Origin of the sequence: Bacillus sp. N13C7 (assembly GCF_026790065.1) — a bacterium.
Lineage (GTDB): Bacteria > Bacillota > Bacilli > Bacillales > Bacillaceae > Bacillus.
The window spans coordinates 1-57,671 of the sequence record NZ_JALAMO010000016.1 but is presented as its reverse complement, the minus strand read 5'-3'; the positions used below and the strand labels follow the sequence as shown (position 1 = coordinate 57,671).

At 48.1% G+C, this 57,671-nt stretch carries 47 protein-coding genes and 2 pseudogenes (1 of these 49 running past the window's edge); 39 read left to right on the top strand and 10 right to left on the bottom strand.

All coding sequences use genetic code 11. The features are described 5' to 3' along the window. The 20 genes from MOB98_RS16485 to MOB98_RS16390 all read left to right on the top strand — a co-directional run. Window positions 1-1,282, top strand: partial view of a sensor histidine kinase gene (locus tag MOB98_RS16485; RefSeq protein ID WP_268361455.1) — the 3' portion only. 452 nt of this gene lie to the left of the window's left edge; the window shows 1,282 of its 1,734 coding nt (coding positions 453-1,734); the start codon falls outside the window, past its left edge; it ends in the stop codon at window positions 1,280-1,282. After that, the gene (locus MOB98_RS16480; protein WP_268361452.1) at window positions 1,282-2,388 is read left to right on the top strand and encodes a response regulator transcription factor; all 1,107 of its coding nucleotides are present in this window, start codon (window positions 1,282-1,284) and stop codon (window positions 2,386-2,388) included. The genes MOB98_RS16485 and MOB98_RS16480 overlap by 1 nt, the downstream gene beginning before the upstream one ends. Window positions 2,389-2,491: 103 nt before the next feature. After that, window positions 2,492-3,775, top strand: coding sequence for an ABC transporter substrate-binding protein (locus MOB98_RS16475; RefSeq protein WP_268361451.1), 1,284 nt, complete (start codon window positions 2,492-2,494; stop codon window positions 3,773-3,775). A gap of 20 nt (window positions 3,776-3,795) precedes the next feature. Beyond that, window positions 3,796-4,701, top strand: a complete 906-nt coding sequence (locus MOB98_RS16470; RefSeq protein WP_268361448.1) for a carbohydrate ABC transporter permease — start codon at window positions 3,796-3,798, stop codon at window positions 4,699-4,701. A 3-nt stretch (window positions 4,702-4,704) separates the two neighbouring features. Then, entirely contained in the window at window positions 4,705-5,595 is an 891-nt protein-coding gene (locus MOB98_RS16465) for a carbohydrate ABC transporter permease (protein WP_268361447.1), read from the top strand. Between the two features lie 15 nt (window positions 5,596-5,610). Then, the gene (gene yesR / locus MOB98_RS16460) at window positions 5,611-6,645 is read left to right on the top strand and encodes a rhamnogalacturonyl hydrolase YesR (protein ID WP_268361445.1); all 1,035 of its coding nucleotides are present in this window, start codon (window positions 5,611-5,613) and stop codon (window positions 6,643-6,645) included. 21 nt (window positions 6,646-6,666) lie between these two features. Continuing rightward, the gene (locus MOB98_RS16455; RefSeq protein WP_268361444.1) at window positions 6,667-8,952 is read left to right on the top strand and encodes an AraC family transcriptional regulator; all 2,286 of its coding nucleotides are present in this window, start codon (window positions 6,667-6,669) and stop codon (window positions 8,950-8,952) included. A 13-nt stretch (window positions 8,953-8,965) separates the two neighbouring features. Continuing rightward, window positions 8,966-9,664 carry a rhamnogalacturonan acetylesterase gene (gene rhgT / locus MOB98_RS16450; RefSeq protein ID WP_268361442.1) on the top strand — a complete coding sequence of 233 codons (699 nt, stop codon included), beginning with the start codon at window positions 8,966-8,968 and terminating at the stop codon, window positions 9,662-9,664. Continuing rightward, a complete protein-coding gene (locus tag MOB98_RS16445; protein ID WP_268361439.1) occupies window positions 9,657-10,319 on the top strand; it encodes a YesU family protein in 663 nt (220 codons plus the stop codon). The genes rhgT and MOB98_RS16445 overlap by 8 nt, the downstream gene beginning before the upstream one ends. Continuing rightward, window positions 10,316-10,942 (top strand): YesL family protein, encoded by a 627-nt coding sequence (locus MOB98_RS16440; protein ID WP_268361438.1) that lies wholly within the window; start codon window positions 10,316-10,318, stop codon window positions 10,940-10,942. Before MOB98_RS16445 ends, MOB98_RS16440 begins: the two co-directional genes overlap by 4 nt. 138 nt (window positions 10,943-11,080) lie before the next feature. Next, window positions 11,081-12,925 carry a rhamnogalacturonan lyase gene (gene rhgW, locus MOB98_RS16435; RefSeq protein WP_268361436.1) on the top strand — a complete coding sequence of 615 codons (1,845 nt, stop codon included), beginning with the start codon at window positions 11,081-11,083 and terminating at the stop codon, window positions 12,923-12,925. A gap of 45 nt (window positions 12,926-12,970) precedes the next feature. Further along, on the top strand, window positions 12,971-14,809 hold the full coding sequence (gene rhgX, locus MOB98_RS16430; RefSeq protein WP_268361434.1) for a rhamnogalacturonan exolyase: 1,839 nt from the start codon (window positions 12,971-12,973) through the stop codon (window positions 14,807-14,809). 162 nt (window positions 14,810-14,971) lie between these two features. Continuing rightward, a complete protein-coding gene (locus tag MOB98_RS16425) occupies window positions 14,972-15,625 on the top strand; it encodes a rhamnogalacturonan acetylesterase (protein ID WP_268361432.1) in 654 nt (217 codons plus the stop codon). Window positions 15,626-15,630: 5 nt separating this feature from the next. Continuing rightward, window positions 15,631-17,625: a beta-galactosidase gene (locus MOB98_RS16420; protein WP_268361430.1), complete on the top strand. Its 1,995-nt coding sequence runs from the start codon at window positions 15,631-15,633 to the stop codon at window positions 17,623-17,625. A gap of 43 nt (window positions 17,626-17,668) precedes the next feature. Continuing rightward, window positions 17,669-20,242 (top strand): hypothetical protein, encoded by a 2,574-nt coding sequence (locus MOB98_RS16415; protein WP_268361428.1) that lies wholly within the window; start codon window positions 17,669-17,671, stop codon window positions 20,240-20,242. A 121-nt stretch (window positions 20,243-20,363) separates the two neighbouring features. Continuing rightward, on the top strand, window positions 20,364-21,872 hold the full coding sequence (locus MOB98_RS16410; protein ID WP_268361426.1) for an extracellular solute-binding protein: 1,509 nt from the start codon (window positions 20,364-20,366) through the stop codon (window positions 21,870-21,872). 54 nt (window positions 21,873-21,926) lie between these two features. Further along, the gene (locus MOB98_RS16405; protein WP_268361424.1) at window positions 21,927-22,883 is read left to right on the top strand and encodes an ABC transporter permease; all 957 of its coding nucleotides are present in this window, start codon (window positions 21,927-21,929) and stop codon (window positions 22,881-22,883) included. Between the two features lie 12 nt (window positions 22,884-22,895). After that, window positions 22,896-23,783 carry a carbohydrate ABC transporter permease gene (locus MOB98_RS16400; RefSeq protein ID WP_268361421.1) on the top strand — a complete coding sequence of 296 codons (888 nt, stop codon included), beginning with the start codon at window positions 22,896-22,898 and terminating at the stop codon, window positions 23,781-23,783. 8 nt (window positions 23,784-23,791) lie between these two features. Next, window positions 23,792-25,132, top strand: coding sequence for an alpha-galacturonidase LplD (lplD, locus tag MOB98_RS16395; protein WP_268361418.1), 1,341 nt, complete (start codon window positions 23,792-23,794; stop codon window positions 25,130-25,132). 106 nt (window positions 25,133-25,238) lie between these two features. After that, window positions 25,239-25,934, top strand: coding sequence for a DUF421 domain-containing protein (locus tag MOB98_RS16390; RefSeq protein ID WP_268361417.1), 696 nt, complete (start codon window positions 25,239-25,241; stop codon window positions 25,932-25,934). A gap of 38 nt (window positions 25,935-25,972) precedes the next feature. Here the strand turns inward: MOB98_RS16390 and hmoA are convergent, their stop codons facing one another. From hmoA to MOB98_RS16375, 3 genes are all read right to left on the bottom strand, one after another. Further along, the gene (gene hmoA / locus MOB98_RS16385; RefSeq protein ID WP_268361415.1) at window positions 25,973-26,296 is read right to left on the bottom strand and encodes a heme-degrading oxygenase HmoA; all 324 of its coding nucleotides are present in this window, start codon (window positions 26,294-26,296) and stop codon (window positions 25,973-25,975) included. 93 nt (window positions 26,297-26,389) lie between these two features. Continuing rightward, window positions 26,390-26,752, bottom strand: coding sequence for a VOC family protein (locus tag MOB98_RS16380; protein ID WP_268361413.1), 363 nt, complete (start codon window positions 26,750-26,752; stop codon window positions 26,390-26,392). An 82-nt stretch (window positions 26,753-26,834) separates the two neighbouring features. Continuing rightward, on the bottom strand, window positions 26,835-27,461 hold the full coding sequence (locus MOB98_RS16375) for a hypothetical protein (protein WP_268361411.1): 627 nt from the start codon (window positions 27,459-27,461) through the stop codon (window positions 26,835-26,837). 196 nt (window positions 27,462-27,657) lie between these two features. Between MOB98_RS16375 and MOB98_RS16370 the strand changes: the two genes are divergently transcribed. From MOB98_RS16370 to MOB98_RS16360, 3 genes are all read left to right on the top strand, one after another. Next, window positions 27,658-28,530 carry an STAS domain-containing protein gene (locus MOB98_RS16370; protein WP_268361410.1) on the top strand — a complete coding sequence of 291 codons (873 nt, stop codon included), beginning with the start codon at window positions 27,658-27,660 and terminating at the stop codon, window positions 28,528-28,530. A 156-nt stretch (window positions 28,531-28,686) separates the two neighbouring features. Next, complete coding sequence (locus MOB98_RS16365) at window positions 28,687-28,854, top strand: YezD family protein (RefSeq protein ID WP_166853957.1); 168 nt, start codon at window positions 28,687-28,689, stop codon at window positions 28,852-28,854. 107 nt (window positions 28,855-28,961) lie between these two features. Next, window positions 28,962-29,606, top strand: a complete 645-nt coding sequence (locus tag MOB98_RS16360) for a Bax inhibitor-1/YccA family protein (RefSeq protein ID WP_268361408.1) — start codon at window positions 28,962-28,964, stop codon at window positions 29,604-29,606. A 116-nt stretch (window positions 29,607-29,722) separates the two neighbouring features. Here the strand turns inward: MOB98_RS16360 and yetL are convergent, their stop codons facing one another. Further along, window positions 29,723-30,226, bottom strand: a complete 504-nt coding sequence (gene yetL, locus MOB98_RS16355) for a transcriptional regulator YetL (protein ID WP_268361406.1) — start codon at window positions 30,224-30,226, stop codon at window positions 29,723-29,725. Window positions 30,227-30,375: 149 nt separating this feature from the next. Here yetL and MOB98_RS16350 point away from each other — a divergent pair, with 149 nt between their 5' ends. Further along, complete coding sequence (locus MOB98_RS16350; protein ID WP_268361403.1) at window positions 30,376-31,485, top strand: FAD-dependent oxidoreductase; 1,110 nt, start codon at window positions 30,376-30,378, stop codon at window positions 31,483-31,485. 36 nt (window positions 31,486-31,521) lie between these two features. Here MOB98_RS16350 and MOB98_RS16345 read toward each other — a convergent pair whose 3' ends face one another. Next, window positions 31,522-32,592, bottom strand: coding sequence for a DUF3900 domain-containing protein (locus MOB98_RS16345; RefSeq protein ID WP_268361400.1), 1,071 nt, complete (start codon window positions 32,590-32,592; stop codon window positions 31,522-31,524). A gap of 149 nt (window positions 32,593-32,741) precedes the next feature. Here MOB98_RS16345 and cypD point away from each other — a divergent pair, with 149 nt between their 5' ends. From cypD to MOB98_RS16310, 7 genes are all read left to right on the top strand, one after another. Then, entirely contained in the window at window positions 32,742-35,927 is a 3,186-nt protein-coding gene (cypD, locus tag MOB98_RS16340) for a bifunctional P-450/NADPH--P450 reductase (protein ID WP_268361398.1), read from the top strand. A 438-nt stretch (window positions 35,928-36,365) separates the two neighbouring features. Then, window positions 36,366-38,285 carry a lipoteichoic acid synthase LtaS1 gene (gene ltaS1, locus MOB98_RS16335; RefSeq protein WP_268367213.1) on the top strand — a complete coding sequence of 640 codons (1,920 nt, stop codon included), beginning with the start codon at window positions 36,366-36,368 and terminating at the stop codon, window positions 38,283-38,285. A 237-nt stretch (window positions 38,286-38,522) separates the two neighbouring features. Continuing rightward, complete coding sequence (locus MOB98_RS16330; RefSeq protein ID WP_268363016.1) at window positions 38,523-39,287, top strand: glucose-1-phosphate cytidylyltransferase; 765 nt, start codon at window positions 38,523-38,525, stop codon at window positions 39,285-39,287. Between the two features lie 6 nt (window positions 39,288-39,293). Beyond that, window positions 39,294-40,262 (top strand): GDP-mannose 4,6-dehydratase, encoded by a 969-nt coding sequence (locus MOB98_RS16325; RefSeq protein ID WP_268363017.1) that lies wholly within the window; start codon window positions 39,294-39,296, stop codon window positions 40,260-40,262. A 23-nt stretch (window positions 40,263-40,285) separates the two neighbouring features. Beyond that, window positions 40,286-41,197: a putative nucleotide-diphospho-sugar transferase gene (locus tag MOB98_RS16320; protein WP_268363018.1), complete on the top strand. Its 912-nt coding sequence runs from the start codon at window positions 40,286-40,288 to the stop codon at window positions 41,195-41,197. Window positions 41,198-41,225: 28 nt separating this feature from the next. Further along, on the top strand, window positions 41,226-42,389 hold the full coding sequence (locus MOB98_RS16315) for a glycosyltransferase family 2 protein (RefSeq protein WP_268367211.1): 1,164 nt from the start codon (window positions 41,226-41,228) through the stop codon (window positions 42,387-42,389). A gap of 14 nt (window positions 42,390-42,403) precedes the next feature. After that, a complete protein-coding gene (locus MOB98_RS16310) occupies window positions 42,404-43,339 on the top strand; it encodes a putative nucleotide-diphospho-sugar transferase (protein WP_268361483.1) in 936 nt (311 codons plus the stop codon). A gap of 31 nt (window positions 43,340-43,370) precedes the next feature. Here the strand turns inward: MOB98_RS16310 and MOB98_RS16305 are convergent, their stop codons facing one another. From MOB98_RS16305 to MOB98_RS16295, 3 genes are all read right to left on the bottom strand, one after another. After that, a complete protein-coding gene (locus tag MOB98_RS16305; RefSeq protein ID WP_268361485.1) occupies window positions 43,371-44,600 on the bottom strand; it encodes an MFS transporter in 1,230 nt (409 codons plus the stop codon). Between the two features lie 108 nt (window positions 44,601-44,708). Continuing rightward, window positions 44,709-45,416: a YjjG family noncanonical pyrimidine nucleotidase gene (locus tag MOB98_RS16300; RefSeq protein WP_268361487.1), complete on the bottom strand. Its 708-nt coding sequence runs from the start codon at window positions 45,414-45,416 to the stop codon at window positions 44,709-44,711. A 90-nt stretch (window positions 45,417-45,506) separates the two neighbouring features. Continuing rightward, entirely contained in the window at window positions 45,507-46,892 is a 1,386-nt protein-coding gene (locus tag MOB98_RS16295) for an amino acid permease (RefSeq protein WP_268361490.1), read from the bottom strand. A 248-nt stretch (window positions 46,893-47,140) separates the two neighbouring features. Here MOB98_RS16295 and yfmT point away from each other — a divergent pair, with 248 nt between their 5' ends. The 6 genes from yfmT to MOB98_RS16265 all read left to right on the top strand — a co-directional run bounded on the left by yfmT (window position 47,141) and on the right by MOB98_RS16265 (window position 53,873). Further along, window positions 47,141-48,598, top strand: a complete 1,458-nt coding sequence (yfmT, locus tag MOB98_RS16290) for a benzaldehyde dehydrogenase (RefSeq protein ID WP_268361492.1) — start codon at window positions 47,141-47,143, stop codon at window positions 48,596-48,598. Between the two features lie 14 nt (window positions 48,599-48,612). Further along, entirely contained in the window at window positions 48,613-49,473 is an 861-nt protein-coding gene (locus MOB98_RS16285; protein ID WP_268361493.1) for a methyl-accepting chemotaxis protein, read from the top strand. A gap of 134 nt (window positions 49,474-49,607) precedes the next feature. Further along, on the top strand, window positions 49,608-51,497 hold the full coding sequence (locus MOB98_RS16280; RefSeq protein WP_268361494.1) for an ABC-F family ATP-binding cassette domain-containing protein: 1,890 nt from the start codon (window positions 49,608-49,610) through the stop codon (window positions 51,495-51,497). A gap of 122 nt (window positions 51,498-51,619) precedes the next feature. After that, complete coding sequence (locus MOB98_RS16275) at window positions 51,620-52,066, top strand: YfmQ family protein (RefSeq protein ID WP_268361495.1); 447 nt, start codon at window positions 51,620-51,622, stop codon at window positions 52,064-52,066. A 127-nt stretch (window positions 52,067-52,193) separates the two neighbouring features. Further along, window positions 52,194-52,616: a MerR family transcriptional regulator gene (locus MOB98_RS16270; RefSeq protein ID WP_268361496.1), complete on the top strand. Its 423-nt coding sequence runs from the start codon at window positions 52,194-52,196 to the stop codon at window positions 52,614-52,616. A 66-nt stretch (window positions 52,617-52,682) separates the two neighbouring features. Beyond that, entirely contained in the window at window positions 52,683-53,873 is a 1,191-nt protein-coding gene (locus tag MOB98_RS16265) for an MFS transporter (protein WP_268425365.1), read from the top strand. Between the two features lie 35 nt (window positions 53,874-53,908). Here the strand turns inward: MOB98_RS16265 and MOB98_RS16260 are convergent. Further along, window positions 53,909-54,104 (bottom strand): annotated as a pseudogene (locus MOB98_RS16260) (GNAT family N-acetyltransferase); the annotation flags it as partial. A gap of 396 nt (window positions 54,105-54,500) precedes the next feature. Here MOB98_RS16260 and MOB98_RS16255 point away from each other — a divergent pair. Beyond that, a pseudogene (locus MOB98_RS16255) lies at window positions 54,501-54,654 on the top strand (hypothetical protein). A gap of 118 nt (window positions 54,655-54,772) precedes the next feature. Here the strand turns inward: MOB98_RS16255 and MOB98_RS16250 are convergent. Then, on the bottom strand, window positions 54,773-56,329 hold the full coding sequence (locus MOB98_RS16250; protein ID WP_021481222.1) for an ABC-F family ATP-binding cassette domain-containing protein: 1,557 nt from the start codon (window positions 56,327-56,329) through the stop codon (window positions 54,773-54,775). 171 nt (window positions 56,330-56,500) lie between these two features. On the opposite strand from MOB98_RS16250, the gene MOB98_RS16245 reads away from it, so the two are divergent. Then, window positions 56,501-57,631, top strand: a complete 1,131-nt coding sequence (locus MOB98_RS16245; RefSeq protein ID WP_268361500.1) for a DEAD/DEAH box helicase — start codon at window positions 56,501-56,503, stop codon at window positions 57,629-57,631. Window positions 57,632-57,671 lie beyond the last annotated feature (40 nt).

Below are 57,671 nucleotides of genomic sequence, written 5' to 3'. Positions count from 1 at the left end.
ACGAGCCAAAGCGAAAAATGGCAGAAATCTTTGGATGACGCTCGGCGGCTCAGATCCTGTCCTGATTTCAGCGCGGCAGATCAGATCCTATCACCAGCTGAGGTTAAACGGCTTGGGCATGGTGCTGATCCAAGTCAATGTGAAACAGATGATCCGTGATTTGCCAAAGGATTGGGGGGATTCAGTCGGAGACATCATGATCGCTGACCAAGGCGGGCATTTGGTGTATTCGGCACATGGTTCGGTGCTTGCGCCTGAGGCGGCAAAGGACACGCTAAAGCACCCCGGTTATGACTTGATAAAAAAGAATGGCAAACGGTATTTTATTTCTTTCCTTCAATCATCCTATCAAAATTGGAGCTACTATAATGTCATCCCCTTTGACCAGATGTTCGAAAAAATTTCCTTTATGAAAACGGTGATCGGCACGTGTTTTCTGCTGTTTTTCTGTGTGGTTTTGCTTTTCGGACGGAAAATTGCCAACAGCATTACAGAGCCGATCGAGCAGCTTGTGTCTGCGATGAAATCGGTGCAGGACGGCGGCATTGAGGCGGGCGTATCGCTTTCTCTGCCGGAACATACACAGGATGAGGCTGGCATGCTGAACCGCCATTTTACTGTCATGATGAAACGGATTAACGAGCTTATGGAAGAAAATGTGGAAAAACAGCTCATCATTAAAGAAACCGAGTTGAAGGCACTGCAAGCCCAGATCAACCCGCATTTTTTATATAACACGCTCGAGTCCATCAATTGGCTCGCAAAGGCGAATCAGCAAAAGCAAATCTCAAAAATGGTGGAATCACTCGGTTTTCTTCTTCGAAACAGCATTCATATGAAGAAAGATATCGTAACCATTCAGGAGGAGGCGGACATCGTTCTTCACTATATGACCATTCAGCGGTTTCGATTTGAGGAGCGCCTGAACTTCACGTTAGATATTGACGATGAGGTGAAGCATTGTCTCATTCCGAAACTGACGCTCCAGCCGCTAGCGGAAAATGCGATACAATACGCGCTTGAGCCTTTTACAAGGCCGTGCGCCATCCGCCTTCAGGCGCAAAAGATGAAGGACTGTGTCTGTATTACGGTCGAAGATAACGGCCCCGGCATGGATGAACGGATGCTTGAAACATCGGGCGGAAGAGGAATCGGACTTTGGAATATCCGTGAACGCATCCGGCTGACGTACGGAGAGCCGTACGGCTTGCGCATTCAAAGCGGGCAAGACAAGGGAACAAGAATTGTGATCACAATACCGTACCGAAATGAGGTGGCGTGATGTATAAAATATTGCTGGCTGATGATGAGAGGATTATTCTTGACGGAATGGCAGGAATCATTGAGTGGGATGCGCTTGGCGCTTCATTAATCGGCAAAGCGCAGAATGGGAATGAAGCATATGACAAGATATTAGATAAGCAGCCGCATATTGTTATTACAGATATCAAAATGCCCGGCATGGATGGGCTTGAGCTGATTAAAAAGGTGTCAGCCGAAAGTCCGTCGGTTCAATTTATCGTCCTGTCCGGGTTTGGAGAGTTTGAGTACGCGAAGGAAGCCATGAAATATGGGGTAAAGCATTATTTGCTGAAGCCCTGTAATGAACAGCAGATTATCAGCTCGCTGGAGGAAATCATTGCTGAGCTGAAGCAGCATGAGGTGCGGAAAAAGAAAACCTCTCATCTGAAACATGAACTCAATCATATTCGTTCTTTCGCTGCTGATCAATACTTGGAGGGGTTGATCGCCGGTGTGGCCCAGCTGTCTCCGCCGCCTTCACTTGCCGAAAAAAAGGTTCGCCTCATGATTTTAAAAGGGGAACAATCTGTTGATGCCGCGGCCAGAGAGGCATTCGGTCCAGCGCTGACAGCGGTTTGCAGCAGCGGAGAATGGACCGTGCTGGCCGTGGAGGAGAGCGCTGCTGATAAGGCGGCGGCCGTTTTTGCGGACCGCCAGATCGCCATCAGTCAGGCGGGAGAACTCCGGAATGCAGGGCAGCTCTTTCGTGACACAGCCGAAGCATCTGGAGACTTACGCGGAAGCGCAGTGATTTCAAAAATGACCAGGCTTGTTGCCGACGAACTCGGAAACCCGAATCTATCCTTGAAGTGGGCAGCGAAGGATATGCTGTTTATGAATCCTGATTATCTCGGGAAATTATTTAAGCAGGAAACAGGCGAGAAATTTTCCCAATACGTTACGCGAGTGCGGCTTGAGCATGCGATGAAGCAGATGAAAATAAGGAGGGACGTGAGCGTTTCAGAAATTGCCGAAGAAATCGGGTTTGGCGATAATCCGAAGTATTTCAGTCTCGTTTTTAAAAAATATACCGGTCTGACACCGTCAGAATTCAGAAGAAAACAGGGAGGCGCTTCCGCTGGATAGCCATCTCTGTTTTTTTTACTTTCGCCACTGTTTTTTGAGTGTTTCGCCCCATCTGAACGCTTTAAAATAAAATGTAAGCACTTACATTAAAGGGGGGATTGGCTTGAAGAAGGTTTGTTATGTGCTGTTATCGCTTGTCTGCGTCTTTTTATTCAGCGGATGTTCTTCAGGGGAAGAGGCATCGGGGAAAAAAGAGGACATTACGCTCAGAATCGCATGGTGGGGCGGGCAGCCACGGCATGATTATACAACCAAGGTGATTGAACTTTACGAGAAAAAGAATCCGCACGTCCATATTGAAGCGGAATTTGCGAACTGGGATGACTACTGGAAAAAGCTTGCGCCGATGTCTGCCGCTGGCCAGCTTCCTGATATCATTCAAATGGATACCGCGTATTTGGCACAATACGGCAAGAAGAACCAGCTGGAGGATTTAACGCCTTATACAAAGGATGGAACGATTGATGTCAGTTCAATCGAAGAGAATATGCTGTCGGGTGGAAAAATTGACAATAAGCTCTATGGGTTTACGCTAGGCGTCAACGTGCTGTCTGTGATTGCGAATGATGATTTGCTAAAGAAAGCGGGTGTGTCCATCAATCAGGACAACTGGACATGGGAGGATTATGAGAAGCTGGCGTATGATCTTCAGGATAAAGCTGGTGTCTACGGCTCCAACGGTATGCATCCGCCTGATATTTTCTTCCCGTATTACTTGCGCACGAAGGGTGAGCGTTTTTATAAAGAAGACGGCACAGGCCTCGCGTATCAGGATGATCAGCTGTTTGTCGATTATTTTAAAAGGCAGCTGAGGCTGGTCAAAGCAAAAACATCTCCAACGCCTGATGAAAGCGCACAGATTAAAGGGATGGAGGACGACTTTATCGTCAAAGGCAAATCAGCCATTACGTGGAACTACTCTAATCAATACTTGGGCTTTGCCCGGCTGACAGACTCGCCGCTGTCTCTCTATCTGCCGCCGGAGCAAATGAAGGAAAAGGCGCTGACGCTGAAGCCGAGTATGCTGTTTTCGATTCCGAAAAGCTCTGAGCATAAAAAAGAGGCCGCAAAGTTTATCGACTTCTTCGTCAACAATAGGGAAGCCAACATGCTGATCAAAGGCGAGCGGGGAGTACCGGTATCCGGCAAGGTGGCGGATGCGATTAAACCGAAGCTGAATGAGGAAGAAGCCAACATCGTGGAATATGTAGAAACCGCGTCAAAAAACATCAGCAAAGCCGATCCGCCGGAGCCTGTGGGAAGTGCGGAGGTCATCAAGCTGCTGAAGGATACGTCTGATCAGATTCTGTATCAGAAGGTATCGCCGGAAAAAGCCGCCAAAACATTCCGGAAGCAGGCCAATGAAATTTTAGAAAGGAATAATTAACGGGAAATGGGGCTGACGCAATGAAAACAAGCCGGAGTATGAGAAAAGACAATCTGGCGGGATATGCTTTTATTTCTCCGTTCATTATCGGGTTCCTTTGTTTTACGGTGATTCCAATGGGGGCGTCCCTGTTTCTGTCCTTCACAAGCTATGACTTGTTTACGGCGCCGAAGTGGATCGGGCTCGACAACTACAAGGAAATGTTTACGGGTGATGAAAAGTATTGGCAGTCGCTGAAGGTGACGTTTACGTATGTGCTTGCCGGGGTTCCGCTCCGCCTCGGCTTCGCGCTTTTTATCGCTGTCATTTTAACCAATGCATCCAAAGGAACGGCCTTGTACAGAACGCTTTTTTACCTCCCTTCCATCATCGGCGGGAGCGTGGCCGTGGCGATTATGTGGCGCAATATTTTCGGCAATGACGGGGTCATTAATGCGCTTCTGTTTTTTGTCGGGATTGATCAAAAAATTCTTTGGTATCAGGACCCGACAAGTGCGCTGTGGACATTGATTCTGCTGTCTGTCTGGCAGTTCGGGTCGTCAATGCTGATTTTTCTGGCCGGGCTGAAAAACATCCCGTCTTCGTATTTGGAAGCGGCCAGCGTGGATGGGGCAAATCGGGTGCAGCGTTTCTTTCAGATCACGCTTCCGATCCTCACGCCGATTATTTTCTTCAATCTGGTCATGCAGACGATTTCTGCCTTTATGACGTTTACACCTGCCTATATCATCTCGAAGGGCGAGGGCGGGCCGCTTGACGGGACGCTTTTGTATTCGCTCTATTTGTTCCAGCGGGCGTTTAACTATTTTCAAATGGGCTACGCATCGGCGATGGCGTGGGTCATGCTTATCATTGTCGGGCTGATTACGCTGATTCTGTTTAAAACATCGTCTTATTGGGTTCATTACGAGTCAAAGGAGGAATGACGGATGGAGCCGGTCAACCAGCCTGTCAAAGAAGCTCCGGTTTTTGAGAGAAAAAAAGCCGGGCGCGTCAGGCCCAAGCGCATACTGTTCCATGTTTTTACGGCCTCGCTGGCGGTGTTATTGCTGTACCCGGTCATTTGGCTGTTTGTCAGCTCGTTTAAGGAAAGCGCCAGTATTTTTACAACCTCTCATTCTCTCATTCCCGATCCTTTTATTCTCAGCAACTATGTTGAAGGCTGGAAGGGGATTGCGGGGCAGCCGTTTCTGACCTTTATTAAGAACTCGGCGATCATTGTCGGGCTGTCAACAATCGGAGCCGTCCTGTCATCGGCTGTCATTGCGTATGGATTTGCCCGTATTCCGTTTAAGGGAAAAAAATTTTGGTTCGCCTGCATGATGGGGACGTTAATGCTGCCACATGAAGTGCTGATGATTCCGCAGTACATTTTGTTTGCGAAATTAGACTGGCTGAATTCTTTTAAACCGATTGTTGTTCCGCAGTTTTTCGGGCATGCGTTTTTTATTTTTCTGATGATCCAGTTTATCCGGACGATACCCGAGGAGCTGGATGAAGCCGCGCGAATCGACGGCTGCGGGCGCTTTGCCTGCTTTTGGCGGATCATTCTGCCGCTGATTGCCCCGGCGCTTGCGACGTCCGCGATTTTCTCCTTCTATTGGAAGTGGGAGGAGCTGATTCAGCCGCTCTTGTATTTGAATAAGCCGGAGCTTTATCCAGTTTCACTTGCGCTGAAGCTTTTCCTCGATACGGAATCAGCTTCGAACTGGGGCGCGATGTTTGCGATGTCGGCTGTCTCGTTATTGCCTGTGATTCTCGTATTCTTTTTGTTTCAGAAATATATCGTTCAGGGGATCAGTACGACAGGATTAAAATAAAAAGGAGTGTTGCAGATGGCACAGCTAATCTTTGATGAAGAAAAGGTGACGTCCGTCATTGACCGGATCGTGAAACGGACATTTCAGATGGATTTTGCGTGGGATTGGCCGGGCGGCGTCGCATTTTACGGCGTGGCGGAGGCTTATGAAGCAACGGAAAACGAGGAATATATCAATCTGCTAAAAACATGGGTGGATGAACAGCTGGAGGATGGGCTTCCCCCGCTTTCGATCAACGGGGTTTCTATTGGGCATACGCTTTTATTTCTCCATAAAGTGACGGGGGATCACGTATATTTAGAAACGGCCGGCGAGATGGCGGAATATGTGCTGCATAAGGCGCCGCGCTTTGGTGAGGGCATCCTTCAGCATACAGTGAATTCAGCAGAATATGTGTTTCCTGAGCAGGCATGGGCGGATACGCTGATGATGGCGGGGCTGTTTATGCTGAGAATCGGGCGGGTGATGGAGCGCGAGGATTATTTTGAAGACGGTCTGCGCCAGTTTCACGGACATGAAGACGTGCTTCAGGACCCTGTCACGAATTTGTACTACCACGCCTGGGATAACAAAGCGCAAAATCATCTGTCGGGCATTTACTGGGGCAGGGCGAACGGCTGGGCAGCACTCACGATGGCAAAGGCGCTCCCGCTCATTGAGGTGACGCATCCCTCCTTTATGATCATCGACGGTTCGCTCAGAGACCAGCTGAGCGCGCTTGTCCGGCTTCAGGATGAATCAGGATTGTGGCATACCATTTTGGATGACCCGGATTCGTATCTGGAGGTATCGGCATCGGCGGGCATTGCCTCTGCTCTGCTGTCGAGCGGGAAGCTCTATACGAAATATGTGCAAAAATCGCTTGGCGCCATTTTGGATGCGGTAGAAGAGGACGGACGGGTCAGCAAGGTATCGGCCGGAACAGCCGTCATGAAAAATGCCGAAGGATACAAGCAGGTGCCTTATAAACGAATACAAGGATGGGGACAGGGACTTGCGCTGACGTTTCTTGCTGATGTGTTAAGAACAAAAAAACGCGTGTATCAGTAAGACGGCGGCGGGGGGAAAGGGATGAAAAAACAGCCTCAACAGAAGGAACGGGTTTCTCGCTGGAAGGGAACGTATTTCAAAAGAAACTTTGTCTTCATTTTGCTGATTGCCTGTATTCCTGGATTGCTGACTGGCGGCGCTATCTACTTTCTTTCGATCGACAAGGTAGAGAAAGAGCTGCAGAGATCGCATGAAACACAGGTGGCGCGTGAGGTCAGCCGGATGGATGAAAAGCTTGGAGTATTGGAGCTGGCTCTTACCCAGATGGCAAACGATTCTTCGCTGATGAACGGATTGGCCGAAAGGGATTTGGAGAAAGACTTTACGTTCTCCTATCAACTGACGAAAAGGCTGTTTCTTTTACGGGATCAGCAGCCGCTGATCGAGCAGGCTTCCATCTTTCTGAACAGCCCCCGGCCTCTTGTGCTGAGCCCCGAATACAGCGCTTTGACCGAACAGGAGGCGCTTCGCAAGTATCGCTCGCTGCTCGCCTCTGACAACAGTATTTATTGGAAACAGTCTGGAGATCAAGCGATGCTGATCCAGCTCATTCCGGGCGCGGCGGAGAAACCGTTTGGCGCGGTCATGCTGGCGGTTGATCCGAAAGAAATGGAATCGATCCTGCAAAGTCTGTCCCCCTATCCTGATGGCAGTGCCCTGCTTTTGGATCAGAATCAAGAGGTGTTATTTCATGAGGGGGAAAAAGATTTTAAAAAGGCTTTACTACAAGAGGTAAAAAAACAGCCTGCTGAGAAAGGCCATTTTCAGATGGAATGGGACGGCAAGGTGTATTCCGTCTCCTTTGGAGAAATGAACCGAATGCATCAGCAATGGACGTTTGTTTCGGCGGCACCTCTTTCTGCCATTACAGCGTCGATGGTGTTTTTATCAAAAGTGATCATTGTGATGCTTGTCATTTGCATCGGCTTAGCCGTGTGCATGACGTGGTACGCCTCGAAAAAAATCTATCGTCCTATTCAGCATTTGCTTGGCCTGTTTACCGGCGGAGAGAAGAAAACATGGCAGGCATCCGGGCAGGATGAATTCAAGTGGATTGAAAAGAGATGGCATGATCTATCCCTTGAAAGCCGGAAGCTTCAAGAGCAGCTCCTGCGGCAGACACCCCACATGAAAAAGAGTTTTTTGCAGCACCTCCTGCAGGGCGATTTTTACTATGACAACGAGGAAAGCCTCAGATCGAGGATGGAGGAGGCTGGGTGGAACATCGGAGGAAACGTGTTTCATGTCCTTGATCTTCAGGTGACGGGGCTCCGCTGCGAAAAAAGCATCTTCCGTGAAGGTGATGAACAGCTCGCTGTGTTTACACTGACTAATATCGCTGAGGAGCTAGCGGCAAAAAGCTGTTTGCAGATCTCCATATTTGATATCGGCCGGCTTTCCGTGACCGTGCTAGTGATGAAAACAAACAGCTCTGATCTGAGGGCGTATGTAACGGAGCTTGCACGCCAATTTGGTGATGTCACCGGATTGAGCCTGACCGGAACGATGAGCAGGAGGACGGAGCGCGTCACGGAGATCCCCTCTTTATTTAAAGATGTGAAAAGCGGCAAATCACGCAGGCAGTTTGCCAACCGGCATCAGGTGATTGATTTGCAGGCAGACAGCCTTCACGATGAGCAAACAGCCCCCTATTATCCTTTTGAGCTGGAAAAACAAATTGTTCAGGCCATCCGGCTGGAGAGAAAACAGGATGCCGGGGAACTGATTCGTGTATGCATGGAGGAACTGGCGGAAAAGGCGGCCATAGACAGGCATGTGCACTCCGCCCTGATTCAGCTGTTTTCCCGCATTCAGGAGGATATTCTGCATTCCGGGCTCAATCCGAGTGAACTGCTTCAGCATCGGGATCTGCTTCTTGACATTTCAGAACTGCGCGAACCCGGTGAAGCGGCGGCCTGGCTGATGGATGCTGTCGTGACGCCTTACCTTTCCAAGCTTGAGGGCAGAAAAAACCGACAGCAAAAGCAGCTGGTAGAACGTGTGATTGCGATGATTCACAAACAGTATATGGCGGACATTTCATTGGAAAGCTGTGCCGATGCGCTTGGCATGAATTCATATACGTTAAGCAAGGCATTTAAGCAAGTGACCGGCATTAATTTTATCGATTATGTGACCCACATCAGAATCGAAAAGGCGAAAGAACTGCTGGTGAATACGAATAAAAAAATTCATGATGTGTCAGAAGCAGTCGGCTACCGTCACAATTACTTCAATCGGATTTTTAAAAAACAGGTCGGCATGCCGCCGGGTGTCTTCAGGCAAATGTATCAGGAAACGCCATGAAAGGAGAGAACGTGTGATGGAGAAACCGATTCAAGTGTTTTTAGCGGGGGATTCCACCGTGAGTGACTGCCCGCCTCATGAAGCGCCGATGGCGGGGTGGGGGCAGGTATTCGGGCAATTGTTTTCTGAAGATGTGAAGGTGCGCAATCACGCCAAAGGAGGGGCGAGCACCAATTCTTTTGTGGAGGAAGGAAGGCTTCAGTCGATTGCTGAGCGCATCACGCAAGGCGATTATTTGTTTATTCAATTCGGCCACAATGACCAGAAACCGCGCGGGACGAAGCCGTACTCCACGTTTCAGCAATTTCTCACCCTGTTTGCAGATACGGCACGCGGAAAGGGAGCGCACCCCGTATTCGTCACATCGGTGCAGCGCCGCCGCTTTGACGAAAACGGTCGGATTGAGCATACACTCGGCGAGTACCCTGATGCGATGAAAGCACTGGCGAAGGAGCTTGATGTGCCCGTGATTGATCTGCTTGCAAAAACAAAGGAGCTCTATGAAGCATACGGACCGGAGGAGTCGAAGCGATTGTTCGTTTGGTTTCAGCCGAATGAACATCCGAATTATCCGGACGGCATTGAGGACAATACGCATTTTTCGGAAGAAGGGGCAATGGAGGTTGCGAAGCTTGTGGCAGAAGGCATTGAAGAGCTCGGCCTTCCGCTGAAGGACCACCTTGTGAGCCGGGAGGGAAAAGAATATGTATAAGGAAGGCGCGTGCCTGTACCGCAATCCGCTCCGGTCAGTAAGCGATGTGAAGGACTGGCGGATGGAGGGCGGCGGACAGATCTCATTTGACGATCACCGCTTGCACCTGTCGCATGTTCAAGACGAAGCACACTTTGTCTATTGGTGCCCGGAAACCTTTCCAGACGGCATCATTGTGACGTGGGACTTCTTCCCGATGGAGCAGCCGGGCTTGTGTATGCTGTTTTTTTCCGCTGCGGGAATGGGAGGCGAGGATTTGTTTGATCCAAGTCTCCAGAAAAGAACGGGAAAATACCCCGAGTATCATTCGGGGGACATCAACGCGCTCCATCTGTCGTATTTCCGTAGAAAATACGCGGAGGAAAGAGCGTTCCGCACCTGCAATTTAAGAAAAAGCCGCGGTTTCCACCTCACCGCGATGGGAGCCGATCCGCTGCCTTCTCCAGATGACGCTGACGCCCCTTATCATATGAAGCTTATTAAAGACAAAGGCTATGTGCACTTTTCAATCAATGATCTGCCCATTCTTGAGTGGATGGACGACGGCAGCACATATGGGCCCGTGTTAACAAAAGGTAAAATCGGGATCCGGCAGATGGCGCCCATGAAAGCCGCTTATCGAGATTTTGCTGTGCATCAAGCGGTGAGAAGATGAAGACGACGGTAACGGATGCGCTTTATGCAGGCTGTGAAGCGGTGGTGAAAATTGCGTGGCTCAACGGGCTGTGGCTGTTGTTTACGCTTTTGGGCGGCGTCCTTTTCGGATGGGCGCCGAGCACAGCTGCGATGTGTGCCGTCATACGGAAATGGCTGATGGGGCAAAAGGATGTCCCGGTGTTTCCATTATTTTTAGCCACCTACAAAAAAGAGTTTCTCAAGGTCAATGCGATCGGATTGGCGTTTGCGGCTCTTTTGCTCATATTGTCCGCGAACTATCATTACTTTTCTGCAAATGCGGATTGGCTGTCCTTTACCGTGACGAGCTGCACGCTGCTTGCAGGGCTTTTGTATATCATTGCGCTGATGTATGTGTTTCCCCTTTATGTGCACTACCAGCTCCCGCTTCGCAAATATATTCCGCAAGCGCTGCTGTTTGGCGCCATGCAGCCTCTGACGACGGGCTGTATGCTGATGGGCTGCGGATTTGTCCTTTATTTGCTGTATACGCTTCCGGGACTGATCCCATTTTACGGTCCATGTTTATTTGGGCTTGTGTCGATGTTTTTTGCTTTCAGAGGATTTCAAAAGACGGAGGCCCGGCACCGCCAAGCTGGGTAGCAAAAAAATGACAATCATGCAAAAAAGTGCAATGTCCCAAAAAGGCAGTTGCAAAAAAGTGAAATTGAAGACAGCCCTCACAGCGCATAAAATCCAATATAAGTAAGCGCTTACAGATAAAAGAGAAGGAGCTGTCTGATGATTACACGAAGGAAACGCATGTTTACCGCTGTTACGTTGCTGGTCTTGTTGATGATGGGTGCCTCTTTATTTCCTGTGAAAGCAGAAGGAGCAGCGCGGCAGATGGAAGCGCTGAACCGCGGACTTGTGGCGGTCAGGACGGACAGCGGCATTTTTGTCAGCTGGCGGTTTCTTGGCACTGAAAACGCATCGGTTTCGTTCAATGTGTACAGAGACGGGCAAAAGCTGAATGCTGCGCCTGTCAAAACCACGAACTATGTGGATAAAAACGGATCGGCGGGCTCTGCGTATACGGTTCGGGCTATCGTAAACGGAACCGAACAGGCGGCTTCTGAAAAAGCCTCCGTATGGGCGCAGCCGTATCATTCTGTCCGGCTGGATAAACCGGCTGGCGGCACGATGCCAAAGGGTGAAGCTTACACCTACAGCGCCAATGACGCAAGTGTTGGCGATGTGGATGGAGACGGGCAATACGAGCTGATCCTGAAATGGGACCCGTCTCATTCAAAGGACAATTCACAGGATGGCTATACGGGTGACGTGCTGATTGACGCGTATAAACTGGACGGAACGAAATTATGGCGGATCAATCTCGGCAAAAACATCAGAGCGGGCGCGCACTACACCCAGTTTATGGTGTATGACCTTGATGGTGACGGAAAGGCGGAAGTGGCGATGAAAACGGCAGACGGGACAAAAGACGGCACGGGCAAAGTGATTGGAAATGCCAATGCTGATTACAGAAATGAACAGGGGCGTGTGCTTTCAGGGCCTGAATATCTCACTGTGTTTCAAGGTGCAACCGGGAAAGAGCTTGTCACCGCAAACTTTGAACCGGCGCGCGGCAATGTGTCGGATTGGGGAGACAGCTACGGCAACCGGGTGGACCGGTTTCTAGCTGGGATTGCCTACCTCGACGGACAGCGGCCGAGCTTGATCATGACTAGAGGGTATTATGCCAAAACCATGCTTGTCGCCTATAACTTCAGAGACGGAAAGCTGTCAAAGCTTTGGACGCTTGATTCTTCGAAGTCGGGAAATGAAGCGTTTGCCGGACAGGGGAATCACAACCTGAGCATCGCGGATGTTGACGGAGACGGTAAAGATGAGATCATTTTTGGCTCAATGGCTGTTGATCAAGATGGCAAAGGCATGTACTCGACTGGCTTAGGCCACGGAGATGCCCTCCATACCGGGGATCTTGATCCAAGCCGGCCTGGGCTTGAGGTGTTTCAAGTACATGAGGACAAAAATGCAAAATACGGCTTATCCTTCCGGGATGCAGCAACCGGTAAAATCCTTTGGGGCGTTTATGCCGGCAAGGATGTAGGCCGCGGGATGGCTGCTGATATCGACCCGCGTTATCCGGGACAGGAGGTGTGGGCAAACGGTTCCCTTTACTCAGCAAAAGGGGTCAAAATCGGAAGCAGCGTTCCATCCTCGACCAACTTCGGCATCTGGTGGGACGGCGACTTGCTGCGGGAACAGCTGGACAGCAACCGAATCGATAAGTGGGATTATCAAAACGGCGTATCGAAAAATGTGTTGACTGCGTCAGGCGCAGCCGCCAACAACGGCACAAAAGCAACACCGGCACTTCAGGCTGATCTGCTCGGTGACTGGCGTGAGGAAGTGGTGTGGCGAACAGAGGACAGCAGTGCGCTCCGCATTTACACCACGACCATTCCGACTGAGCACAGGCTGTACACGCTGATGCACGATCCTGTGTACCGGCTTGGCATCGCCTGGCAAAATGTCGCGTATAACCAGCCGCCGCACACAAGCTTCTTTTTAGGAGAGGGCATGGCGGAACAGCCAAAACCGAATATGTATACACCTTAATAGAAAGGGGGAAGGAACGGGCTGCGCGCAGCCCGTTCCCATCAAATGAAACCAAAAAAGAGGCAGATGGAATACTTGACCAGAGGCTTAATTGCGGTCAAGACAGAGCAGGGCGTGTTTGTCAGCTGGCGTTTTCTGGGAACAGATCATGAGACGACGGCTTTTCACCTTTATCGGGATGGGAAGCGAATCACTCGCGAGCCGATCGCGGACAGCACCAATTTTCTTGATCAAAACGGGACGGCGGACTCTGTTTATCAGGTGGCGGCCGTCAATAAAGGACGGGAAGAAAAGCTTTCCAAAGAAGCTCCCGTCTGGCGGGAAAATGTCCTAGAGGTTCCGCTTAACAAACCGGAAGGCGGTGTGACGCCGGATGGAAAGCCGTACACCTACAGCGCCAATGATGCCAGTGTCGGGGATGTGGACGGGGATGGAGAATATGAAATCATCCTGAAGTGGGACCCGTCCAATTCAAAAGACAACGCCCATGACGGATATACCGGGGAGGTTCTCATAGATGCCTATAAACTGGACGGCACCTTTTTGTGGCGCATCAACCTCGGCAGAAACATCAGAGCGGGCGCGCATTATACCCAGTTTATGGTTTATGACCTGGACGGTGACGGAAAAGCAGAAATCGCCATGAAAACAGCCGACGGCACAACAGACGGGAAAGGAAACATCATCGGCGATGAACATGCCGATTTTAGAAATGAACAGGGAAGGATTCTGTCCGGACCGGAATATTTGACGGTGTTTAAAGGAGAAACAGGTGAAGCGCTCACGACCGTGGAATATGAACCGCCCCGCGGCAAGCTGGAGGACTGGGGAGACCGCTACGGAAACCGCATGGACCGTTTTCTCGCCGGAATCGCTTATTTGGATGGGGAACGGCCGAGCCTCGTGATGGCGCGCGGCTACTATACGAGAGCGGTGCTCGTGGCATACGATTTCAGAAACGGGAGGCTTAAAAAGCGCTGGCTATTTGATTCCAATCAGCCGGGTAATGAAGCGTACGCAGGGCAGGGCAACCACAGCTTGAGCGTGGCGGATGTTGACGGCGACGGGAAGGATGAAATCATTTACGGCGCCATGGCGGTCGATCATGACGGTACCGGCCTGTACACAACGGGACTCGGGCACGGAGATGCGATGCATGTAGGGGATCTGGATCCGTCCCGAAAAGGGCTTGAAGTGTTTCAGGTGCATGAGGATGCCACAAAGCCGTACGGACTGTCACTGCGAGATGCCGGAACCGGCGAGATATTATGGGGCGTCCATGCCGGGACAGATGTCGGCAGAGGCATGGCGGCTCATATCGATCCAAACTGCAAAGGGTCGCTTGTCTGGGGAATTGATCCGCCGGGCAATGACGGAATGTCATACGGCCTTTTTACGAGCAAAGGAGAAAAAATCAGCGACAAAGCGCCTGCCTCAGCCAATTTCGCCATCTGGTGGGACGGTGATTTGGTCAGAGAACTGCTTGATCATGACTGGAACGGAACGATCGGCAGGCCAAAGATTGAAAAATGGGATGCTGAAAACCGCTGTCTGAAGACGATATTTCAGCCGTACGGCGTGCTGTCCAACAACGGCACGAAAGGAAACCCGGTTCTTCAGGCCAATCTGTTTGGAGATTGGCGGGAAGAAGTGATATGGAGAACGGAAGACAGCAGTGCGCTCCGCATCTATACAACGACACATCTCACCCGCCACCGCTTTTACACACTCATGCACGATCCGGTCTACAGGCTCGGCATCGCTTGGCAGAATACCGCCTACAACCAGCCGCCGCACACGGGCTTTTATCTTGGAACAGGGATGAAAAAACCGCCGAAGCCCGCCCTGTATATAGCGGGCAGCAAAGAGGAGGCGCCTCTATAGGTGGAATCAGGGATACGAAGCAAAGGCTGAACGCTGCGACAAGAAGATTAACCAACGGGCAGGACGAACCAATGTTTAAGCGCTCCACACACCGGTTTTATCAAGGGAAGAGCTGTCCTGGATTGAAGCCGTACTAAACAAAAAAACGAGGGGGAATGAAAAATGGCAAATCATATTTATCTTGCCGGCGATTCGACTGTTCAAACATATGGAGACAGCACCAATCAAGGGGGATGGGGGCAGTTTCTCGGCTCGCATCTGCCGGAGCATATTCAAGTGATCAACAGGGCGATCGGGGGAAGAAGCTCGAAAACATTTGTGGAAGAGGGCAGGCTTCAGGCAATCCTTGATGTGATCGAACCGGATGACTGGCTGTTTGTGCAGATGGGCCATAACGATGCGTCAAAAAATAAGCCGGAGCGCTACACCGAGCCCTATACAACCTATAAACACTATTTAAAGCAGTATATCGCAGGTGCGCGGGAAAAAGGCGCCCATCCGCTTCTCATCACCCCCGTAGCCCGCTTTCATTACGAAAACGGCGAGTTTTTGAACGATTTTCCTGATTATTGCATTGCCATGAAACAAGCGGCTGAAGAGGAGAATGTCCCGCTCATTGATCTAATGGAGAAAAGCCTCGCTTTCTTTTCTGAGAAGGGCGAGGAAAAAGTGTACACCTATTTTATGATTTCAGAAGGGATTAACGATTACACGCACTTTACCAAAAAAGGCGCAAATGAAATGGCGAAACTTGTGGCAAAAGGCATAAAGGAGCTCGGCCTGCCACTGACAGAATCGATCATCAAAGAAGGGTGAAAAATGTGAGCAGAAAACTATATCACGGCGCTTGCTATTACCCGGAATTATGGGATGAAGAGACGATTCAGCAGGACATTGACATGATGCGCGAAGCTGGCATTAATGTGGTGCGGATCGGTGAATTTGCCTGGTCCGTCATGGAGCCGGAGGAAGGAAAAATTGACGTCGGTTTTTTCAAAGAGATTATCACCAGGCTGTATGAAAACGGCATCGAAACGATCATGTGCACGCCGACGCCTACACCGCCAATTTGGCTGTCGCACGGCCGGCCGGAACGCATGCATGTCAATGAAAAAAGAGAGGTCATGGGGCATGGCTCCCGTCAGCATGCTTGTACGAACAACCCGTATTTCCGAAAAAAAGCCGCCATCATCACCACAAGCATTGCCAAGGACCTTGGCCAGCTTCCGGGATTGATTGGCTGGCAGCTCGATAATGAGTTTAAATGCCATGTGGCTGAATGCATGTGTGAGACGTGCCTGCGCCTATGGCACGACTGGCTCAAAAATCGTTACGGTGTGATAGAGCGATTAAACGAGGCATGGGGAACCGATGTGTGGAGTGAAACCTACCAGACATTTGAGCAGGTGCCACAGCCGGGACCGGCACCGTTTCTGCATCACGCCTCTCTAAGCACCATATATCAGCTGTTTTCAATGGAGATGATCGCTTCATTTGCGGATGAACAGGCCAAAATCATCCGCTGCTATTCGGATGCGCCGATCACGCATAACGGATCTGTCATGTTCAGCGTGAACAATGAGCGGATGTTTCGGAATCTCGATTTTGCCTCCTTTGATACCTACGCATCACAGGAAAATACCTCTGCCTTTTTATTGAACTGTGATTTATGGAGAAATGTAAAACAAGGACGCCCGTTTTGGATTTTGGAAACGAGTCCGTCATATGCTGCCTCGCTCGAAAGCTCCGCTTTTCCGCATGCCGACGGGTATTTACAGGCCGAGGCCGTATCTTCTTACGCCTTAGGAAGCGAGGGCTTTTGCTATTGGCTGTGGCGCCAGCAGCGTTCGGGCAGCGAGATTTCCCACGGCTCGGTTCTCAGTGCCTGGGGCGAACCCACCATTGGCTACCAAAATGTGCTGGCGGTTGAGCGGGCCAGAAAGGAAATCGAGCCTGTTATTCTATCGACTGAACCCGTTCAAGCTGAGGCGGCGCTGACTTACTCTGACAGAGCAAAAGCATTTATTAAAACTGAGCCTCACCGGGGACTCCATCACCGTACGCTTGTGACCCATTTTTATGAACGCATTCTCAACACGGGGATTCACCGTGACCTTATTCCGGAAGGTGCTCCGCTGGACGGCTACCGCTTGCTGTTTACGCCATTTGTGCCGTATCTGTCTTCGGATTTTATCACAAAAGCTTCGGCATTCGCTGAAGCGGGCGGCATCTGGATCGCCGGTCCGCTGACAGGAGGACGCACAAGCGAACATACCATTCATACCGATTGCGGGCTTGGAGAACTTGAGAAAACAGCCGGGATCAAAACGTTGTTTACCTTTCCAATGAACGAGGACGTGAATACAGGAAAAGCGTTTGGCATCACGGCGCCGCTCGGGCTGTGGAGCGCGGTGTTTGATACAAAGAACGGAAACACCCTCGGCACGGTTGAATCAGGACCGGGAGCAGGCCATGCTTTTCTGGCAGAACAGAAGCACGGCAAAGGGAAAATCGTCATGCTCGGCTCGCTTCCATCCGGGAAAGAAGGGGATGTAATGCTGGAAGCGCTCGTCAGGCATTACGCGGCTGAAGCAGCCATTTCTGTCCGATCGGATGTGACACCCGGCACGATCGTTGCCCCGCGTATAGGCGAAAACGGCCTTGTGTGGATCGTTGTGAATATGGATGGAAAAGGCGGGAGCGTGACATTGCCGGAAGCGGGAACGGATTTGTTGACGAACCGTTTGACCAAAGCGGGGAGACTGGCAGTCGGACCGCACGAATACCGTGTGATTCAGTTTGAACATCACAGCTGATTCTTGCATCGAATCAGCTTTTTTCTATGGAAGGAGAGGACCGATGAAAAAGACCAAATGGTTATCAGAACAGCCGAAGGTGACAAGCGGTGTAACGTGGGGCGTGCCATGGAAAAGAGGAGAATTGAGAAAAGGAGACCCTCTGGCGCTTGTAAATGAAAAGGCGGAAAGCCGATATGTGCAAAGCGAACCGTCGGCCTATTGGCCGGACGGGAGCGTCAAGTGGACGAAGCATGCAGCGGTATTCACGGGACAGGAACATCAAACCTTTACAGTGCAAAAAGGAGAAGCCACGCAGCCAGCCGAAACGCTCAGCATCAATGAGTCAGAGCATGACATCCAAGTGGATACAGGAGCGATCATCTGTAGCATCCATAAAACAGGCTCTGATCTCATTCAATCATTGCAGGTCAACGGAAAGCCGATCGCCGCAGGCGGGAGGCTCATTGCCATAAGAGAAACGAGAAAAGAGACGGCGGCCGAAACGGTTCTTTTCCATGAAGCGTCTGTCAGCCTCATCAAACGAGCAGTGATTGAGAAGAGCGGACCTGTCAAAGCGGTGGTCAAAATAGAGGGCGTGCACATGCTCCAAAAAACGAATGAAGAATGGCTGCCGTTTGTCATCCGATTGACGTTTTATGCCGGGCTGCCTGAGGTCGGTCTTGTACACACGCAGCTGATTGACAGGAACGGAAAACTAGAATTCATTAAGGGGCTCGGCATTGAATTTGACCTTTTTGTGGAAGGAGAGCCGTACAACCGGCATTTTCGTTTTGCGGGAGAGAAAGGGATGTACAAAGAACCGGCCCAGCTGTTTGGCACACGTAAATTCAATGAACGGTATCCGCTTTATCAAGACCAAATCAATGGCGACACGCTGTCCCCAAGTGAAGAGCATAATGAATGGTTTGCTCATGGCACACAGAATGCGGTTTGGAACGATGTAAAGCTTGTCCAGGATTCCAGCGATCATTACAGCCTGTCAAAACGGACAGGAAAAGATTATGCATGGATCAGCATGCTGCATGGCAGCCGGGCGAAGGGGCTCTGCTATGCGGGAGGCGAAAATGGCGGCCTAGCACTCGGCCTGCGGTATTTTTTTGAGAAATATCCGTCTGCACTTGAAATCACAGGTCTTGCCGGCACCCATCCCAAAATGACCGTCTGGCTTTGGCCCCCGGACGGAGAAGCGATGGATTTGCGGCATTATACAGGAAACACTCATGTAGCCAGCGCGTATGAGGGATTTGATGAAATGGGTTCTGATCCGACCGGTATTGCCAATACAAATGAAATCAGCTTGGCATGCTTTTCATACATGCCGTCTGAAGAGGTCCTCAATGCGCTCGCTGACAAATGGCAGGCGCCGCCGCTGCTTGTATGCGAGCCGGACGTCTATTACGAGTCAAAGGCGCTGGGGGTTTGGAGTGTCATTGACACATCCGATCCGCTCAAAAAAGAGCTGGAGGAGCAGCTCGCCGCCGCCTTTCTATTTTATAAAAAGGAAGTAGAGCAGCGCAGATGGTACGGGTTTTGGGATTATGGCGATGTCATGCATACGTATGATCCGATTCGGCATATGTGGCGGTATGATCTCGGCGGATACGCATGGCAAAACAATGAGCTCGTTCCGACCCTATGGCTGTGGCAGGCGTTTTTCCGCTCAGGCAGAGAGGATATCTTTCGCATGGCAGAAGCCATGACCCGCCATACGAGCGAAACGGACAGCTTTCACCTCGGTGAATATGCCGGGCTTGGCTCACGGCATAACGTGGTGCACTGGGGGTGCGGCTGCAAGGAAGCGAGAATCAGCATGGCCGGGCTTTATAAATTCTATTATTATCTGACGGGAGATGAGCGGACGGGCGATCTTTTGACAGAAGTGAAGGATGCCGATTATGCCCTCGTCAAAACCAATCCGATGCGCGCTTTTTACGAGAAAGGCAAACACCCGACTCACGCCAGAACCGGACCGGACTGGGCTGCGTTTTGTTCCAACTGGCTGGCGGAATGGGAGCGGACCGAAAACCCCGAATATCTTAACAAAATCCAAACAGGCATCAATTGTCTGAAGCAGCTGCCGCTCCGCTTATTATCCGGGCCGACATTTGAATATGACCCGGAGACTTCGATGCTTCATCACAAGGGAGACGGCACCGCGGGCGGATATCACATGATCATTGCCTTTGGTGCGCCGCAAGTGTGGATGGAGCTGGCTGAGCTTCTTGATGACCGGGAATGGGAGGATATGCTGAGTGAATTCGGCGAATTTTACACACTCAGTGATGAGGAAAAACGGAAAAAAAGCGGAGGCGCTCTTCATGACGGGCATTTTCACTGGCCAATGTTCGCCGCCGGTATGACAGCCTACGCCGCGAGAAAAAAACAAGATCCTCATCTCGCCGCCAAAGCGTGGAACCTTTTGCTTGATGATAAGCTTAGCCATACGCCGCTTCCGATCAAACCGGAGCGCATCGAGACATGGACACAGCTGGAGGAGCTCCCGTGGGTGACAACGAACACTGTCTCTCAATGGTGTTTAAATGTCATAGCGGCGCTGGAATTGATCGGAGATTCCCTTCCTGCAAAAAAAGATACATCTGGCAAAAAAGGATAACAGCCTGAATTTCATAGGAGAAATGATGCAAAAAATGAAGATTGCAAGCATTTATGTAAGCGCTTTATATTGAGAGGGGCAAAGGGGAAATGCAAATTGAAAAAAGGGGGACTTACGCAACATGAAAATAAGAATGCGAAAAAAATGGATGGCCTTGCCGCTTGCTGCCATGATGATCGCCGGATGCAGCCATTCGGAAACATCCAATTCAGCAAGCGATTCGAAAGACACGATCAAAATTATGGCGCCGCTTTTATCGCCGGAAAGCCCGAGTGATAAGAGCCCTTCATTAAAAGCGCTCGAAAAATACACAGGCAAAGAGATTAAGGTCACATGGGTGCCGGATTCATCCTATAACGATAAATTCAACATCGTCATGGCTTCCGGAGAGATGCCTCATGCGATTGTGATTAAGGATAAGTCAGCCGGTTTTATCAAGTCTGTCAAAGCGGGGGCGTTTTGGGAGCTGTCTCCTTATTTGAAAGATTACAAGAATATAAGCCAGGCAGATGAAAAGATTTTGAAGAACAGCTCGGTAAACGGCGAGGTGTACGGCATCTACAGAACGAGAGATCTGATCAGGGCGTGTATGATCATCAGAACCGACTGGCTGAAAAACGTCGGACTGGATATGCCGGAAACGCTTGATGATTTCTATGAAGTGCTCAAAGCCTTTAAGGAAAAAGATCCTGACGGAAACGGCAAGGATGATACGTACGGCATGGTCGTGCCGAAATGGATGGGACTTGGAAACGGAAGCCCATGGGATGTTCTGCAAATCTGGTTCGGCGCTCCGAACCGCTACGGCGTTGAAAACGGAAAGCTGATTCCTGATTTTACAACGAAGGAATACATGGATGCGCTCAAGTTTTTTAAAAAGCTGTATGATGAAGGCTTGATCAATAAGGACTTTGCGGTCATGGATTCAGCGAAGTGGAATGATCCGGTTGTGAAAGGAAAAGCAGGTGTCATCGTTGATACAGGCTCCAGAGCGTCTCAAATCCAAAGCGCAATGGAAGAAGCGGATGAGTCGAACAAGGATATCATTGATATCGTCGGCACAGTAGAAGGGCCAAAAGGCAAGCGCACTTTCCCGACATCCGGTTATTCAGGCATGATCGCGATCCCAAAATCAAGCGTCAAAACCGAAAAAGAGCTGAAAAAGGTGCTGTCCTTCCTCGATAAAATGAATGATAAGGAAGCGCAGATTCTCACGAACAACGGGGTAGAGGGCCGCAATTACGAGCTCAAGGACGGTAAATTCACCTCGCTTGAAAAAAACAACAAATCTCTCCTGTATGAGCATGAAGGTCTGGCCCAGTTCAGCATGTCGATTCCAAAAAGCGAATATTACATCGAAGACCAGAAAACAAAGCTCTTTCAGCATCGCAAGGACATCATAACAGAAGGAGAAAAGATCGCTGTTTTTAACCCGGCCGAGTCGCTTGTATCAGATGTCTATACCCAAAAAGGAGCCCAGCTTGACAACATCATTCTCGACGCGAGGACGCAATTTATCATAGGAGAAATTGATGAACAAGGGTTCGAGGATGCGGTGGAGCTTTGGAAAAAAAGCGGCGGTAATGAACTGATGAGGGACTTGAACAAATTGTATCAATCGACAAAATAAACCGATGCGCCTGCCGTTCGGCGGGCGCCCCGGTATTCCGAAAGGAGAACAGTTATGGAAACAGTGCCGAAGAAGGGAGATTCACCTGGTCTCACTGCTGGTAGAGGCATCAGCTGGATGGCTGCGCTCAAACGGGACAAATGGCTTTATCTCCTTCTTATTCCCGGGCTGCTTTATTTTTTGATTTTCAAATACTTGCCGATGTGGGGCGTACTCATCGCATTTAAAGACTACTCGCCATACCTCGGCTTCTGGAAAAGCGAATGGGTCGGGTTTGATTATTTCAGAGACTTTTTTATGAATCCGGATTTTTTTAGGCTGCTGCGCAACACGCTCATGCTGGCGAGCCTTGATCTTTTGTTTGCCTTTCCTGCGCCTCTTATTTTGGCCTTGCTTTTGAATGAACTGAGAAAGGCCGTGTATAAAAGATGCATCCAAACCTTTATTTACGTGCCCCATTTTGTGTCATGGACAATCGTGGTCAGCATCACCTTTGTTTTCTTTACTGTTGATACAGGTGTAATCAACAAAATGGTCATGAGTTTGACAGGTGAGCAGATTTCCTTCTTATCGGATGCGGACTGGTTCCGGCCGATGATCGTGATGCAAAGCATCTGGAAGGAGACAGGCTGGGGAACGATTTTATTTCTGGCCGCGCTGGCGACGGTTGACCAGGAGCAGTATGAAGCCGCCATTATGGACGGTGCGGGCCGGTTCAGGCGGATGTGGCACATTACGCTGCCGGCCATCAGAAGCACCATTATCGTTTTGTTGATTTTAAGAATCGGCAGCTTTTTGAACCTCGGTTTTGAACAGGTGTATTTGATGACGAACTCGCTCAACCGCAGCGTGGCTGACATTTTTGACACGTACGTGTACATGATGGGGATTACCCAAGGCGCGTATAGCTACAGTACAGCGGTCGGTTTGTTTAAATCGGTTGTCGGGATTATCTTGATTTTCGGCGCCAATTACATTGCGAAAAAGTTTGATCAGGAAGGACTGTTTTAGAGGAGGGAGAGTATGGCTGAAATTCACACGATGCACAACACAAAAGCCGGACGGGTGTTTGACGTCTGCAACATTCTGTTTCTCGGCGGCGTTGGCGCGATTACCATTTTGCCTTTTTTGTACATTATTGCAGGTTCTTTTGCAACAGAAGCGGAGCTCGCCCAGCGCAGCTTCTTTATAATCCCGGAAACCTTTACACTCGATGCTTACAAGTACGTGTTTTCGACACCGACATTCATCCGAAGCATGGGCGTATCTATTTTCATCACCGTGGTCGGGACGGCTGTGCAGCTGTTTTTTACCTTCACGATGGCTTACCCGCTGGCGAAGCGGCATGTGAAGGGACGGAATTTGCTGTTGAACCTGGTGATTTTCTCCATGCTGTTTTCCGGCGGCATGATTCCGACGTATCTTGTCGTGAAATCACTTGGCCTTTTGGATACGTATTGGGCATTGATTCTGCCAATGGCGATCAATCCGTTCAATCTAATTATTATCAAAAACTTCTTTCAGCAGCTGCCGCGCGAGCTGGAGGAATCAGCAAAGATTGACGGCTGTTCCGAAATCGGGGTTTTCTGGCGGATCGCCCTGCCGCTTTCAAAGCCGGTCATTGCGACCTTTGCGCTGTTTTATGCGGTCGGGATTTGGAATGATTTCTTCCACGCCCTCTTATATATCAATGACAGCGCAAAATGGCCGCTGCAAATGGTGCTTCGCCAAGTCACAATCTTATCGGATTTAACGGCGACCAATGGCGATACAATGCAAAATACCGTTCCGCCGGAGCAGGGAATAAAACTCGCTGTCATTGTCATTGCGACGCTTCCAATTTTGGCTGTCTATCCATTTTTACAAAAACACTTTGCGAAGGGGATGCTGATCGGTTCGGTAAAAGGCTGAGAAAGGGAGTGTTTCATATCGGTACGTTAGATCACATTAAAATTGCCTATATCGGCGGGGGATCCCAAGGCTGGGCCAGAAGCCTGATGAGTGATCTGTCGGTCGATGAACGGATGTCAGGCACGGTGGCGCTCTATGATCTTGATTTTGAAGCGGCTCAGAAAAATGAAGTGATCGGCAATCACAGCGGAGACGGCAGATGGAGGTACGAAGCGGTTTCTACTTTGAAAAAGGCGTTATCGGGCGCGGATATCGTCATTATTTCGATTTTGCCGGGTTCACTGGAGGATATGGAAATCGATGTCCATCTCCCTGAGCGCTGCGGCATTTATCAATCTGTGGGTGATACTGTCGGGCCGGGCGGAATCATCAGAGGCTTAAGAGCAGCCCAGCTGTTTGCGGAAATTGCCCGGGCAATAAGAGACTATGCACCCGAATCATGGGTGATTAATTATACAAATCCAATGTCTGTCTGTACAAGAGTCCTCTATAAAGTCTTTCCCGGCATCAAAGCGATTGGCTGCTGCCACGAAGTATTCGGGACGCAAAAGCTGCTGGCGGAAATGGTCACAGAAAGGCTTGGCGTGGAGGTGCTGCGGCGCGAAGAGATCCGCGTCAATGTACTTGGCATTAACCATTTTACATGGATCACAGAAGCCTCTTACCGCCATATTGACCTGCTGCCTATATTCCATGAATTCAGCGCACATTATGGGGAATCGGGATATGAGCTGGAGGGCGAGAGCTGGAGGGACAGCGTCTTTCGTTCGGCACACCGTGTTGCATTTGATTTATTTGAAACGTATGGCGCCATCCCTGCTGCGGGTGACAGGCATCTGGCAGAGTTTCTTCCCGGTCCATACCTCAAACAGCCTGAAGCATGGAAATTTCATCTCACACCTATATCTTTCAGAAAACAAGACAGAGATGAGAAACGAAAAGAAACAGAACGATTAATTGTACAAAAACAGGGCGCTGCCGGGAAAGCCTCGGGAGAAGAAGGCGTGAACATCATAGCGGCTCTCCTCGGATTGGGTGAACTCGTCACGAATCTCAATATGCCGAATCAAGGGCAAGTCTCGAACCTACCTTTACAGGCCATTGTCGAAACAAACGCATTCATCACACGGAACCGTGTTCAGCCGATTTGTTCCGGAGCGCTGCCGAAGGGTGTGGAAATGCTGGCGGCCAGGCACGTATCCAATCAGGAGGCAGTGGCGGAGGCCGCTTTAACAAAGGATCGCCGCCTTGCGTTACAGGCCTTCCTCAATGATCCGCTTGTCACGATTGACCCCAGTGATGCAGCGCAGCTATTTCATGACATGCTGGCAAAGCACCAAACGATGTAAAAAGAAAGCCGATGGGCCGCTTTTTTTTCGAAATCTGAAGTTCCGGTTTAGAAAGAGTGCAGTTGACCATAATGATAGTAGCTTTTAAGAAGTAGGTGCTATCAACGTGGAAGATTATCTGAATGTAGCAATAGAATTAGTTTGCGGTCTTGGCATTTTATTTATCATTTTAAAATTTCTGGGGAAAACGCAATTCTCTCAAATTACGCCGTTCGACTTTATTTCTGCTTTAATTTTAGGAGAACTGGTCGGAAACGCCGTCTATGATCATGAAATCAAGATAAAAGAAATTATTTTTTCTTCTCTTTTATGGGGCCTTCTTATTTTTTTGATTGAATTAATCACACAAAAACTCAAAGGAACCAGAAAATTTCTGGAAGGCGAACCGAATATAGTGATTCATAAAGGAAAGCTGAAATACAAGATGCTGAAGAAAAATAAGCTCGATATTAATCAGCTGCAAAGCCTCCTGAGGCAAGCCGGCTGTTTTTCGATTCAGGAAGTGGAATATGCGATTTTGGAAACAAACGGGATGATCAGTGTGCTCCCGAAGGCTGATTTTGGCAAACCGACCAGAAAAGATATGAACCTTCCGCCTAAGGACGTATCTTTGCCGATTACGTTAATTCTTGATGGGGAGATTGTGTTTGACAACCTGGTGGAGGCGGGCGTGGATGAACAATGGCTAAAGCAATCGCTGCAAAAGCACGGAGTTGAAAAGGCTGAGGATATCTTATACGCGGAATGGCATGCCAACCAGCCGCTTTATGTCGTCACATATGAAGAAAGCAGTTCATCTTGACCCAAAAAAGAGCTTGCAGCAGGTGCAAGCTCTTTTTATTATTCGTGAGTTCCTTGTTTAACAGCTCTTACGTGGTACATGCTCACTTCAGTGCTGATTAGATAGTCAGGCTTTGGTTTCCCCTTGTTCGCTTTATGGCCGGCGATATGCGCATCGCTCTTTTCCCATTGCTTCCAGTGATCCTCAGATTCCCAGCGAATCATGACAACAACTTCCTCATCACCGCGGCGGACGTTTTTCTCAAGCACTGTTACATCAATTAAGCCTTCTTGTTTTTCAATGATTCCTTCAGCGCTGAAACGTTCTATGACTTGATCTGCATGGCCTTCTTTTACCGTCATTTTTCTCAATTGAACAAACATCGTCTCTCTCCAATCATTCTCATATATTATGATTGTAAATGAAATTCATTCTCAATGTCAAAGAAAGCGCATGGCGGCATAGCCGCCGCATCGTTATTCTTTCAATAAAAACACATTGCCGTCTTCGTCCTTAAATTGAACGAAGGTGCCCCACTCCATTTGATTGGGCTCTCCGAGAAATTCTACACCGTTTGCTTTCATTTTCTCGTATGTACCAAAAATGTCTTCACATTCAAACACGATAGAAGCCTTCATTTGTTCAGAGCCTTTCATCATGGCTTTCGGGTAAATCACTAAACGGGTCTGGGCTCCTTTTGGTGCAACCTCCAGCCAGCTTGCCTCAGGCCCCATCGGGTGGTCTGCCGCAATATCAAAGCCAACCTTCTCCGCCCAAAATTGCTTCGCTTTCTGTTGATCCTCAACATAGACAGCGACAGTGCCAATTTGTTTGATCATAGGAAAACCTTAATGATACTATAACCTGTTTACGGCTGAAGTAACATAAAAAAATCAGCCGGAAAACCCGGCTGATTGTCGATTAATACGAGCAGCTCACAACATCTATCAGATTTGTGTCTAAGGCGAAATAAACCCAGCGGCGCCGTGAAGAATCCCAATAAAAGCCGCCGACGGATCTTCTGCCAAGAATGATCGGGAAGAACCAAAATGAGCGGCCGTTGGTTAACCAAACATAGGTAAACCGGAAGAGGCAAGGCCGAATGGTGATGGGTTCAACTAAAAAAGCAGCTCCTTGAGCACCCTGCGGCTTTTGTGGCTTCGCTGGTATTTGGGAAGGCGGGGGGCCCTGTGGCGCACCGCCAAAGCCAGGCACAGCCCCGCCGCCAATACCAGGGCCGGCCCCGCCGCCGAAGCCAGGCACAGCCCCGCCGCCAATACCAGGGCCGGACCCGCCGCCGAAGCCAGGTACAGCCCCGCTGCCAATACCAGGGCCGGACCCGCCGCCGAAGCCAGGCACAGCCCCGCTGCCAATGCCAGGGCCGGCCCCGCCGCCGATGCCAGGGCCGGATCCGCCGCCAGTACCAGGCACAGCCCCGCCGCCGATGCCCGACCATGGGTAACCATTTGGATAGCGGTATTCATATTCAAAAGCAGGCCAAGGATCATAAAAATGCCCGGCAAACATATAAGGATCAACATAATACATGTGATAACGTCCTTTCTCATTGTAAACTGTACATTTGCAGTCTATGCATGCGGGCATTTATTGGTGTATTCGCCTATGGTTGAAATTGGAATGTGTTCAGAATGCAGAATCATTTGATTTTTCACTAGTCCCATTCACAATTCCGATTTATCATTTTATAATGAAAGAGCTTCTATTATGAAAAAGGAGACAGACCGTGAATATCGATCAATTATTATATCAATATATCATAGACCACACTGCGGATATTACTGAGAAATGGTTCAGCTTGCGATGTCAGCTGAAAGGAGAGCTATATTCCGCCAGCCATTTAAGTGAAGAAACGAAAAAGCTCTTAACCGAGCAGCATACGTTTACCAATATAACAATCGCAAGCGCATTTCTGGAGGATCAAACCGAGTTTCAAGAACATATGGCAAAATGGGCGCAAAGCGTTGCGAAAAACAGGGTTGAGCAAGATGTTCAGGTTCATGAGGTTGTAGAAGCCATATCAAACTCTAGAATCTCATTCTGGGATGCTGTCGTTGCGTTTATCAAAGAGCATCAAGATATCGTCACCAATGATGATGCCGACCGATGGAACCGCATAGTGAATCAGTCGTTCGATAAGCTGATTATTGAGTTTTCTGAGCAGTACCAAAAATTTATGCTGATGAGGCTCACATCTCAGCAGGAACTGATTTCTGAGCTGGGCTGCCCTGTGATTTCCATTGCTGATGGAATCGGGATATTGCCGCTTATCGGTTCCATTGATACAAAACGGGCCCAGATCATTTTAGAAACAGTGCCAGTCCGCTGTGTCGAGAGAAAAATTACAAGCCTTGTCGTTGATCTTTCGGGTGTTCCGATTGTGGATACCATGGTGGCGCAGCAACTGTACAACCTGTCTAAAACGCTTTTCTTACTGGGTGTCAAAGCTGTCTTTTCAGGGATTCGTCCAGATGTGGCACAAACATCAATTCAATTGGGGCTTGATTTCAGTGAATATGAAACGTACGGCACGCTGAAGCAGGCATTAGAAAACATGGGTGTCCGCTGTATTGTTGAGGAATTGGAAGAAAACAAATAGAAAGTTCAATGAGGCATATGATTGTCCGGCGTCGGATGATCATATGCCTTTTTCATTCAAACAGAAATCACCATTGATTTATCAAAAAAAACATAATATTATAATTCTTATAAGAATACTGTGAATTAAAACATATTCGAACAGGGGGAAGGTCTATTGGTTTCAAAATCAACGATTGATCCTGAAGTGATTGAAAAGATAATCAGCTCGCTGGAAACGCTCGATTTCGGCACCGTTCAGATTACGGTTCATGATTCTCAGGTGACCCAAATTGAGAAAATAGAAAAGCACCGTTTTTCGCTGAAAAGGAAAGAAACGAAGTGAGGGCGTAAAGGGTTTGTTTTCATTAAATTCTCCTTAAAACATATACATATTTCATCCAGTTTTTATATAATAGACCTTTAAGATCATTTTTTGGGAGGATTTTTGACATGCAAGCTACGGTTCACGAGAGTAAGCAATCGATCATGCAACGCATTTTGACAGTCTTTGTCTTCACATTGCTGATCGCGACTGTCGGCCTTTTTATCGGCCAATTTGTTCCTGTCGCTTTGATGCTGCCGCTTTCTATTCTTGAAGTGGCGATGATTATCCTGGCCTTCTGGATGCGCAGAAGAAAAGCGGTCGGATATGCGTTTGTCTATACATTCGCGTTCGTTTCCGGCATTACCTTATTTCCGATCGTCAGCCACTATGCTTCCATCGCCGGCGCCTATGTCGTGCTTGAAGCTTTTGGCTCTACATTTGTCATTTTTGCTGTTTTGGGCACAATCGGCGCAAAAATGAAGAAGGATTTATCCTTCCTGTGGTCATTTCTGCTGGTAGCGGTGCTCGCGCTGATGGTGGTGGGTATTTTCAACATTTTCAGCCCATTAAACTCAGCGGCGATGATGGCGTATTCCGTGATCGGAACCATCGTCTTTTCTCTTTACATTTTGTATGATTTAAACCAAATCAAACACCGCCACATTACGGAAGACTTAATCCCCGTAATGGCATTATCGCTGTACCTTGACTTTATCAACTTGTTCATCAACCTGCTTCGCTTCTTTGGCATTTTGAGCAGTGATGATTAATGAAAAAGCGCCTGTCTTTGGATAGGCGCTTTTTTTCATACACAACAAGGCAGGTGAAGGTGGGCGGCTGTCATTTTGTTAGGTGTGGCGCCTGTGCATTTGGTGAGATGGGTTTTTTAGTCCTTAAACACGCTGAGCCTTTCAAAAAGATCACCCAGCATCTTCACGAACATGTCTTTTTCCTCATCGCTGTAGTTTTCCATCACCGCGGAGATTTTGCTGAAATGGCCAGGCAGAAATTGCTCCAGCCGTTCTTTGCCTTCCTTTGTCAGTTCAATGCTGATTTTTCGTTTATCCTCTGTGTGGTGCCTGCGGCTGACAAAACCGTCCCTCGCCAGCCCGTCCAGCAGGCCTGTAATCGTTGCTTTCGTGACGTTGGATTGGTTGGCAAGCTCTGTCGGACTTAACGTATGGTCCTTGGCATCAAAGAGCAGCATCAGGATTTTGAATTTTCCTTCTGACAGCCCGCGGCCTGCGAAGTAATGCTCCATCACATGATTCATTTTTTTAGAGATATCAAAAAGAGATAAAAACAATTCAAGAGAGCCGGCGTCTATATTGGCATACGTCTCGGCGTGCTCTGTTATATGCTTATATTTCGGTAAATGTTTTAATTCCATTGCAATGAGCTCCTGTACATTAGTAGTGACACGATTATAAAGGAGCGGAAATCGTAACGCAACCTGGATTGACAGCTTTTCACTCAACATAGTAAGGTAATGTAGTTAGGTGCCTAACTACTTATAAAGCTGAAAAGGTGGTATTACATATGAAACATATTTTGATAGCAGGAGGCGGAATCGGCGGCTTATCAGCAGCCATATCCCTCAGTAAAGCAGGGTTTTCTGTCACCTTGTGTGAAGCGGCTTCAGAAAACCGCAAAACGGGTGCGGGAATTCTTCAGCCGCAAAACGCAATGGCCGTCTTGAAAGAATTGGGCGTGTTCGAGGAGTGCTGTAAGCATGGCTTTCAAACAGAGTGGTTTAAAACGTTTGATGCACAGGGGAATCTCCTGTTTACAGTCAGCGAATCCTTTTTAGACGATACACTGCCGGGACGCAATAATATCCTGCGCAAAACGCTAAATGACATTCTCAAGAAGCATGCCGAGGCGGCGGGTGTAGACATCAAGTGGGGGAAAAAGGTTGTCTCCTATGAAGAAACAGCTGAAGCGGTCACTGCCGTATGTGAAGATGGAGAAAAGCTGCAGGCTGACATTCTGGCGGGTTTTGACGGGATTCACTCCGTTGTTCGCGATAGAATGCTGCAAAAGGAAACAGAAAAAGAGTACCTTGGCATGGGGGCGTGGCGCTTTTATATCGAACTTCCTGATTTTACATTTGAGGACGCGACATTAATGTATAGAAGCGGGGATACACAAATTGGCGTCGTTCCATTGGCGGAACACGCCGGCTATGTCTTCGTCCTCCAGCCTTGCACGAGTGATTACTGGGATGAGGAAGATACCCGGTTTGATAGAGTAAAAGAGATTCTTTCTGGTTTTCCGGGGCTGGATTTTGTCACAAAGCACATGTCAAAACAGCATCCTGTCATCTTTAACAAACTGGAGCAGGTCGCCGTGCAGGAGCCATGGCACAAAGGCCGCGTCGTCATCGGAGGAGACGCCGCCCACGCTGGAGCGCCGACCCTGGCGCAAGGAGCGGCAATGGCGATCGAGGATGCCATCGTCCTCGCCGAAGAACTCAAAAACCATGAAGGCCACGAAACAGCATTTCAGGCGTACTACAAAAGAAGAGCCCCACGAGCGCTCAAAGTCCAGAACCTTTCCTCAGAAATCGTCCGCCGCGGGCTGAAAGGAGAGCCGGGAGCGGAAGAATTGATTGGGGAGTGCTATGCGGTGTTGAGAGAGAGGTATTAAATAGGAAAAGTCCAGAAAGTGATTTCTGGACTTTTTTTATTCTTGCTCTGTTTTATTACGTATCCGCTCAATCACCTCATGCAGCCCCTCAGGCTTATAAAACTCCACCGGCGAACTGCCCTTCTCAAACGAAATCGTCTCGGCTTCAATCAGCGCGACATAGCGCCCGTTCACTTTTGCGAGATGAATTGAATCGCCAAAATCCGCTAGCAATCCCTTAATCTCGGTGTCTCCGACTTTCATTTTCAGCTCGGCCTCGGGCGTGTGCTCAATGATTTGGGCGGAGGCTTCGATCACTTGATGGGTGTCGAGGCGCTCTTGGATTTCCCGTTTTTCGCTCGCTTCCCAAATCTCAATGTCCTGCTCGAACTGCTTGAGCTCCTCGCTGTTGTCTTCGAATGTCTCGTAGACGTGCTCCTGCACCATGTTCATAACCTGGGTTTTCATGATTTCCGGCATCGATTCTCCGTATTCGACGAATTTCAGAAAGTCCTCAAAATAGCGGGCGTGCGAGGCCTGGTGGATTTTCAGCTCGCCTTCCTCGATCATTCCTTCCTCCGGCATGTACGGGTATTGGATGCTTTTCATGTTTTTTGTCGTGATCGCCATTTCGACTTTTTTAATGAGAGAAGACGCGTCAGAGATGCGGGCGACCTTCGGCTCAAAATCACATTTCATAATGAAGACAAATGACTCGTCAAAGTATTTTCTCGGTACGGCTGAAGCAACGAGGAACACGCCGCCGCGAACCGCGCTCGTGTCGAGGTACGTGCGGACGAACTGCTCGCTCAGCTCGTTGAAGTCTTCTTTTGTTTCCGCCAGACGCGCACGGTTGAACATGTTGTAGTTTGGGTTGGAATCGAGCTCATGGCCGGGCTCGACGATAAAATGGCCGATTTTCGTCGGGACCTGCTCGGACTGCGGATGGCGGTCTGCTTTCCGTTTGACGATTTTTTTCAGCTCCCCGTCGAGAAAGTCCTTCAGCTCGCTTTCTTCAAATTCACCCGTATCAAGGGTCTGGAAGTGCTTGAACTGTTTGTTCGCCTGCTCATCTTTGCCTTCCACCTGTATGACATAAAAGGATAAAAACCGAATTTCAAAATCCATATATGAACTCACCTTATTAACGTATTGTACAGCTTCTCAAGTATAGAAAAAACAGCGATCATGCGTCAATTGGGAGAACAGAATAATCATGGCCATGAAAGGGAAATGTAGTCAGATAGAAGGCATTTCATACGGAAAGGAATGGTTCGATGAAGAAAGCAAGCCCGATTCCTCAGCCGAAGACGTTTGGGCCGCTCGGAAATCTGCCTTTAATTGATAAGGACAAACCAACACTGTCGCTGATCAAACTGGCGGAAGAGCAGGGCCCGATTTTTCAAATCCATACACCCGCGGGCACGACGATTGTGGTGTCCGGCCATGAATTGGTGAAAGAGGTTTGTGATGAAGAGCGGTTCGACAAAAGCATTGAAGGCGCCTTGGAAAAGGTTCGCGCGTTTTCCGGTGACGGATTGTTTACAAGCTGGACGCACGAGCCTAACTGGAGAAAAGCGCACAACATTCTGATGCCGACGTTCAGCCAGCGGGCCATGAAGGACTACCATGAGAAAATGGTTGATATCGCCGTTCAGCTCATTCAAAAATGGGCCAGGCTCAACCCAAATGAAGCAGTCGATGTCCCAGCAGATATGACCCGGCTGACGCTCGACACCATTGGACTGTGCGGATTTAACTATCGTTTTAACAGCTACTACAGAGAAACGCCCCACCCGTTTATCAACAGCATGGTGCGGGCGCTTGATGAAGCGATGCACCAGATGCAGCGGCTCGATGTTCAAGATAAACTCATGGTCAGAACAAAACGGCAATTTCATCATGATATTCAAACGATGTTTTCGCTAGTTGACAGCATTATAGCGGAGCGCAGGTCGAATGGAGACCAGGATGAAAAAGATTTGCTCGCCCGCATGCTGAATGTGGAAGATCCGGAAACGGGCGACAAGCTTGACGATGAAAATATTCGTTTTCAAATCATTACGTTTTTGATAGCCGGACATGAAACAACGAGCGGCCTGCTATCCTTTGCGATCTACTTTTTATTGAACCATCCTGACAAACTGAAAAAGGCATATGAAGAGGTTGACCGGGTACTGACGGATGCAGCGCCGACCTATAAACAAGTGCTCGAGCTGAAATACATACGGATGATTTTAAATGAATCACTGCGCTTATGGCCGACGGCTCCGGCTTTCAGCCTTTATCCAAAGGAAGACACAGTCATTGGCGGAAAGTACCCGATTACGACGAAAGACAGAATTTCTGTGCTGATTCCGCAGCTTCACCGTGATCGGGACGCTTGGGGAGAGGATGCCGAGGAATTTCGGCCGGAACGGTTTGAACACCAGGACCAAGTGCCTCATCATGCGTACAAACCTTTTGGGAATGGACAGCGGGCCTGTATCGGCATGCAGTTTGCCCTTCATGAAGCCACACTTGTGCTGGGCATGATCTTAAAATATTTCACGCTGATTGATCATGAAAATTATGAGCTTGATATTAAACAAACCTTGACACTCAAGCCGGGCGATTTTCACATTAGGGTTCAAACCAGGCATCAGGAAGCCATTCATGCGGATGTCCCGGCAGCTGAAAAGGCCGCGCCTGATAAGCAAAAAGAGAAAACAGAAACAAAGGGCGCATCTGTCATTGGCCTCAACAACCGGCCGCTTCTCGTCCTGTATGGCTCTGATACTGGCACCGCAGAAGGCGTCGCCCAGGAACTTGCTGATACAGCCAGTCTTCACGGCGTAAGGACGGAGACGGCACCTCTGAATGACCAAATTGGAAAGCTGCCGAAAGAGGGAGCGGTTGTCATTGTGACCTCTTCCTATAACGGAAAACCGCCAAGCAATGCGGGACAGTTTGTGCAGTGGATTCAAGAAATCAAACCGGGGGAGCTTGAGGGCGTCCATTATGCGGTATTTGGCTGCGGCGACCACAACTGGGCGAGCACGTATCAGTACGTACCAAGATTCATTGATGAACAGCTTGCGAAGAAAGGCGCGACTCGGTTTTCTGCGCGCGGAGAAGGTGATGTCAGCGGTGATTTTGAAGGGCAGCTTGACGAGTGGAAAGAAAGCATGTGGGCGGACGCCATCAAAGCATTCGGACTAGAGCTTAATGAAAACGCCGATAAGGAACGAAGCACCCTGAGCCTTCAGTTTGTGAGAGGGCTTGGAGAGTCCCCGCTGGCCCGATCGTACGAAGCGGCTCATGCATCCATTGCCGAAAATCGTGAACTCCAGTCCGCAGACAGCGATCGCAGCACTCGCCATATCGAAATTGCATTGCCGCCGGATGTTGAATATCGGGAGGGCGATCACCTTGGCATATTGCCGAGGAACAGCCAAACCAATGTCAGCCGGATTCTTAACAGATTCGGTCTGAAGGGTACCGACCAAGTGACATTGTCAGCAAGCGGGCGCAGTGCGGGGCATCTGCCTTTGGAGCGGCCTGTCAGCCTGCAAGATCTTCTCAGCTACAGTGTCGAGGTGCAGGAAGCGGCTACAAGGGCACAAATACGGGAGCTGGCGGCATATACAGTTTGCCCGCCGCATAAACGGGAATTAGAAGAGCTTGCGGCAGAGGGTGTCTATCAGGAACAAATATTGAAAAAACGGATTTCCATGCTTGATCTGCTTGAAAAGTATGAAGCGTGCGACATGCCGTTTGAACGATTTTTAGAGCTTTTACGGCCGTTAAAACCGAGATATTATTCAATTTCAAGCTCTCCAAGGGTGAATCCGGAGCGCGCATCCATTACAGTCGGTGTTGTGCGCGGTCCTGCTTGGAGCGGCCTTGGCGAATACAGGGGCGTGGCTTCTAACGACTTGGCTGAACGCAAGGCGGGTGATGATGTTGTGATGTTTGTCCGCACACCGGAATCCCGGTTTCAGCTTCCGGAAGACCCTCAAACTCCAATTATTATGGTTGGTCCGGGCACAGGAGTAGCGCCATTCCGCGGTTTTCTCCAAGCCCGTACAGCTTTAAAGCGGGAGGGGAAAACGCTCGGTGAAGCCCATCTCTATTTTGGGTGCAGAAACGATCAGGATTTTATTTACCGAGAAGAGCTTGAGCAGTTTGAAAAAGACGGAATCGTCACTGTCCACACAGCCTTTTCCCGAAAAGAAGGCATGCCGAAAACGTATGTCCAGCACCTCATGGCTGGCCATGCAGAAACATTAATCTCAATTCTTGACCGCGGAGGCAGGCTCTATGTATGCGGTGACGGCAGCAAAATGGCCCCAGATGTGGAGGTCGCGCTGCAAAAAGCGCATGCGTCTGTTCATGGCACCAGCGAACAAGAAGCGGAAAACTGGCTGAAACATCTGCAGGATACCGGTATATATGCAAAAGATGTTTGGTCGGGGCTGTAAAGACTGGAGACATCCAGTCTTTTTTTGTCCTTTAAAAAAATGGTGATGTAGCTAAATGTAAGTGCATACAATAACCACAGTCCGCGGAAGGGCGGGCTGTCTGAAAAACCTATTTTTCGTTTTTGCTAGTTTATGTTATTCTTATACTCGGTATCTATTTCTTTTTTCCACGGCAGACATGACAAAAGAAACCCTTTTTTATTTTCTGAGAAAAAAAGTGAAACGAAATGAAGGCTTCTTTCGTCCAGTGTTTGGTTTGAAATAGGTGTAACAAAAAAATGGTATGGTGCAAAACATAACTATTCCGGGGGTTACCGCGGTGTATTTATTGTTGTGTGATGCCTTGATTTTGTTTGGAAAGAAGGAATAGGAAGACAGGATAAAGAGCAGGTAAATATGAATAAAGAACTTAAAGTGTTTAAGAAAGTAGAGGTTGCCATGAAGAAACTTTTTTCTTACAAACTTAGCTTTTTTGTGCTGGCTGTTATACTGTTTTGGGCAAAAACGTATTTATCCTACAAGACTGAATTTAATCTTGGGGTAAAAGGCACAACTCAGGAGATCCTCCTGATATTTAACCCGTTCTCAAGCGCCGTCTTCTTTTTAGGACTGGCTTTGCTGGCGAAAGGGCGTAAATCAGCCATTATCATGCTGATTATCGATTTTGTGATGACATTTGTGTTATATGCTAATATTTTATTCTATCGTTTCTTTGATGATTTCTTGACGTTCCCGAACATTAAACAGTCCGGCAATGTCGGAAACATGGGAGACGGGATTTTCAGTATCATGGCCGGTCATGATATTTTCTATTTCTTAGATATCATTATTTTGATTGCGGTATTGATCTGGAGACCTGAATTAAAAGAATACAAAATGAAAAAACGTTTTGCGTCACTGGTGATCCTTTCCGGGGTCGCACTGTTTTTCATCAACCTGCACTATGCGGAAAAAGACCGTCCGCAGCTGCTGACAAGAACGTTTGACCGCAATTATATCGTGAAATATTTAGGTCTTTACAATTACACTATTTATGACGGCGTGCAGACGGCTCAAACGGAAACACAAAGAGCCTATGCGAGCAGCGATGATTTAACAAGCGTTGAGAACTACACAACGTCTCATTATGCAAAACCGAATGCCGAATACTTCGGTGCTGCCAAAGGGAAAAACATCATTAAGATTCACCTCGAAAGCTTCCAGTCATTCTTGATTGATTACAAGCTGAATGGTGAAGAGGTGACGCCTTTCCTAAATAAACTCGCACACGGCGGAGAAGATGTGACGTATTTTGATAACTTCTTCCATCAGACAGGCCAAGGAAAAACATCTGATGCCGAGCTGACAATGGATAACTCCATCTTCGGCCTTCCTGAAGGCTCCGCGTTTGTGACGAAAGGCGAAAACACCTATCAGTCGCTTCCGGCGATTTTGAATCAGAAGGAAGGCTACACAAGCGCCGTCCTGCATGGTGACTACAAATCGTTCTGGAACCGTGACCAGATTTACAAACATATCGGTTATGACAAGTTCTTTGACGCAAGCACTTATGATATGTCAGATGAAAACGTCATTAATATGGGACTCAAGGATAAACCGTTCTTTACAGAATCGATTCCAAAACTTGAATCTCTCAAACAGCCGTTTTATGCGCATTTGATTACATTAACAAACCATTATCCGTTTAATCTGGATGAAAAGGACGCGTCCATTAAGAAAGCAACAACTGGCGATAACACAGTTGACAGCTACTTCCAGACTGCCCGTTACCTTGACGAGTCGCTTGAGCAATTCTTCAAGGAGCTGAAGGAAGCCGGTCTGTATGACAACTCAGTCATCATGATTTACGGTGACCATAACGGTATTTCTGAAAACCATAACCGCGCGATGAAAGAGATTCTTGGAAAAGAAATCACAGATTATCAAAACGCGCAGAACCAGCGTGTGCCGCTGATGATCCGTATTCCTGGCAAAAAAGGCGGAGTGAACCATACGTATGGCGGGGAAATTGACGTCATGCCGACACTTCTGCACTTACAGGGAATTGATTCTCAGAAATACATTAACTTCGGTACTGATTTATTCTCTAAAGACCACGATGATACAGTGGCGTTCAGAAACGGAGACTTCGTGACGCCGAAGTACACATCTGTCGACAATGTCATTTACGATACGAAGACTGGTAAAAAACTGAAAGCGAATGAAGAAACGAAGAATCTAAAAACAAGAGTGAATCAGCAGCTGAGCCTGTCAGACAGTGTCCTGTACAAAGACTTGCTGAGATTCCACAAACTCAGCGACTTTACAGCTGTTGACCCATCTGAATATCATTACGGCAAGGAAAAAGAAATCAAATAAGACGAGAAAGAGCCTTGAGCGGGCATAGTGCCTTCGCTCAAGGCTCTTTTTTTTGGTTACATAACCAACTTGAAAAAATAGATTCCATTTGGTCACCAAGGCCGCCTTTCTCTCATATCATTACAGTAGATTTTGAAACCGGTATTGATATCGGACAAATTATCGGGGAAACGCCTTGATAGATTGTAAAGATGTACCAGGTTTCGAACTCAATATTCATAGAGATGAGGGGTAGAGATGAAAGCGGTCATTCTCTGCGGCGGAAAAGGAACGAGAATGAGTGAAGTCACGAATGACATTCCTAAACCGCTCGCCATGATAGGCGGCAAACCGATTCTATGGCATATTATGAAAATCTATCAGTACTACGGAGTAAACGAGTTTATTCTGCTTTTGGGCTATAAAGGCGAAAAAATCAAGGAATACTTTCTTGACTATGAATGGAAGCACAACAGCCTGACACTCGACAGCTCTACAGGAGAGGTGCAGATGCTGGGGCAGCCTGAAACGTGGAAAATTACGTTTTTGGAGACAGGGGAAGACACGCTGACAGCCGGGAGAATCCTGCAGGCGAAAGACTATATCGGCGATGAAACGTTTCTGCTCACCTATGGGGACGGGCTGGCCAATATCAATCTATTTCATCTCATCAGCTATCATCAGACAAAAGGTGCTGCCGCGACTGTCACCGGCATTGACAAAACCACGCAGTTCGGCACCTTGACGGTTGTAGACGGCATGGCGAAAACATTTTCGGAGAAGACATCGAGTGACGGAATCATCAACGGCGGATTCTTCGTTCTTGACCCCAAGGTTTTCGATTATTTGCCGAAAGACGGGAACATGATGTTCGAAGATGAACCGCTGAAGAACCTTGCCAAAGACGGAGAACTTGCCGTGTACCGCCATTACGGATTTTGGACGGCCATCGATACGTATAAAAATCTCTTAGAAGTCAACAAAATGTGGGATCAAGGACAACAAGTATGGAAGGTATGGTGAACTGATTTGAGTTTCTGGAAAAATAAAAACGTATTTGTCACGGGGTGTACAGGTCTTTTAGGAAGCTACTTGGTGAAAGAGCTGATTGAGCAGGGCGCAAATGTTACGGGGCTTGTCAGAGATCATGTGCCGCAATCCAACCTTTATCAGGGAGACCATATCAAGAAAATGAACATCGTGCGTGGCTCTCTTGAAGACTTGCCTGTGATTGAACGAGCGCTTGGCGAGTATGAAATTGATACAGTCTTTCACCTCGCTGCACAAGCGATTGTCGGCGTGGCAAACCGCAATCCGATTTCTACCTTTGAAGCGAATATCCTTGGCACGTGGAATATTCTCGAAGCCTGCCGGAAGCATCCATTAATTAAGCGGGTGATTGTCGCATCAAGTGATAAAGCTTATGGCGATCAAGAAAACCTTCCGTACGATGAGAATATGCCGTTGCAAGGCAAGCATCCGTATGATGTCTCAAAAAGCTGTGCAGATTTGATTAGCCACACCTATTTCCACACGTACGGGCTTCCGGTCTGCATTACGCGCTGCGGGAACCTGTACGGCGGCGGGGATTTGAACTTCAACCGCATCATTCCGCAGACGATTCAGCTTGTGCTGAACGGCGAAGCGCCGGAAATCCGCAGTGACGGCACCTTTGTCCGTGACTACTTCTATATTGAGGATGCTGTTCAGGCTTATTTGCTTCTGGCAGAAAAAATGGAAGAAAACAACCTTGCCGGAGAGGCCTTTAACTTCAGCAATGAAATCCAGCTGACTGTCCTTGAGCTGGTAGAAAAAATATTGAAGAAAATGAACAGCAGCCTAAAGCCAAAGGTGCTGAACCAGGGAAGCAATGAAATCAAACATCAGTATTTATCCGCGGAAAAAGCAAGAAAGCTGCTGAATTGGGCACCCGCTTACACCATTGATGAAGGACTTGAAAAAACGATTGAGTGGTATACGGAATTCTTCAAAAAGTAATGTGAAACGAGGTGAACATGACTGTGACCAGCGCATATTGCACCGTTTTATCAAAAGGGAGATTATATCAGGCAGTCGCCCTATTTAAGTCATTAGAGCAGGTGGATCAAGATAGTCCCATTTTTATCCTGTGCATGGATGAAGATACGCACCGCGTCTTACAGAAGCTGAAGATGAAGCAGCTGAACCTTGTGCCGGTGTCTGCGCTTGAAAATGAAATGCTTCAGAAGCTGAAGGGATCAAGAGATCAAAGCGAGTACTGCTGGACGATGAAGCCGATTTTTCTGCAAGCTGTGCTGAACAGCAATCCCGAGCTGGAGCGTGTGACGTATATTGACGGAGATTTATTTTTCTACGCCGATCCATCGCCGATTTTTGAAAACCAGCCAGATTGCTCGGTGCTGCTTTCACGGGGGGATATCGTAATCCCATCCTTTGAGAAAGAGCAGATTGACATGCTCCAGCGGCTTTTGGGCAGGTATAACTCCGGTTTTATCAGCTTTAAGCATGATGAAGCCGGCACGGATTGCTTGGAGTGGTGGAAGGAACGCTGTCTTGAGGAGTGCAAAAATGCACCTGGTGAAGGGAAATTCGGTGATCAGGGCTATTTGGATTATATGTCTGAGCTGTTTCCGAATGTGTGTGACATTACGACACCCGGTGTGAACATCGGCCACTGGAACTACGGGCAGCATACGTTTTCCTGGAATGATGGCCGAATCGTGCTTGAGGATGGCAGCCCGCTGATTTTTTACCATTTCAGCGGATACCGAATCGTCAGCATGAATGAAATCAAACAGATTCATGAAACAACCCGCACAGACCTGCCGTTTGTCCATGAGCTGTATCAAGAGACACTCCCGCATATCATTCAGCACATCAAAACGTTAGACCCTGAATTTAACGGTTTTGCTTCAAAAGATGATAACAAATAAATGATTTAATACAGGAAGTGAATATGAAGTGAAAGCAAGCGTTATTATTCCTGCATATAATTCAAAGGAGCGTCTTTATAACAGCCTTCTGTCTTTAAACCAGCAGGAGTGCGATGAAGAATTTGAAGTCATTGTAGCGGACAATGGCTCTGAGGACGGGACGCTCTCGATGCTTGAGTCGTTTCAAGCGGATTTTCCGCTGATCTTTACACGTATTAAAGAAAACAGAGGCATTGCGTACGGGCGAAATCAGGCGCTTCGCAATGCCAGAGGAGATATCCTGATTTTCCATGACAGCGATATGCTTGCGGCAAAGGACCTTGTGGCAAAGCATATCAAAGCCCATGAGAACGTAGAGAATCTCGTCGTGTGCGGTTTGTTTTGGAAACGGATCTATAGCTTTTATTATGAACGCTTTGAAGATGAACATAAAGAACAGCTCGCAAAGCTTGTAGACGAAATGCCGAAGAAAGACAAACAAAAGCTGCTGATGGAAGAGGAGATCAAAAACGGGAGCTTCCTGGACAAAAGCTTTGACCTCGATACCGAGTTTATTGACGTGCTCAAGCGGATTCTAGATGAGTACGGCGATGACCTGAAAGGCTATCATATGCCATGGCGCTTTTTTATCACGAATAATTCCTCTGTTAGACGCAACCATGTGGTTGATCTCGGTTTATTTGATGAAGGTATTGTGCGGTACGGGTTTGAGGATTATGACCTCGGGATCAGGCTTCATCAGGCCGGACTGACCTTCAGGCTGCATCGCGATATTGTCAGTGTTCATCAGGAGCACCCGAGCAATTGTAAGTCTGTAGACGATATTCGGGCAAACATTGCCTATATGTGCGATAAATACAATAACATCCGCTCCTTAGGTGTTCATCTCGCTTTTAACGGGCCGTTTCCTCCTGACATGACGAACAGAATCATGGCTGATATTCATAAGCTGCTGGAATCTCAAAAATATGACATGCTGCTGAATCTGTTTCTTGAGCTGCTTCATGTTGTCAAAGAGCGCAACATTGACCCGGATTGGCAAAAGAAAGCCCCAAGGATGACGGCGAACAGCTTTGATTTACAAACCGTTCGCAAGCTTCTCCCAAAAGCGAAGAAAAAGCTAGGCGTGAATGATTTTGCCAACGCATTGTATGCGCTTGTCAACGATTTGCTGCACGTGGATCTTAGATAATTGGATGTGGTATGGTGAGTACATTTCATTTTTCAACGATAGTGTCAAGGACGCATATCTTTAAGCTTATGCCCATGATTCATTCTCTCCATGAGCATTGTGATAATTTTCATTTGTATGTGTTATGTGTCGATCAGAAGGCATATGAATTGCTTCAGCACGTCCCATGGGAGCATGTAACCTTTGTGCAGCTGCATGAAATGGAAGATCCGGAGCTGCTGAAAGCGAAAAGCAACAGAACGTTTCATGAATATTGCTGGACATTGAAGCCTGCTTTTTTATTCCATGTCATGAGCAAATGGAATGAGGCTGACTACTTTGCCCATATGGATACCGATCTGTTTTTCTTTGCTGATCCGGCATGTATTTTTGCGGAGAACCCAACAGCTTCTCTGTATTTGACCGATCACCGCAACTCACTGCGTTTCATGTCCTACTATGAACGGACCGGCCGCTATAACACAGGATTTGTCGGTGCCGGAAATACGAAGGAAGCCTATGAAGCGGTGTGGCAGTGGAGACAAGACTGCATTGCATTTTGCACGGTAGAAATGGATACAGAACGCAAGACGTACGGCGATCAACGATATGTGGAGAAATGGCCGGCGCAGTATAAGAGTGTGCATGTTGTCAAATCAATCGGAGCCAATACAGCGCTTTGGAATATCGAGAACTATAAGGTCGCGCAAAAGGACGGCCGCGTGTATGTAGATGAAACGCCCCTGATTTTCTACCATTTCTCCGGGTTTACACTGGTAACGGAAAATGAGTTTAATCTTTGCTGGTATTACCGGATTGAAGATGAAGCGACAATTGAAATGATTTATATACCGTATGTGTTGAATCTGAAAAGATGGATTGACGAAATACAGTCTGCATTCCCGGACTTTGCGGACGGCTTTATCCCGAAGCACGCAGTGCCTGACACTCATTTTATCCAGCTGGATTAAATAAGACCCCTGCCGCATGGCGAGGGGTTTTTCAGCTATGCCATTCTCTCAGCTTCTGATCGCTCGGCAATAGGAAGGCAAGGATGCCGAGAACAGGGAGAAAGGCAATGGCAATCATTGTCGGAGTCAGTCCCGCGGCGTCAATCAGAGCGCCCAGCGCAACAGCGCCAATCGCGCCCATTCCGAAGGCGAGCCCGACAGTCAAACCGGACATTGTGCCGATTTTTCCAGGAACTAGCTCTTGTGCGTAGACAACTGTTACGGAAAAGCTTGACATCAGAATCAAGCCAATCAAGGCAAGCACGCCATAGGCGAGAACAGGGCCGGCAAATGGCAGCAAAATCGCCAGCGGCGCAGAGCACAGCAGCGAACCGAGGATTACGAAGCGTTTTCCAAAACGGTCTGCGAGCGGGCCGCCGAGAAACGTGCCGACAGCGCCGAACAGCAAAAAGACAAAAATATAGCTTTGTGCCTGCTGAATGCTTACGTGATATGTATCCATCGCGTAAAACGTGTAAAAGTTGCCGATCGCACTCGTATACCAGGAACGCGCAAAAATGAGAAATATAATAATGATAAGAGCAGATACTACAGATTTGGTGATGGCTGTGTTTTCAGCCGTTTTCTTTTGTTTGCCGGACTGCTGGGCAAGGCTTCCGAGACGTACAGCATACCATTTCGCAATATACAGCAGAAACATAACAGCGAGCGCGGCGACAAGCGTGAACCAAACGGCACCGAATTGTCCGAGCGGCACAAGGATCAGCGCGGTGATCAGAGGCGCCATCGCCTGGCCTGAGTTTCCGCCTACCTGATAGATCGACTGGGCGAGCCCGCGTTTTGTGCCGGCGGCCATATACGCCACACGGGAGCCTTCCGGATGGAAAATGGCCGAGCCTAATCCGATGAAAAACACACAGCATAAAATCGTTACAAATGACGGGGCAAATGCCAGGCCCAAAATACCGAGCATGCTGGCGGTCAGACCGATTGGCAGCGCGTACGGCCGCGGCCGTTTATCGGTATACCAGCCGACGACAGGCTGCATGACGGATGATACCATGTTTAATGTAAAAGCGATGATGCCGAGCTGTGTAAATGTCAGGCTCATGGAGCGTTCCAAAATAGGGAACATGGCCGGAATTACGGCTTGCAGCGAATCGTTGAGCATGTGGCAGATTCCGATGATAATCAAAATCGGATACACCGTGGTGCCGGGTTTTTGAACTGTTTTTTCTTTTAGCGGGGCGGCAATAGCCAAATGAGTCTCCTCCTTACATCTATAACCAAAGCATATCACCATATTATTCATAAGGTGAAGAATTTATCAAGAGGAAAAAAGACTCTTCTAAAAGCGTCGTCAGCTTGATTAGCAGCTGACGGGATTTTCGATCTTTAAAATGGGGTACAGTTCTTCAAGCTTGCGAATCTCATAGGTTGGCAGGATCTCTGGCTCGTTTGGCTTATTGCCAGGGTTAATCCAGCAAGTATCAAGCCCGGCGAGCTGTCCGCCTTTGATATCAGCTGTCAGTGAATCTCCGATGATTAATGTGTACTCCGCGGAAAATTGGGGAATCCGTTCAAATACGTAATTAAAATACTCCTTCATCGGCTTTTGGAAGCCTGTGTCTTCAGAAACGAAAATATTCTTGAAGAACGGAAATAATCCTGCATCACGGAGGCGCTTGTATTGTGTCTTTGACACGCCGTTTGTCACGATATACAAATCAAACTGATGCTGCAGATTTGAGATGAGATCAAAGGCGCCGTCAATAAGATGATGCCCTTCTTCGAGAAAGCTGCGATACTTTTGCTCAAGCAAAGTGCCGTCCGCTTCATAACCGCACTCCTTGAACAAAGCGGAAAAACGGGTATTCACGACTTCATCCCGAGTCATCTTACCTTCTTCAAAGGCTCTCCAGAGACCTTGATTAATCGTTTTATACTGCGCCTTCATGTCATTTGTTAAAGGAATGTTCTGATCCTCAAACAGCAAACGCAGCGCTAAAGCTTCTGCCGCTTGAAAATCGAGGATGGTATCATCTACATCAAATAATAAAGTGCGGTATTGTTTCATCTGTGTATCTCCCTTTTCATGAAGTACTCAAAGTATAGCACATAAAAAAAGGAAAAAGCCGGCAGGTGAGGCACCGCCGGCTAAAAGAGATTATTTGTTTAATAAGCTGTGTTTTCTTGAATACAGAAAATAAACCAGCGTTCCGACAGCGATCCAAATCACAAATGAAAGCCATGTGACGCCGGGAAGGCTGTACATGAACCATAGGCAGATGCCCGCGCTGATAATCGGCACTACCGGAACAAACGGCACTCTGAAGGACGCTTTGATGTCTGGATGTTTCTTTCTTAACACAATGACTGCAATCGAAATGACGGTAAACGCGGCAAGCGTTCCCATGTTCACCAGATGAGCCAGCGTTCCGAGATTAATAAAGCCGGCGATCCCCGCTGCAACGATACCTGTCAGCCATGTGTTGCGGAACGGGGTTTTAAAGGACGGATGAACCTTTGCGAACAACCCGGGCAGAAGACCGTCTCTGCTCATGGCAAATGTCAAACGGACCTGAGCGTACAGCAAAGCAAGCATAACCGTTGTAATCCCAATAATGGCGCCGACAGAAATGATTCCGGCAACCGCGTCCTGGCCGACGAATTTCAGTGCAAAGGACACCGGATCTCCGACATTCAATTTTGTATAAGGCATCATGCCTGTCAGCACAAGGGATACCGTGATGTACAGAACCGTGCAGACGGCAAGGGCTGAAATAATGCCGACGGGCATGTTTTTTTTCGGATTTTTCACTTCCTCTGAAGCGTTAGAAACCGCGTCAAACCCAAGATACGCGAAGAACACAGTTGCCGCGCTCAGAATGACGCCTTTCATCCCGAATGGCATAAAAGGAGACCAGTTGTCCGGTTTGACATAGCCGATGCCGACAATAATGAACAATAAAATGATCCCGATTTTCATCAGTACGATGACGTTGTTAAAGCGAGTGCTTTCCTTGACGCCTCTGCTGACAATCGCAGTGATGATGAGAATGATCACTGCAGCCGGAAGGTTAAATACGGCGCCCGGGGTGCTCCCCGGCGCTCCTGTCAATGCGGCCGGAATATGAAGGTTGAAGCCGGCAAGCAGTGATTGAAAGTATGACGACCAGCCGGTAGCAACCGCCGACAGTGCAATGACATATTCAAGCATGAGATCCCATCCGATCAAAAAGGCGAGCAGTTCTCCGAGTGTTACGTAGGAGTATGAATACACGCTTCCCGATATCGGAATCGAAGACGAAAACTCAGCATAGCAGAAGGCAGCAAGCGCACAGGCGAGCCCCGCTAAAATAAACGATATGATGAGAGCGGGACCTGCACCGGTCGCTGCCACTGTTCCTGTAATGACAAAAATCCCTGTGCCGATGACACAACCGATGCCAAGCAAGGTTAAATCAAATGCGCTTAACGTACGGGCAAGGCTTTTTGACTTGCTCTGCGCACTCAATGTTTCAAGCGGTTTTTTTCTAAATAATGAACTCATCAAAAGTTCCTCCTGGAAAATTCAAAATATTCTAATCATTATATACAGTTCTTGTTGTATTATATTGTCGAAATTTGGCGCAGTCAATCATATATTTTTCTGCTTTAAAAGATAGAAACAAAAAAGCGTTGGCGTATCATAGTATAGTAATTTTTACTAATCATATATTCAATTTTATGCAGGGTGAACCGATAGAAAAAATAGAATCGCCCATATTTCGACTTGCGGTTAAAAAGGAGATGCTGACCATGTTTCAATATGAAGAATTGAATAAACAGTTTATCGGCGGAAAATGGCAGGAGGGCAGCAGCCCAAATGTACTGGAAAACAAAAATCCTTATACTCAAAAAACATTCACAACCTTTCAAAAAGCGACTGCTGACGATGTAGATGAAGCGTACAGGGCAGCGGCGCTGGCGAAGAAAAAATGGGATGCGGTCAATCCGTTCGAGAAAAGAACCATTTTAGAAAAAGCCGTCACGTATATCGAAGAGAACGAAGAAGCCATCATTTATTTGATTATGGAAGAGCTTGGCGGAACAAGGCTCAAAGCAGCTTTTGAAATCGGTCTTGTCAAAAACATCATAAAAGAAGCGGCAACGTTCCCTGTCCGCATGGAAGGCAAAATTCTTCCGTCAACAATAGACGGAAAGGAAAACAGATTATATCGCGTGCCTGCAGGTGTAGTCGGTGTCATCAGTCCATTTAACTTCCCATTCTTTTTATCTATGAAATCAGTGGCGCCCGCGCTTGGAGCCGGGAATGGCGTCGTATTAAAGCCGCATGAGGAAACGCCGATTTGCGGCGGTACGCTGATTGCGAAAATTTTTGAGAACGCGGGAATTCCAGAGGGGCTGCTGAATGTTGTTGTCACAGACATTGCAGAAATCGGAGACAGCTTTGTTGAACACCCAGTGCCGCGGATCATTTCATTTACAGGTTCTACGAAAGTCGGCAGTTACATCGGCCAGCTTGCGATGAAGCATTTTAAAAAGCCGCTTCTTGAACTCGGCGGCAACAGCGCCTTCATCGTACTTGAGGATGCAGATATAGAATATGCGGTCAATGCGGCGGTGTTCAGCCGATTTACACACCAGGGACAGATTTGCATGTCAGCCAACCGCGTACTGGTTCACTCATCAATTTATGATAAGTTCCTTGAACTGTATCAGGCAAAAGTGGAATCGCTGAAGGTCGGCGACCCGATGGATCCTGATACGATTATCGGGCCTTTAATCAACAGCAGACAGACGGACGGACTGATGAAATCTGTCGAGAAAGCGATTGAAGAAGGCGCTGTTCCAGTGAAGCTTGGGGGATTTAACGGGACGATCGTAGAACCGACGATCTTAAAAGACGTTAAACCGTTCATGAGCATTGCCAAGGAAGAGCTGTTCGGACCTGTCGTTTCCTTTATGAAGTTTGATTCAGAAGATGAAGCGGTAGATATCGCAAACGAAACCCCGTTTGGTTTGAGCGGTGCCGTACATACGTCAAATCTTGAGCGCGGCGTTGCTTTTGCGAAACGCATTGAAACAGGCATGATTCACGTCAATGACACGACCATTAATGATGAACCGAATGTTGCCTTCGGCGGTGAAAAGCAATCAGGCCTCGGCCGTTTGAATGGCGAGTGGAGCCTCGAAGAATTTACAACGCTGAAATGGATCTCAGTTCAGCAAGAAAAACGAAGCTTTCCTTACTAATAAAAAAGGAGTGAATGGAATTGAGCATTAAAACGGAAAAAGAAACCGCAGATCTTCTGGATGCATTTATCAAAGTAGCCCCTTATTTAAACAGCCTGGTCCAAGATGATATTACAATCGGCATTTACGATACGGAAAAACTGCTCGTGAATATACCGGCCAAAACCTTCTCGCTGAACGTAAAAGCCGGCGATCCGCTGCAGGAAGGGGATATTATCACAGATGCCATCCGCAGCAACCAGAAGAAGACGAGCATGGTGCCGAAAGAATTGTTCGGTTTCCCATTGATTGCCCGTGCCATCCCGCTTCACGACGAGAATGGAAGAGTCATTGGGGGCGTCGGCCTCGGAACGAGCCTTGAGGAGTCGTCTAAGCTTCATGATGTGGCAGAAAGCTTATCGGCTGTTGTTGAACAAACGGCTGCTGCCATTTCCGACATTTCTGAATCTATCAACGGGTTTTCAACCCAAATGTCGGGCATTTCCTCTCAGGCGAAAAAGGTAAGCGAAAGTGCCGGTGAAATCGCCGATATTTCAGTAACCGTGAAAGGCATCTCTGACCAAAGCAACCTGCTCGGCTTGAACGCTGCGATCGAAGCGGCGAGAGCTGGAGAGTCCGGAAAAGGCTTCTCTGTCGTGGCAGATGAGATCAGAAAGCTAGCAACACACTCGAAAGAAAATGTCGGCCAAATTGATCAAATCACGAAAAAAATCCACAGCCTGCTGAAAGGGCTGGAGGAATCAATAGAGTCAATCAACCAGCATACGGATGGACAAGCCGCTGCCGTTGAACAAATTTCCGCTACGATGCAGGAGATTTCAGGAAGCGCGCAGCATCTTGCAAAAATGGCAGAAAAAGCGCTTGAGGAAGAGTAAGAGACCGGGGACAACTGTCCCCGGTCTTTTTCTTATCCCGCATTTCCATGAAATTTGCCTGACGTTTTACTAGTTTTATTCCAGCAGCTGATTTAAAATGTACACATGAACTTACGTGAGGATTGATAGGAACCATGAGCATATTAAAAGCAGAACATCTTTATAAAACATACGGAGATAAAACATTATTTGACCACATCTCCTTTCATATTGAAGAGAATGAGAGAATCGGATTAATCGGGCCGAACGGAACAGGAAAATCAACGCTGCTGAAAGTGATCGCCGGCTTGGAATCTATCGAAGAGGGAGAAATCATGAAATCGGGCAGCGTGCGCGTCGAATTTCTTCATCAAGACCCGGAGCTGCCTGCGGGACAAACTGTGCTTGAGCACATCTATTCCGGTGAATCGGCTGTGATGAAAACCATGCGTGAATATGAAAAAGCGCTGTATGAACTTGGGAAAGATCCTGAAAATGAACAGCGCCAGAAGCACCTGCTTGCGGCACAGGCGAAAATGGACGCAAACAACGCGTGGGATGCGAACACCCTGGCAAAAACCGTATTGTCTAAGCTAGGCGTCAACGACGTTACAAAGCCGGTCAACGAGCTCTCAGGCGGCCAGAAAAAACGGGTGGCCATTGCCAAAAACTTAATTCAGCCCGCTGACCTGCTGATCTTAGACGAGCCGACGAACCATTTGGATAATGAAACAATTGAGTGGCTTGAAGGATATTTAAGCCAATATCCCGGCGCCGTCATGCTGGTGACGCATGACAGGTATTTCTTAAACCGTGTCACGAACCGCATTTATGAGCTCGAACGAGGCAGCCTCTACACATACAAAGGCAACTATGAAGTGTTTTTAGAAAAACGCGCGGAACGGGAAGCGCAGGCTGAGCAAAAGGAAACGAAGCGGCAAAACCTGCTGCGCCGTGAACTGGCTTGGCTCAGACGGGGAGCAAAAGCACGCTCCACAAAGCAAAAGGCGAGAATTGACCGAGTGGAGGCGCTTAAGGAGCAGAAAGGCCCTCAGTCATCGGGCTCACTCGACTTTGCGATTGGCTCCCACCGTCTAGGCAAACAGGTCATTGTAGCGGAAAACATCATGATCGCTTATGACGGCCGCATGCTTGTCGACCGCTTTAATGAATTGGTCATACCGGGTGAACGGATCGGGATTATCGGACCGAACGGCATCGGAAAAACAACCCTGTTAAACACCCTTGCCGGCCGTCATACGCCTGACGGCGGCCATATTACGATCGGACAGACTGTGAGAATCGGCTACTATACCCAGGATCATAGTGAAATGAATGGCGAGTTAAAGGTTATTGACTATATAAAAGAAACGGCGGAGGTCGTAAAAACGGCGGATGGCGATATCATTACAGCTGAACAAATGCTGGAGCGTTTCCTCTTCCCGCGTTCGATGCAACAGACGTATATCCGCAAGCTGTCCGGCGGGGAAAAACGCCGTTTATACTTGCTTCAGGTTCTCATGCAGGAGCCGAATGTCCTGTTTCTTGATGAGCCGACGAACGATTTGGATACTGAAACATTAAGCGTCCTCGAGGATTATATCGACCAGTTCCCTGGCGTCGTCATCACCGTATCCCATGACCGCTACTTCCTTGACCGTGTCGTCGACCGTTTAATTGTGTTTGAAGGAAATGGCGTCATTTCCCGCTTCCAAGGCTCCTACAGCGACTATATGGAGGAGTCAAAAGCGAAAAAAGCGGCCCAAAAACCGGCAGCTGATGAAAAACCGGCTGAAGCTGAGCCGAAGAAAAAACGGAAAAAGCTTTCTTACAAAGATCAGCTCGAATGGGACGGCATTGAGGATAAAATTGCCCAGCTGGAAGAAAAGCATGAGCAGCTCGAAGCTGACATCGCTGCAGCAGGCAGCGATTTCGGAAAAATCCAAGAGCTGATGGCCGAGCAGGCGAAAACGGCGGAAGAGCTTGAGGCTGCTATGGACCGCTGGACAGAATTGTCTCTTATGATAGAAGAGCTGGAAAGCTAAAAAACGTGGCCCGCAGAAGGCCGCGTTTTTTTCACATAATGGACAAAAACGAAGCGCCCTGCTTATGATAGGATGAAATTGTGTGTCAGCGGCACATGGAAAACTAACGGAGATGATGAAGTATGACATGGACGATCGTGATGTTAATTCTCATGAGTCTGGTAAAAATCGTATTAACCTGTCTTCCAACAGGCGTCATGGAATGGCTGCTCGGAAAATTCGAGGTACACGCCAAGCTGAGTGACGAACATGCTGTTCTCTCTATAGATGGAAAACGTCTCGAGGGTGAAGAGAAGCAGAAAGTGATTGAACAATTTAACGAAGCTGTTTTTCTGGAAAAATATTATATTTATCCAGGTGACGAAGAGCGTTATTTACATCCGAAAAACGGCGGTACGCCGCTGGTGATAGATACGAAAAAAGGCAAAAAAGATGTAAAGCTGTTTGTATACCGCTACGGCGACCATATCGACGTCGTGAAACAGTACAAGAAGAAAGTCATTGCGTATCAATTGCTTTCTGATAGCCTTCAAAAGCAGACTCTGTCAGTGACAGGAAGTTTAGCTTAAACAAGAAAGTGCAAGACGGGTGCTTTATGACGCTCGTCTTGCACTTTCTTGTTTTTCAAAACTTTACGTTTACGTTAAGGTTCAAAAGGTGTATAATGGGAACAGAAACGGCGAAGGGGGATTTACCTTGGAATGGATGAAGATTGATCAAGTAGCCAAACGAAGCGGGCTGACAAAGCGGACCATCCGTTTTTATGAAGAAATCGGCTTGATTCCGGCGCCGAAACGGACAGACGGCGGCGTAAGGCTTTATTCAGAGGATGATATGGAGGAGCTTGAGAAAGTCATCAGCACAAAAGAGGTGCTCGGTTTTTCCCTTCAGGAGCTTCAGCATTTCATGGAAACCAGCCGCCAGCTAGAGTTAAACAAAGAGGGGTATTTGTTGTCACTGGATCCTAAGGAACGGAAAGAAAAACTGGAGGAAATTCAGGAAACCCTGAATCACCAGCTGAATTTGATTGATGAGAAAATCCGCACATTCCAAAGCTTTAAAGAACGCCTGCAAGGCATGAAAAATAAAGCGGAACGTGCCATTCAATCAATCGAATGAAACGTTTGTTAAACGCTATTTTTTGTAGCGTTTCTTTTAATGGAATAAAGATGGAGGTCAGGTCAAATGGATAAGACGAAACAAGTGAATCAGAAAACAGGCTTGCTCAGCCAGCCGAAAGCGGTATGGGCTGTGGCATTTGCCTGTGTGATTTCCTTTATGGGAATCGGGCTGGTCGATCCAATTCTTCCGGCCATTGCCGCACAATTACATGCTTCACCTAGTGAAGTATCACTCTTGTTTACAAGTTATTTGCTCGTTACCGGATTTATGATGTTTTTCTCAGGAGCCATTTCCAGCCGCATCGGCGCGAAATGGACGTTAATTCTAGGACTCATTTTTATTATTGTGTTTGCGGGGCTTGGCGGCAGCTCAAGCTCAATCGCTCAGTTAGTCGGGTATCGCGGCGGCTGGGGATTAGGTAATGCTTTGTTTATTTCAACAGCGCTTGCAGTTATCGTCGGCGTATCAGTCGGAGGAAGTGCCCAAGCGATTATTTTGTATGAGGCTGCGCTCGGTCTCGGGATTTCTGTCGGGCCGCTAGCAGGAGGAGAGCTTGGAAGCATTTCATGGCGAGCACCGTTTTTCGGAGTATCTGTCCTGATGTTTATTGCGTTAATCGCGATTTCTTTCATGCTTCCGAAGTTGCAGAAACCGGCGAAACGCGTCGGAGTGTTTGATGCGATGAAGGCACTCAAATATAAAGGCCTTCTGACAATGGCGGTATCGGCGTTCTTATACAACTTTGGATTTTTTATTTTGCTCGCTTATTCTCCGTTCGTTCTGGATTTAGATGAGCACGGTCTCGGATATGTCTTCTTCGGCTGGGGCCTTCTGCTGGCCATTACATCAGTCTTTACGGCGCCGCTCGTGCACAAAGCGTTAGGCACAGTGCGTTCCTTGGTTGTTCTCTTTATCGCCTTTGCGGTCATTCTGATCATCATGGGCATCTGGACAGAGCATCAGACGTTGATTATTACATGTATCGTTGTCGCCGGTGCTGTCCTCGGTATGGTCAACACGATCATGACAACAGCTGTGATGGGTTCTGCGCCGGTTGAACGTTCAATCGCGTCTTCAGCCTACAGCTCAGTCCGCTTCATCGGCGGCGCGCTCGCTCCGTGGATTGCGGGAATGCTGTCAGAACACTTTACCGCAAGCACACCATATACAGTAGGCGGTATCGTCGTTTTTGTCGGCATGCTTGTCCTTCTCATGGGACGTAAACACCATGCCGGAATTAAGGCGGGACATTAATGGCGAAAGACACTGCACAGATGCAGTGTCTTTTTTTAATCGTGGAATCTCCCCATTACTACCGTATTGTAGTAATTTCCGTCAGAAAGCAATTTCTCCTTTTTTAAGATTCCTTCTGCTTCAAATCCGTATGTTTTATATAGTGAAAGGACGTTGGTATCCGGCCAAGAGAGACTGCTGTAAAAGATGTTTCTTGATGCCATAGCCCCAAAATTCTTTTAACACGCATATCCATCAATTTTCCAATGTTAAAGCAGACAGCTTATATGCATCCTCTGCACGAGCTGATCAAATAATGTAATGAAGTTCATCTACATTGAATTCTTTTTTTGCCGTTGATCATGTTAGTACCCTTTACGGTCAGTATGTATTATTCGTTATAATGGCATCATAATCGAATTGGTGCAGGAAAGGAAAGTCTTTATGACACAATTTTACTATTTAACAGCTAAAACCCCTTTAGAACCCGGTTTTTTCGGTCAGCAAGAACGACGTTCACGGAAAGGGCATCCGCTTCGGTCTGGCATTGATGCGCCGGGTATTTATCTAGAAGAGGCCGATAATGTATCCGTTCATTTACGATTGCCATATCAAGTGATGGTTCATGCTGTAGAGGGGACGTTTGCCATGGATACGACAAAGCCAGACGAATATGATCTGAAGTGTTTGGAAACGCTCTATCAATACATACACAGCGTCATGAAAAACAGCTTTTCGGTTGAATGGTTCACCGCTTGGGCTGATGAGGAGGACTTTGAACTGTCTGCCAAAAGAGAGCTGACACTTGATGAATTCACATCGCCATCGCAGCTCATTTTAAAAGACAGAGAGCTTTTGAGAATCGTTCAGAAAAAATGGCAGTAAAAAACCCGCCCTTCAGCAGGCGGGTTTTCTTCAATTTAAAGCACTTTCGTCGTCCAAGACTCGCAGTTCCATGTTTCTGTCGCGATATCCATATAAAAGTCGGGCTCGTGGGAAATGAGCAGAATGGAGCCTTTGTATTCTTTGAGGGCGCGCTTGAGCTCTTCCTTGGCATCGACATCCAAGTGGTTTGTCGGCTCATCGAGCACCAGCAGATTTGTTTCTGAATTGATCAGCTTGCATAATCTGACTTTCGCTTTCTCTCCTCCGCTTAATACGGAGACGCGGCTTTCGATATGCTTTGTTGTCAGCCCGCATTTTGCCAGTGCGGCACGGATTTCATACTGCGTATAAGAAGGGAATTCGCTCCATACCTCTTCGATGCACGTATTGTTGTTTGTTTCCTTAACCTCTTGCTCAAAATAGCCGGTAAAGAGATGCTCGCCGCGTTCAACAGAGCCCTCAAGCGGCTGGATTTCGCCAAGCAGGCTCTTCAGCAACGTCGTTTTTCCGATTCCGTTTGCGCCGTAAAGGGCGATTTTTTGGCCGCGCTCCATGCGGAGGTTGAGCGGACGGGACAGCGGGGAATCGTAACCGATCACGAGATCCTTCGTTTCAAAAATCAGCTTGCCTGACGTTCTCGCCGGCTTAAAGTGGAATTCCGGCTTTGGCTTTTCTGCCGCCAGCTCGATCATATCCATCTTATCGAGTTTCTTTTGGCGGGACATCGCCATGTTTCTCGTGCTGACACGGGCTTTGTTGCGGGCAACGAAATCCTTCAGCTCTGCGACTTCCTGCTGCTGCTTTTTGTAGGCCGCTTCAAGCTGCTGTTTCTTCACCTCGTAGACTTCCATAAACTGATGGTAGTCGCCAACATAGCGAGTCAGCTCTTGATTTTCTACGTGATAAATCAGGTTGATGACGCTGTTTAAGAACGGAATGTCATGGGAAATCAGGATGAACGCGTTCTCGTATTCCTGCAGATAGCGTTTCAGCCATTCAATATGCTGTTCATCAAGATAGTTGGTCGGCTCATCGAGAAGCAGAATTTCCGGCTTTTCAAGGAGCAGCTTGGCGAGAAGGACCTTTGTGCGCTGTCCGCCGCTCAAATCAGTGACATCACGCTCTAATCCGATATCGCTCAAGCCGAGGCCGCGGGCGATTTCCTCCACCTTGGAATCAATGACATAAAAATCATTGTTTGTCAGCGCGTCTTGAATTACGCCGACTTCTTCAAGCAGCTTTTCGAGCTCGTCGGGATCAGCCTCGCCCATTTTGTTGTAAATCTCGTTCATTTCCTCTTCCATCGCAAATAAATAATGGAACGCGTCTTTCAGGACGTCACGGATGGATTTTCCTTTTTCCAGCACGGTATGCTGATCGAGATAGCCGACACGGACATTTTTTGACCACTCGACTTTTCCCTCATCAGGTTCAAGTTTTCCGGTAATAATATTCATGAAGGTTGATTTTCCTTCACCATTTGCGCCGATCAAGCCGACGTGCTCGCCTTTTAACAGGCGGAAGGAAACGTTATTAAAAATAGCCCGGTCCCCGAAGCCGTGGCTTAAATCCTTTACAGATAAAATACTCATGTTTACACCTCTATCGTTATCAAACACGCACAATCGGCGTGTAATATTCACCCTTTTGATTATAAAGGAGGATTCGGAATGTTGAAAGGTATAGGAAAGAAAAAGAAAATTGCGTTCCGGGCGAGGTTTTGAGATACTATGGAATAGATTTCAGGAATTGAGGAGAACAAAATGACGCAAACTTGGCCATTTTTACATAATGCACAATCATTTATACAAGAGAATTGGAATGCTTCCGGCTTTCAAAAGCCGACCCCTGTTCAGGAGCAGGCAGCCCAGCTGATTATGGACGGAAAGGATGTTATTGCGGAATCGCCGACAGGCACAGGCAAGACGCTGGCGTATGCGCTGCCGGTCTTAGAGCGGATCAAGCCGGACCAGAAGCATCCGCAGGCAGTCATTTTAGCGCCTTCGCGTGAGCTGGTGATGCAGATTTTTCAGGTGATTCAGGATTGGAAAGCGGGCTCAGAGCTGCGCGCGGCTTCCTTAATCGGCGGGGCGAATGTGAAGAAGCAGGTCGAAAAGCTGAAAAAACACCCGCATATCATCGTCGGTACGCCAGGCAGGGTATTTGAGCTGATTAAAGCAAAGAAACTCAAAATGCATGAAGTGAAAACGATCGTGCTTGATGAAACGGATCAGCTTATCCTGCCGGAGCATCGCGAAACGATCAAGCAAATCATTAAAACGACATTGAGAGACCGGCAGCTTCTTTGTTTCTCAGCCACCCTCAAAAAGGAAACAGAGGATGTGCTTCGCGAACTGGCGCAAGAGCCTGAGGTATTGAAGGTACAGCGAAGCAAGGCGGAAGCTGGAAAAGTGAAGCATCAATATCTGATTTGCGACCAGCGCGACAAAGTGAAGCTGCTGCAAAAGCTGTCAAGGCTCGAAGGCATGCAGGCGCTCGTATTTGTGAGAGACATCGGCAACCTGAGTGTATATGCGGAAAAGCTGGCCTATCACCACGTTGATCTCGGCGTTTTGCACAGTGAGGCGAAAAAAATGGAGCGGGCTAAAATCATTGCTGCATTCGAAGACGGAGCGTTTCCGCTTTTATTGGCGACTGACATTGCTGCACGCGGTTTAGACATTGAAAACCTGCCATACGTAATTCATGCAGATATTCCTGACGAAGACGGCTACGTTCACAGATCAGGTCGAACAGGCCGTGCCGGAAAAGAGGGCAATGTGCTGAGCCTCGTTACAAAACTGGAGGAATCAAAGCTGAAAAAAATGGCGAAGAAGCTTGGCGTGGAGCTGAGTGAAGCTGTGTATGCCGGCGGAAAATTGAAGACGAAATAAAAAGGAGGGCGAAAAGCCCCAGCTTGTAGAGAAAACGATG

Coding starts and splice junctions, on each gene's coding strand:
- MOB98_RS16480 (WP_268361452.1), top strand. CDS start 1,282: ATGTATAAAATATTGCTGGCTGATGATGAGAGGATTATTCTTGACGGA.
- MOB98_RS16470 (WP_268361448.1), top strand. CDS start 3,796: ATGAAAACAAGCCGGAGTATGAGAAAAGACAATCTGGCGGGATATGCT.
- MOB98_RS16465 (WP_268361447.1), top strand. CDS start 4,705: ATGGAGCCGGTCAACCAGCCTGTCAAAGAAGCTCCGGTTTTTGAGAGA.
- yesR (WP_268361445.1), top strand. CDS start 5,611: ATGGCACAGCTAATCTTTGATGAAGAAAAGGTGACGTCCGTCATTGAC.
- MOB98_RS16455 (WP_268361444.1), top strand. CDS start 6,667: ATGAAAAAACAGCCTCAACAGAAGGAACGGGTTTCTCGCTGGAAGGGA.
- MOB98_RS16445 (WP_268361439.1), top strand. CDS start 9,657: ATGTATAAGGAAGGCGCGTGCCTGTACCGCAATCCGCTCCGGTCAGTA.
- MOB98_RS16440 (WP_268361438.1), top strand. CDS start 10,316: ATGAAGACGACGGTAACGGATGCGCTTTATGCAGGCTGTGAAGCGGTG.
- rhgW (WP_268361436.1), top strand. CDS start 11,081: ATGATTACACGAAGGAAACGCATGTTTACCGCTGTTACGTTGCTGGTC.
- rhgX (WP_268361434.1), top strand. CDS start 12,971: ATGAAACCAAAAAAGAGGCAGATGGAATACTTGACCAGAGGCTTAATT.
- MOB98_RS16425 (WP_268361432.1), top strand. CDS start 14,972: ATGGCAAATCATATTTATCTTGCCGGCGATTCGACTGTTCAAACATAT.
- MOB98_RS16415 (WP_268361428.1), top strand. CDS start 17,669: ATGAAAAAGACCAAATGGTTATCAGAACAGCCGAAGGTGACAAGCGGT.
- MOB98_RS16410 (WP_268361426.1), top strand. CDS start 20,364: ATGAAAATAAGAATGCGAAAAAAATGGATGGCCTTGCCGCTTGCTGCC.
- MOB98_RS16405 (WP_268361424.1), top strand. CDS start 21,927: ATGGAAACAGTGCCGAAGAAGGGAGATTCACCTGGTCTCACTGCTGGT.
- MOB98_RS16400 (WP_268361421.1), top strand. CDS start 22,896: ATGGCTGAAATTCACACGATGCACAACACAAAAGCCGGACGGGTGTTT.
- hmoA (WP_268361415.1), bottom strand. CDS start 26,296: ATGTTTGTTCAATTGAGAAAAATGACGGTAAAAGAAGGCCATGCAGAT.
- MOB98_RS16380 (WP_268361413.1), bottom strand. CDS start 26,752: ATGATCAAACAAATTGGCACTGTCGCTGTCTATGTTGAGGATCAACAG.
- MOB98_RS16375 (WP_268361411.1), bottom strand. CDS start 27,461: ATGTATTATGTTGATCCTTATATGTTTGCCGGGCATTTTTATGATCCT.
- MOB98_RS16360 (WP_268361408.1), top strand. CDS start 28,962: ATGCAAGCTACGGTTCACGAGAGTAAGCAATCGATCATGCAACGCATT.
- yetL (WP_268361406.1), bottom strand. CDS start 30,226: ATGGAATTAAAACATTTACCGAAATATAAGCATATAACAGAGCACGCC.
- MOB98_RS16350 (WP_268361403.1), top strand. CDS start 30,376: ATGAAACATATTTTGATAGCAGGAGGCGGAATCGGCGGCTTATCAGCA.
- MOB98_RS16345 (WP_268361400.1), bottom strand. CDS start 32,592: ATGGATTTTGAAATTCGGTTTTTATCCTTTTATGTCATACAGGTGGAA.
- cypD (WP_268361398.1), top strand. CDS start 32,742: ATGAAGAAAGCAAGCCCGATTCCTCAGCCGAAGACGTTTGGGCCGCTC.
- ltaS1 (WP_268367213.1), top strand. CDS start 36,366: ATGAAGAAACTTTTTTCTTACAAACTTAGCTTTTTTGTGCTGGCTGTT.
- MOB98_RS16330 (WP_268363016.1), top strand. CDS start 38,523: ATGAAAGCGGTCATTCTCTGCGGCGGAAAAGGAACGAGAATGAGTGAA.
- MOB98_RS16300 (WP_268361487.1), bottom strand. CDS start 45,416: ATGAAACAATACCGCACTTTATTATTTGATGTAGATGATACCATCCTC.
- MOB98_RS16295 (WP_268361490.1), bottom strand. CDS start 46,892: ATGAGTTCATTATTTAGAAAAAAACCGCTTGAAACATTGAGTGCGCAG.
- yfmT (WP_268361492.1), top strand. CDS start 47,141: ATGTTTCAATATGAAGAATTGAATAAACAGTTTATCGGCGGAAAATGG.
- MOB98_RS16285 (WP_268361493.1), top strand. CDS start 48,613: ATGGAATTGAGCATTAAAACGGAAAAAGAAACCGCAGATCTTCTGGAT.
- MOB98_RS16280 (WP_268361494.1), top strand. CDS start 49,608: ATGAGCATATTAAAAGCAGAACATCTTTATAAAACATACGGAGATAAA.
- MOB98_RS16275 (WP_268361495.1), top strand. CDS start 51,620: ATGACATGGACGATCGTGATGTTAATTCTCATGAGTCTGGTAAAAATC.
- MOB98_RS16265 (WP_268425365.1), top strand. CDS start 52,683: ATGGATAAGACGAAACAAGTGAATCAGAAAACAGGCTTGCTCAGCCAG.
- MOB98_RS16250 (WP_021481222.1), bottom strand. CDS start 56,329: ATGAGTATTTTATCTGTAAAGGATTTAAGCCACGGCTTCGGGGACCGG.
- MOB98_RS16245 (WP_268361500.1), top strand. CDS start 56,501: ATGACGCAAACTTGGCCATTTTTACATAATGCACAATCATTTATACAA.